Origin of the sequence: Photorhabdus viridis, from assembly GCF_040256935.1 — a bacterium.
GTDB lineage: Bacteria > Pseudomonadota > Gammaproteobacteria > Enterobacterales > Enterobacteriaceae > Photorhabdus > Photorhabdus viridis.
Map to the genome: position 1 here is coordinate 1 of NZ_JBEJZY010000025.1, position 57,671 is coordinate 57,671.

Annotated in this window: 44 protein-coding genes, 1 tRNA gene and 4 pseudogenes (1 of these 49 running past the window's edge); 23 read left to right on the forward strand and 26 right to left on the reverse strand. The window is 42.2% G+C overall.

Annotation, left to right across the window (positions count from 1 at the left end):
* Positions 1 to 574 precede the first annotated feature (574 nt).
* The 3 genes from ABR397_RS12200 to uxuA all read left to right on the forward strand — a co-directional run bounded on the left by ABR397_RS12200 (position 575) and on the right by uxuA (position 3,709).
* Entirely contained in the window at positions 575 to 1,555 is a 981-nt protein-coding gene (locus tag ABR397_RS12200) for a TRAP transporter substrate-binding protein (RefSeq protein WP_350305976.1), read from the forward strand.
* 119 nt (positions 1,556 to 1,674) lie between these two features.
* Entirely contained in the window at positions 1,675 to 2,433 is a 759-nt protein-coding gene (locus ABR397_RS12205; RefSeq protein ID WP_350305977.1) for an FCD domain-containing protein, read from the forward strand.
* Between the two features lie 88 nt (positions 2,434 to 2,521).
* Positions 2,522 to 3,709, forward strand: coding sequence for a mannonate dehydratase (uxuA, locus tag ABR397_RS12210; RefSeq protein ID WP_350305978.1), 1,188 nt, complete (start codon positions 2,522 to 2,524; stop codon positions 3,707 to 3,709).
* 186 nt (positions 3,710 to 3,895) lie between these two features.
* Here the strand turns inward: uxuA and ABR397_RS12215 are convergent, their stop codons facing one another.
* The 11 genes from ABR397_RS12215 to ABR397_RS12265 form a co-directional block, all read right to left on the reverse strand.
* Positions 3,896 to 4,075, reverse strand: coding sequence for a hypothetical protein (locus ABR397_RS12215; RefSeq protein ID WP_350305979.1), 180 nt, complete (start codon positions 4,073 to 4,075; stop codon positions 3,896 to 3,898).
* A complete protein-coding gene (locus ABR397_RS12220; protein ID WP_350305980.1) occupies positions 4,072 to 5,571 on the reverse strand; it encodes an anti-phage dCTP deaminase in 1,500 nt (499 codons plus the stop codon). The genes ABR397_RS12215 and ABR397_RS12220 overlap by 4 nt, the downstream gene beginning before the upstream one ends.
* A gap of 634 nt (positions 5,572 to 6,205) precedes the next feature.
* The gene (locus ABR397_RS12225; RefSeq protein WP_350306029.1) at positions 6,206 to 7,801 is read right to left on the reverse strand and encodes a serine hydrolase domain-containing protein; all 1,596 of its coding nucleotides are present in this window, start codon (positions 7,799 to 7,801) and stop codon (positions 6,206 to 6,208) included.
* Positions 7,802 to 7,926: 125 nt separating this feature from the next.
* Positions 7,927 to 9,519, reverse strand: a complete 1,593-nt coding sequence (locus ABR397_RS12230) for a serine hydrolase domain-containing protein (protein WP_350305981.1) — start codon at positions 9,517 to 9,519, stop codon at positions 7,927 to 7,929.
* 128 nt (positions 9,520 to 9,647) lie between these two features.
* Positions 9,648 to 11,243: a serine hydrolase gene (locus ABR397_RS12235; RefSeq protein WP_350305982.1), complete on the reverse strand. Its 1,596-nt coding sequence runs from the start codon at positions 11,241 to 11,243 to the stop codon at positions 9,648 to 9,650.
* Between the two features lie 257 nt (positions 11,244 to 11,500).
* The gene (locus ABR397_RS12240) at positions 11,501 to 12,382 is read right to left on the reverse strand and encodes a DMT family transporter (RefSeq protein ID WP_350305983.1); all 882 of its coding nucleotides are present in this window, start codon (positions 12,380 to 12,382) and stop codon (positions 11,501 to 11,503) included.
* A 332-nt stretch (positions 12,383 to 12,714) separates the two neighbouring features.
* A complete protein-coding gene (locus ABR397_RS12245) occupies positions 12,715 to 13,581 on the reverse strand; it encodes a 2OG-Fe(II)-dependent halogenase WelO5 family protein (protein WP_350305984.1) in 867 nt (288 codons plus the stop codon).
* A gap of 62 nt (positions 13,582 to 13,643) precedes the next feature.
* Entirely contained in the window at positions 13,644 to 14,600 is a 957-nt protein-coding gene (locus tag ABR397_RS12250; RefSeq protein ID WP_350305985.1) for a fatty acid desaturase family protein, read from the reverse strand.
* 10 nt (positions 14,601 to 14,610) lie between these two features.
* The gene (locus ABR397_RS12255; protein WP_350305986.1) at positions 14,611 to 15,711 is read right to left on the reverse strand and encodes an amidinotransferase; all 1,101 of its coding nucleotides are present in this window, start codon (positions 15,709 to 15,711) and stop codon (positions 14,611 to 14,613) included.
* Positions 15,712 to 16,420: 709 nt separating this feature from the next.
* A complete protein-coding gene (locus ABR397_RS12260; protein WP_350305987.1) occupies positions 16,421 to 16,723 on the reverse strand; it encodes a Cro/Cl family transcriptional regulator in 303 nt (100 codons plus the stop codon).
* A gap of 839 nt (positions 16,724 to 17,562) precedes the next feature.
* The gene (locus ABR397_RS12265) at positions 17,563 to 18,495 is read right to left on the reverse strand and encodes an alpha/beta hydrolase family protein (protein ID WP_350305988.1); all 933 of its coding nucleotides are present in this window, start codon (positions 18,493 to 18,495) and stop codon (positions 17,563 to 17,565) included.
* 72 nt (positions 18,496 to 18,567) lie between these two features.
* Between ABR397_RS12265 and ABR397_RS12270 the strand changes: the two genes are divergently transcribed.
* The 6 genes and pseudogenes from ABR397_RS12270 to ABR397_RS12295 all read left to right on the forward strand — a co-directional run.
* A complete protein-coding gene (locus ABR397_RS12270) occupies positions 18,568 to 18,756 on the forward strand; it encodes a hypothetical protein (protein WP_350305989.1) in 189 nt (62 codons plus the stop codon).
* Positions 18,757 to 19,172: 416 nt separating this feature from the next.
* Positions 19,173 to 21,587 (forward strand): annotated as a pseudogene (locus ABR397_RS12275) (type I restriction-modification system subunit M).
* The gene (locus ABR397_RS12280; protein ID WP_350305990.1) at positions 21,584 to 22,882 is read left to right on the forward strand and encodes a restriction endonuclease subunit S; all 1,299 of its coding nucleotides are present in this window, start codon (positions 21,584 to 21,586) and stop codon (positions 22,880 to 22,882) included. The pseudogene ABR397_RS12275 and the gene ABR397_RS12280 overlap by 4 nt, the downstream one beginning before the upstream one ends.
* A gap of 177 nt (positions 22,883 to 23,059) precedes the next feature.
* Entirely contained in the window at positions 23,060 to 26,155 is a 3,096-nt protein-coding gene (locus tag ABR397_RS12285) for a type I restriction endonuclease subunit R (protein WP_350305991.1), read from the forward strand.
* Positions 26,155 to 26,871 (forward strand): M48 family metallopeptidase, encoded by a 717-nt coding sequence (locus ABR397_RS12290; protein WP_350305992.1) that lies wholly within the window; start codon positions 26,155 to 26,157, stop codon positions 26,869 to 26,871. The genes ABR397_RS12285 and ABR397_RS12290 overlap by 1 nt, the downstream gene beginning before the upstream one ends.
* Positions 26,870 to 27,353 (forward strand): annotated as a pseudogene (locus ABR397_RS12295) (transposase); the annotation flags it as partial. The gene ABR397_RS12290 and the pseudogene ABR397_RS12295, both read left to right, overlap by 2 nt.
* 74 nt (positions 27,354 to 27,427) lie before the next feature.
* Here ABR397_RS12295 and ABR397_RS12300 read toward each other — a convergent pair.
* Together ABR397_RS12300 and ABR397_RS12305 are read right to left on the reverse strand one after the other, a co-directional pair.
* Positions 27,428 to 28,570 (reverse strand): Fic family protein, encoded by a 1,143-nt coding sequence (locus ABR397_RS12300; protein WP_350305993.1) that lies wholly within the window; start codon positions 28,568 to 28,570, stop codon positions 27,428 to 27,430.
* Between the two features lie 316 nt (positions 28,571 to 28,886).
* Complete coding sequence (locus tag ABR397_RS12305; protein ID WP_350305994.1) at positions 28,887 to 29,318, reverse strand: hypothetical protein; 432 nt, start codon at positions 29,316 to 29,318, stop codon at positions 28,887 to 28,889.
* Between the two features lie 456 nt (positions 29,319 to 29,774).
* Between ABR397_RS12305 and ABR397_RS12310 the strand changes: the two genes are divergently transcribed.
* The 7 genes from ABR397_RS12310 to ABR397_RS12340 all read left to right on the forward strand — a co-directional run bounded on the left by ABR397_RS12310 (position 29,775) and on the right by ABR397_RS12340 (position 35,226).
* Positions 29,775 to 30,872 carry an ISAs1-like element ISPlu18 family transposase gene (locus ABR397_RS12310; protein WP_350305995.1) on the forward strand — a complete coding sequence of 366 codons (1,098 nt, stop codon included), beginning with the start codon at positions 29,775 to 29,777 and terminating at the stop codon, positions 30,870 to 30,872.
* A gap of 35 nt (positions 30,873 to 30,907) precedes the next feature.
* The gene (locus tag ABR397_RS12315; RefSeq protein WP_350305996.1) at positions 30,908 to 31,672 is read left to right on the forward strand and encodes a YagK/YfjJ domain-containing protein; all 765 of its coding nucleotides are present in this window, start codon (positions 30,908 to 30,910) and stop codon (positions 31,670 to 31,672) included.
* A gap of 111 nt (positions 31,673 to 31,783) precedes the next feature.
* A complete protein-coding gene (locus ABR397_RS12320; RefSeq protein ID WP_350305997.1) occupies positions 31,784 to 32,176 on the forward strand; it encodes a putative zinc ribbon protein in 393 nt (130 codons plus the stop codon).
* Positions 32,177 to 32,492: 316 nt separating this feature from the next.
* Positions 32,493 to 32,819, forward strand: coding sequence for a hypothetical protein (locus ABR397_RS12325; protein ID WP_350305998.1), 327 nt, complete (start codon positions 32,493 to 32,495; stop codon positions 32,817 to 32,819).
* 108 nt (positions 32,820 to 32,927) lie between these two features.
* Positions 32,928 to 33,065, forward strand: coding sequence for a hypothetical protein (locus ABR397_RS12330; RefSeq protein ID WP_350305999.1), 138 nt, complete (start codon positions 32,928 to 32,930; stop codon positions 33,063 to 33,065).
* A 150-nt stretch (positions 33,066 to 33,215) separates the two neighbouring features.
* Positions 33,216 to 34,060 (forward strand): IS5 family transposase gene (locus ABR397_RS12335; protein WP_350306000.1). Its coding sequence is split into 2 segments (ribosomal slippage): positions 33,216 to 33,561 and positions 33,561 to 34,060, totalling 846 coding nucleotides; the frame shifts between segments, so codons are not numbered across the junction.
* Between the two features lie 272 nt (positions 34,061 to 34,332).
* The gene (locus ABR397_RS12340; RefSeq protein WP_350306001.1) at positions 34,333 to 35,226 is read left to right on the forward strand and encodes a restriction endonuclease; all 894 of its coding nucleotides are present in this window, start codon (positions 34,333 to 34,335) and stop codon (positions 35,224 to 35,226) included.
* Positions 35,227 to 35,488: 262 nt separating this feature from the next.
* Here ABR397_RS12340 and ABR397_RS12345 read toward each other — a convergent pair whose 3' ends face one another.
* Genes ABR397_RS12345 through ABR397_RS12355 form a run of 3 tightly spaced genes read right to left on the reverse strand, consistent with a single transcriptional unit; the run spans position 35,489 to position 38,782 of the window.
* A complete protein-coding gene (locus ABR397_RS12345; protein ID WP_350306002.1) occupies positions 35,489 to 36,220 on the reverse strand; it encodes a retron system putative HNH endonuclease in 732 nt (243 codons plus the stop codon).
* Positions 36,220 to 37,845, reverse strand: coding sequence for an AAA family ATPase (locus ABR397_RS12350; RefSeq protein ID WP_350306003.1), 1,626 nt, complete (start codon positions 37,843 to 37,845; stop codon positions 36,220 to 36,222). Before ABR397_RS12350 ends, ABR397_RS12345 begins: the two co-directional genes overlap by 1 nt.
* Before the next feature lie 4 nt (positions 37,846 to 37,849).
* Positions 37,850 to 38,782, reverse strand: a complete 933-nt coding sequence (locus tag ABR397_RS12355) for a retron St85 family RNA-directed DNA polymerase (protein WP_350306004.1) — start codon at positions 38,780 to 38,782, stop codon at positions 37,850 to 37,852.
* 739 nt (positions 38,783 to 39,521) lie between these two features.
* Here ABR397_RS12355 and ABR397_RS12360 point away from each other — a divergent pair.
* The gene (locus tag ABR397_RS12360; protein ID WP_074439267.1) at positions 39,522 to 39,956 is read left to right on the forward strand and encodes a hypothetical protein; all 435 of its coding nucleotides are present in this window, start codon (positions 39,522 to 39,524) and stop codon (positions 39,954 to 39,956) included.
* 31 nt (positions 39,957 to 39,987) lie between these two features.
* Here ABR397_RS12360 and ABR397_RS12365 read toward each other — a convergent pair.
* A pseudogene (locus tag ABR397_RS12365) lies at positions 39,988 to 40,122 on the reverse strand (arsenic metallochaperone ArsD family protein); the annotation flags it as partial.
* Positions 40,123 to 40,168: 46 nt separating this feature from the next.
* Positions 40,169 to 40,520: pseudogene (gene arsR, locus ABR397_RS12370) on the reverse strand (As(III)-sensing metalloregulatory transcriptional repressor ArsR).
* 299 nt (positions 40,521 to 40,819) lie between these two features.
* Here arsR and ABR397_RS12375 point away from each other — a divergent pair.
* Genes ABR397_RS12375 through ABR397_RS12385 form a run of 3 tightly spaced genes read left to right on the forward strand, consistent with a single transcriptional unit; the run spans position 40,820 to position 44,201 of the window.
* Positions 40,820 to 41,806: an AAA family ATPase gene (locus ABR397_RS12375; protein ID WP_032294507.1), complete on the forward strand. Its 987-nt coding sequence runs from the start codon at positions 40,820 to 40,822 to the stop codon at positions 41,804 to 41,806.
* Between the two features lie 3 nt (positions 41,807 to 41,809).
* Positions 41,810 to 42,055 (forward strand): hypothetical protein, encoded by a 246-nt coding sequence (locus ABR397_RS12380; RefSeq protein WP_350306005.1) that lies wholly within the window; start codon positions 41,810 to 41,812, stop codon positions 42,053 to 42,055.
* Positions 42,039 to 44,201, forward strand: a complete 2,163-nt coding sequence (locus tag ABR397_RS12385; RefSeq protein ID WP_350306006.1) for a S8 family peptidase — start codon at positions 42,039 to 42,041, stop codon at positions 44,199 to 44,201. The genes ABR397_RS12380 and ABR397_RS12385 overlap by 17 nt, the downstream gene beginning before the upstream one ends.
* A gap of 101 nt (positions 44,202 to 44,302) precedes the next feature.
* On the opposite strand, the gene ABR397_RS12390 is transcribed toward ABR397_RS12385, so the two are convergent.
* Together ABR397_RS12390 and ABR397_RS12395 are read right to left on the reverse strand one after the other, a co-directional pair.
* The gene (locus tag ABR397_RS12390; RefSeq protein ID WP_350306007.1) at positions 44,303 to 45,487 is read right to left on the reverse strand and encodes a tyrosine-type recombinase/integrase; all 1,185 of its coding nucleotides are present in this window, start codon (positions 45,485 to 45,487) and stop codon (positions 44,303 to 44,305) included.
* A gap of 162 nt (positions 45,488 to 45,649) precedes the next feature.
* Positions 45,650 to 45,744 (reverse strand) — tRNA-Sec (locus ABR397_RS12395).
* 232 nt (positions 45,745 to 45,976) lie between these two features.
* Here ABR397_RS12395 and prlC point away from each other — a divergent pair.
* Both prlC and rsmJ read left to right on the forward strand, forming a co-directional pair.
* Complete coding sequence (gene prlC, locus ABR397_RS12400; protein ID WP_350306008.1) at positions 45,977 to 48,019, forward strand: oligopeptidase A; 2,043 nt, start codon at positions 45,977 to 45,979, stop codon at positions 48,017 to 48,019.
* 5 nt (positions 48,020 to 48,024) lie between these two features.
* Positions 48,025 to 48,768, forward strand: a complete 744-nt coding sequence (gene rsmJ / locus ABR397_RS12405; RefSeq protein WP_350306009.1) for a 16S rRNA (guanine(1516)-N(2))-methyltransferase RsmJ — start codon at positions 48,025 to 48,027, stop codon at positions 48,766 to 48,768.
* Positions 48,769 to 48,803: 35 nt separating this feature from the next.
* Here the strand turns inward: rsmJ and gdhA are convergent, their stop codons facing one another.
* The 5 genes from gdhA to glnA form a co-directional block, all read right to left on the reverse strand.
* Positions 48,804 to 50,147: an NADP-specific glutamate dehydrogenase gene (gene gdhA / locus ABR397_RS12410; protein WP_350306010.1), complete on the reverse strand. Its 1,344-nt coding sequence runs from the start codon at positions 50,145 to 50,147 to the stop codon at positions 48,804 to 48,806.
* A gap of 259 nt (positions 50,148 to 50,406) precedes the next feature.
* A complete protein-coding gene (gene uspA, locus ABR397_RS12415; protein ID WP_350306011.1) occupies positions 50,407 to 50,838 on the reverse strand; it encodes a universal stress protein UspA in 432 nt (143 codons plus the stop codon).
* 181 nt (positions 50,839 to 51,019) lie between these two features.
* Complete coding sequence (gene glnG / locus ABR397_RS12420) at positions 51,020 to 52,444, reverse strand: nitrogen regulation protein NR(I) (RefSeq protein ID WP_350306012.1); 1,425 nt, start codon at positions 52,442 to 52,444, stop codon at positions 51,020 to 51,022.
* 9 nt (positions 52,445 to 52,453) lie between these two features.
* Positions 52,454 to 53,503: a nitrogen regulation protein NR(II) gene (glnL, locus tag ABR397_RS12425; protein WP_350306013.1), complete on the reverse strand. Its 1,050-nt coding sequence runs from the start codon at positions 53,501 to 53,503 to the stop codon at positions 52,454 to 52,456.
* A gap of 163 nt (positions 53,504 to 53,666) precedes the next feature.
* Positions 53,667 to 55,076 (reverse strand): glutamate--ammonia ligase, encoded by a 1,410-nt coding sequence (gene glnA / locus ABR397_RS12430; protein ID WP_350306014.1) that lies wholly within the window; start codon positions 55,074 to 55,076, stop codon positions 53,667 to 53,669.
* A gap of 426 nt (positions 55,077 to 55,502) precedes the next feature.
* Between glnA and typA the strand changes: the two genes are divergently transcribed.
* A complete protein-coding gene (gene typA, locus ABR397_RS12435) occupies positions 55,503 to 57,341 on the forward strand; it encodes a ribosome-dependent GTPase TypA (protein ID WP_350306015.1) in 1,839 nt (612 codons plus the stop codon).
* A gap of 84 nt (positions 57,342 to 57,425) precedes the next feature.
* Here typA and ABR397_RS12440 read toward each other — a convergent pair whose 3' ends face one another.
* Positions 57,426 to 57,671 carry the final stretch of a disulfide bond formation protein B gene (locus tag ABR397_RS12440; RefSeq protein ID WP_350306016.1) on the reverse strand. 324 nt of this gene lie beyond the right edge of the window, so only the last 246 of its 570 coding nucleotides appear in the window; the start codon falls outside the window, past its right edge — the gene reads right to left on this strand; it ends in the stop codon at positions 57,426 to 57,428.

Sequence of the window (57,671 nt, forward strand, 5' to 3'; positions counted from 1 at the left end):
TTTGAAGCTTAAATCAAGCCTATTGTGAACAAATTTGAAACGAGACCCCACAGGTTTTGCGAAGACTGATAATTGATGACATGAACGGCCTACCGGCCTGATGAGAAACCTGGCATAAAAATTGGCTCATTGAAGTCGACACACTTTTAAGGTTCATCAGGCGCGGAACTCATCGAGGCGCAGGTTCCTTGCCTATAGTGACGCCGGATAGATTTAAGCAAGCCCAAAATTCATCAAAATGAGTGTTGCAAAAACGAGGGCGACCATAGATTTTTCATGGGGCTTTATCCTTATTGGCCTTTACGGATGCCATGTTTGGTTGACCAGATAGGGGAAAACTGCCTGATCAAATAAGTAAGGGAACCTTACGTCACCCGGATTATAAGATCCAGGTCAAAAAAACATCCAGTGAGCGGGATCACAAACTGATTGGTTGACCAAAAAACCGGATTATTTTGGGATCTTGGTCAACCAAATGATTTTTACTTTTTGACGAAAGCCAAAGTGGTGCTTATGGTTTGACCGTCAGTTCAGTTGTGCCCGTAACCTATTTACAGTAATTGGAGAACGAACAATGAACCATTCTAAGCCTGTTTTATGTACTGTCATCGGCGCGATGTTCGCCTTGGGAGCGTCACAAGTCATGGCAGCGACAACATTAAAACTCAGTCATAACCATAACCGCGATCACGCAGTACACAAGGCAATGACGCAGTTTGCTGATGAAGTTCGCCAAAAAACGAATGGTGATGTTCGTATCCGGATTTATCCAGATGCACAATTGGGCAACCAGCGGGAATCGATGGAGCTGATGCAAAATGGCGCGCTGGATTTAGTCAAATCTAACGCTGCGGAACTGGAAGCATTTACGCCTGCCTATTCCGCTTTTAATTTACCTTATCTGTTCCGTGATAAAGCGCACTACGAAAAAATCAAAAACGGAGAGATAGGTAAAGAGATCCTCGCTTCCAGCAAAAACAGCGGGTTTGTCGGTGTAACCTATTATGAAGCCGGTGCACGCAGCTTTTACGCCAAAAAACCGATTCGCACTCCTGCGGATTTAAAAGGCATGAAAATCCGTGTACAACCTAGCCCGACCGCCATTTCAATGGTGAAAAACCTGGGAGGCAACCCAACCCCGCTGGCTTACGGCGAACTGTATACCGCCCTGCAACAGGGCGTCGTGGATGCCGCGGAGAACAATATTCCCTCTTTCAACCTGAGCCGTCACAGTGAAGTTGCAAGGTATTTTTCACTGGATAAGCACACTATGGTGCCGGATGTCTTGGTGATTTCGAATAAATCGCTAAATAAACTGTCATCAGCACAACAAAAAATCCTCATGGATGCGGCAGCTAACTCTTCCGAATATATGACGAAATTATGGGAAAAATCAGAAGAGAAGGAGCGCCAGAACGCAGAAAAAATTGGGGTCAAGTTTGTTGATGTTGATAAAAAATCGTTTGAAGAAGCGGTCAAACCTATGTACGACGATATCAAGAAAACTGATCCGATGCTTTACCGCATGGTAGAACGCATTCGCGCAGTAAAATAATCATCCTCAGTGAAGGTCAAATGGCCTTCACCCTTAAGCGGCGTTTTTGGTTGACCAATTCCTGTTTTTGACTATGATCTATGCAATACAATAATAATTATCGCAATGGTAGTGATGTAATGAAACATTTACTTGAGCCAAAACGCCCTTACCAAGAAGTCGGCGTTTCATTAAGGCAGATGATTGCCAACCAGCAATATCGTATCGGGGATCGTTTACCACCAGAACGAGAGCTTGCTGATTTATTAGGGGTTTCCAGAACCGTTGTACGTGAAGCCTTAATCATGCTCGAACTGGAAAACCTGATTGAAGTTCGCAAAGGTTCCGGGGTTTATATTATCAACCTCCCTCACTTGTCGTCGTCTTCATGCTCAGTCAACGCGGCAGGGCCTTTTGAACTGTTACAGGCTCGCCAATTGCTGGAAAGTAATATTGCTGAATTCGCCGCAATGCAAGTCACACCCAACGACATTGCGAATATGCGCCAGGCACTGAAAAGAGAGTCGGCAGATTTGGCTGCCGGTGAAGATGAATCCGGTGACAGAGAATTTCATCTGGCAATTGCGGAAGCGACACATAACAGCATGTTAGTTGAACTGCTTAAACAATCCTGGGCATGGCGGGAAAATAATCCCATGTGGCTGAAACTCCATAGCCGAATCACCGACAAAGATTACCGTAAAGAATGGCTGCATGATCATCAGATCATTTTTGCCGCGATGATCAAGAAAGATCCGGCGGCAGCCAAACAGGCAATGTGGCAACACCTGGAGAATGTGAAATTACGTTTGCTGGAATTGTCTGATATCGATGATCCCTATTTCGATGGTTATCTGTTTAATTCATATCCCTTTGAAATAGCAAAGAAGCGTAATTAATTCAGCAAGATAATTTACAAATAAGTTTTTATATCCAGTTATTCTGGTGGCTATTTTTCATTCTGAATTTGTGCAAAGGTAAATAATAATGGAACAAACCTGGCGTTGGTTCGGCCCAAATGATCCTGTTTCCTTAGATGATATTTGTCAGGCTGGTGCAACGGGTATCGTCACCGCATTACACCATATTCCTAACGGACAAGTTTGGCACAAAGATGAAATCTTGACCCATAAAGCCCTAATCGAAAATAAAGGGCTTATCTGGTCAGTTGTTGAAAGTGTGCCTGTTCATGAAGAAATTAAAACTCAGACAGGCCACTATCAGCAATGGATTGATAACTACAAAATTTCACTGAAAAATCTGGCTGAATGCGGCATAGACACCATCTGTTATAACTTTATGCCGGTGCTGGACTGGACACGTACTGATCTTGAGTATCTACTCCCTAATGGCTCTAAAGCCCTGCGTTTTGATCAAATTGCCTTTGCCGCATTTGAGATCCATATCCTCAAACGCCCTGGCGCAAAAGCCGATTACACTGTTGAAGAACAAGCGCAGGCAAAAATTTATTACGACAATATGTCTGGTGCTGATATTGATAAACTCACTGCTAATATCATTGCCGGCCTGCCAGGCGCCGAAGAGGGCTACACACTAGAAGAGTTTCAGGCGCAATTGGATCGCTACAAAGATATTAGCCGCGATAAACTGCGTGAGCATCTGGCGTATTTCCTGAACCAGATTGTGCCTGTGTGCGAAGAACAGGGTTTACGTCTGGCAATTCACCCGGATGACCCACCTCGCCCTATTTTGGGCTTACCACGTATCATTTCCACCATTGAAGATATTGAATGGCTGACAACCATCGAACCAAGCTCAGCTAATGGCATCACGATGTGCACCGGCTCCTACGGTGTTCGTGGTGATAATGATCTGGTTGAGATGATTCAGCGCTACGGCAATCGAATCTATTTTACTCACCTGCGTTCCACCCAACGGGAAGAAAACAGTAAAACCTTTCATGAAGCCGCTCATCTGGCAGGTGATGTAGATATGTATAGTGTGGTTATGGAAATCCTGCGTGAAGAATATCGCCGCAAAGCAGCCGGCGATAACCGTTCAATCCCAATGCGTCCTGATCACGGCCACCAAATGATTGATGACCTGAAAAAACAGACGAATCCCGGTTATTCCTGTATTGGCCGATTAAAAGGTCTGGCAGAATTTCGTGGGCTGGAATTAGGTTTAAAACGGGCGTTTTTTGAGGGAAAATAATAAGCTTGAGTAATTAACTATATTTATTAGTAACCCTAAAAAGGGTTACTTTTTATATTTATTGACATCGAAGTTATTATCAGGTTATTGGAATAAGACTTTACCTTATTGTTTTAATTAATTTACTAACGGCGGAAAATAAAAAACTCTCGGCAAATTCTCTGTTTTTCAATAAGTAAGGATAAGTTATCCCAATTTATTTTTAGCAAAAATCGCATAGCCTCTAGTTTTTGGAGTAATTTTATCTTTACGAGGTATATGAGGATTGCGGGGTGTTCTCAAGCCAACTTTTTTCCAATCTGGCCATTGTTCAACTGTTTTTCTCATTTCGGCTAAATAAGCTAGAAACTCTTCTCTCTCGGTCATTTTCCTAATTCCTCGATTAAGTTATCCACGTTAATTACTGATTGCGCCTCTCTTTCTATATAAGATAATGGTAACATCTGCATTCTGAGTTTTCCATCTCTTCTATGCCATTTAATAGTCTGACCTTCTTTATCTTTCCTCTTGATCTTATAGCCTATCCCTAGGTTTGTAGAGAATAAATTAAAGAAACAACGAGGCCCAACTCCTACGAATGGCTCAAAAATCACTTTATTATCAGAAACCTCTTCTTCAGAAGTCGCAATAGAATCAGGATGAAAATCAAAAGCTTTACTTTTAGGATAAGGCTCAATATATACAACACGTTTTATGCCACAGGCAACGATATGTTTTGCGCAGTTATGACAAGGAAATGTAGTACAATATAATATCCCATTATGAGTGTTAGTATTACTTCTTGCACATGTCAAAATTGCTTCCATTTCAGCATGTACAACCCTTCCATATTCGGTAATATCCTTTATCTTGCTTTTTAGAAGATGTTTTTTGAATTCCTCTTTTTGTTCATCTCCGACATCTTTAAGTATATCTTCAATAATTAATCTTTTCTCCTTAGCGTTTGAATCTTCACCTATTTTATAATCTCTACTATTTTCAGTGTCTTCAATTATATCTCCTATATAATCAGGCCAATATAATCCTCCGCCAAATTGTGGTACATCATTAGCCCCAGTTGATATGATATTTTTATCTTTTGTTAATACAGCACCAACCTGACGGGAAAGATCTCCTGATCGTAGCGAAGCAGAAAAAGCCATGAACATAGCGTATTCATCAAAAGTTGGTGTAACATATGGATTACCAAAAATAAGATCTAATATTCTCCATATATTATTATCAGTCTTATTTTTATTTCCATCATAACTTATGAAGAAGTCAGATAGCTCATAAGTATCTCTGGTCTTCTGCCCCCACTTATTCCCCTCATTAGAATCACGATTAATTAACTCTCTGGCTTTTACCTCATCAATATATTTGTCAACAGTAAGGTTTCTTAATCTTTGGGATTCACTCGTATATACACCTATCAAGAAAAATCCATTTGCATAAATATCCCTTAATGCATTTACTTCATCCGGGTGTTTGAGAGAATTTATAATATATGCTTTCCTATGAGACGGTATTGGTAAAGAATAAGTCTTTTCTCTTCTTTTATTTATTTCTGCCACCGCAGCTAATGCCAATATAGAGTTATCTTGACTAGCTTCTCTTAAATAATTTCCCTCTGACATCAAACAACTTATTTTTTCATAATTATCCATTGTTAATGGAATATCTCTTAATACTGAAATTATCTCAGAGGATATTCTTACTTCCTGTGTCTCATATCTGAACGCATTAAGCTTCTGTGTTATCGAATTTTTAATTATCTCTAAATCCGTACCTACAGCACCAACAAGCCCAATAACAACCTCAGAATCAAAGTCATAAGGCGATTCATTATTATCCGATGGATATATTTTATTTATATTAATCATGTAAAATATTTCTACCTATTATTTCTTTACTTTATTAATTAATAATAATGATTAATTACAAGTAACTATATCTATAAAAAATGGATGATTACATTAGAATAAATATAATTTCGTGACTGAATGAAAATCTATTCTCACTATATCTTATATATCCCAGATTAAGATATTTTTTCAATATCAGGTTGGATAAATAGGAATCAACATCACATAACTCATTTTCCATAATAAATTTACATTCATTTTATTGTGATCAAGATTAAACTCTGTTCCTCACTTGCTCATACATCACTCCTTCCGTGTTAATAAGTCGGTTTTCTGAGTACAATTCACAAAAGTGTGTTTTCAATCATTCAATTACAGCACCACATTACTAAATCTATTTCTAAATACATCTACCACCTCACTGACAGATATTCCCTGTACAACCGGAGGCTGCGAATTTTCATAAATTTCACGCCAGATAAATAACGTTAATTCAGCGACATCCGTTGCCGTTAATGGTGCTTCATACCCCAATTATTGTAATTATCGCTATCGTTCATCTGCCAAAAATATATCTTCTATCCAATCAAAAATATCGTAGCCATGTAAAAAAGGCAGAACATAAATATTATAGTTCTGCCAGAGAAACGCTTTACTTAACTCGGATAAATTCTATTTTCCAACAACGTGAATTATTGACATAAAGATGAGGTTCATCCGTATCAGAGTCCAATTCAAAATCAATAATCAGCTCTGTAGCCTGAGAAAAATAACTATTCCCATAAACCCATCGTAAGACTTCTTTTTTTCCCGGCAAAACAACCGCGTCAATATAGAGCTTATCACCAGAGGCTTCAATAGTGAGCATAGCTTCTGTTTCTTGACTATAATAGCGGCCTGACAATTGCTGAATATCAATATCACCTTTATCCATCATCTTTTTCAAATAAAAAATATTGCCATTTTCATCAATCTGTTCCAATGCGATAACATCATTATTTTCAATGATGGGTCTGAACCGAAATTCTCCCCTCTTCTCTTGGAATGTGCCATCAGAGTTGAAGATAATCGGATTACCCTTTTCGAATAAATTACCTAATAAATAGCAATCTTCCTTGGTAATAATATAGGGATAGGGATCTACCCCTTTAAACATACCCGTGATATCAATATCACCTGTATAACAAGGCTGTTTTTCTGGTTCCGTCATATTAGAGTTGAACAATACATCAAGACCCTGCTCAATCAATTGAGTAACATCAATATTTGTCGCAGCGGTAATGACGATACCTAATTTGATATCAGGAAAGATGCAAAGATAGGATTTAAAGCCACCATAAGAGCCGCCATGTCGTATTATCTTTTGCCCTTCACGTTGGCCGATAAAAAAACCGTAAGCATAATTATTACGATTACCATTGGTTAAATCTGGCGTGCGGGATAAATAAGGCAACAAATCCTGTACAATAGATGGCGAATAAAATGCTTTTATCCAACGACACAAATCATTTACCGTAGAACGCAGGCCAGCACTACCTACCGTTGAATCGTTATGGTCATCTCTTTTCCAGCAATTCGTACCCTCGTTATAAGAATAGCCTATTGCCCGGTCAGTGATAATCTCGGTAACATCATCATAGAAAGAAGTATTATTCATCTTTAATGGAATAAAAATATTATCTTTCGCATATTCCCTCAATGACTTACCTGAAACCACTTTAATTATCTCTGCCAGAAAATTATAGCCCGTGTTGCTATACAGATGGTATTCCCCCGGAGTAAAGTTAAGCACTCGTTGACGTCGAATCAATTTTCTCAATAAATCAAAACTGCGATGATCGAAGTCTGCGTTTTTACCTGCCAAGGCATAAGGGGCATATTTATCCCGTAATCCACTGGTATGATGAATAAGATGTGCAATAGTAATATCAGAGAAATCGGCGGGGAAATAATCCACATATTTCCCAACCTTATCATTGACAGAAAGCTTTCCTTCTTTCTCCAGCAAAGCAATACAAAAAGCGGTGAATTGTTTTGAAACACTAGCCAAATAGAATTTAGTTCTGGGATGTACCGCGACCGCGTGCTCAATACTGGCTTTCCCAATATAACGTTCATAAATGGTTTTATTACCGTGAGTGACAGCAACAGAGAGGGCACCACCATTCTTTTTATTTTCAATGTCAATTAAATTGTTTATTTTCCTGATAAGCAACTTAATATTACTTTCAGATATATCCAATTCCATTATTAATTCCCTTATTTCAGGTTGTACAAATAGGTACATACAGGCATTTTGGTAGACAATATCTTTATAATCACAATAGAATCCACACCATGCTGCCAGATAAACGCTATTTTCAGCCATATCAATTAAACTGCAACGAATTCTATCTTCCAGCAACGACTATCGTTGAAAAAAAGGCGAGGTTTATTCGTATCAGGATCCAATTCAAAATCAATAATAAGCCCGGTGCTAGGAGAAAAATAACTATTGCCGTAAACCCGACGTAAGACCTCTTTACTTTCAGGAGAAATGATCGCATCAATATAAAGTTCATTACCAGAAGCCATGACAGTAAGAATCGCTTCTGTTTCGTGGTTATAATAACGACCTAACAGTAGCTGAACATCGACACCACCATCATCAATCATCTTATCTAAATAAAAAACATTGCCATTTTCATGAATCTGTTCCAGCGCAGTAACTCTGTCATTTTCAATAATAGGCCTAAATCGGATTTTCCCGCCTTCCTTTTGGAATGTACCATCAGCGTTAAAGATAATCGGATTGCCTTTTTCAAATAAATTACCTAATAAATAGCAATCTTCTTTGGTAATAATATAAGGGTAAGGTTCTATTCCTCTGAATATACCAGTAATATCAATATTATTGATCTGGCAAGGCTGTTCTTCTGATTTAGTATCGTCAGAATTAAACAATATATCAATACACTGTTGCATAAATTGAAAGGTATTAGTATTCGTTGCAGAGGTCACAACAATGCCTAATTTAGCTTCAAGCAAAATACCAACTTCTGATTTGAAACCACTATAACTACCACCGTGTCGTATTATCTTTTGCCCTTCACGTTGATCAATAATAAAACCGTAAGCATAATTATTACCGTTACCATTGGTTAAATCTGGCATACGGGATAACCGAGGTAATAGATCTTGAACAATGGATGGAGAATAAAACGCTCTCATCCAATGACATAAATCATTCACCGTAGAATGAAGTCCTGAACCCCCTACCACTGCATCATTAAGATCATCTCTTTTCCACTGATTCAAATTCTCGTCATAAGTGTAGCCCATTGCCCGATCAACGATAATCCCGGTAATATCATCATAGAAAAAGGTATCTTTCATCTTTAATGGGATGAAAATATTTTCTTCGGCATATTCTCTCAGCGATTTACCTGAAACCACTCGGACTATTTCCGCCAGCAAATTATAGCCAGTGTTACTATACAGAAAATATTCCCCAGGAGTAAAATTAAGCGTTTGTTGCCGTTGAGCTAGTTTCCTCACTAACTCAATACAGCGGTGATCAAAATCTGTGTTTTTACCCGCCAAACTATAAAGCAAAAACTCATCCCGTAACCCGCTGGTATGATGAATAAGATGCGCGATGGTAATATCAGAGAAACCAGCAGGGAAATAATCTAAATATTGTCCTACTTTATCATTGACACAGAGCTTTCCTTCCTTTTCCAACAAGGCAATACAAAAAGCCGTGAATTGTTTTGAAGTACTTGCCAAATAGAATTTAGTTCTGGGATGTACAGCAACCGAATATTCAATGCTGGCTTTCCCAATATAGCGTTCATAAATGGTTTTATTTCCATGGGTAACAGCAACAGCAAGGGCCCCACCCTTTTTCTTATTTTCAATATCAACTAGTTCGTTTATTTTCTTGATAAGAAATTTAATATTATTTGTAGATATATTCGATTCCATTATTAATTTCCTTATTTTAAGGTTATACAAATCAAGGTATATAGATGCAGTTTGGTAGATAATATATCGACACTATCCTGCCATAAAAATACTATTCTCATTTCCTACTTCATTTGTCACAATACTAATTAAACCGGGACAAACTCTATCTTCCAGCAACGTGAATTACTGATAAAAAGGTGAGGTTTATTTGTATTAGAGTTTAATTCAAAATCAATAATGAATTCAGTGCGGGGAGAAAAATAACTGTTCCCGTAAACCCGCCTTAAGATTTCTTTTTCCCCAGGATGGATAATTCCATCAATATAAATTTCATCGCCAGAAGCTATGATAGTAAGAGTCGCCTCTGTTTCGTGGCTATAATAGCTCCCTAGTAACCGATGAATATCGATACCACCTTCATCAATCTTCTTATCTAAATAAAAAGTATTTCTATCTTCATCAGTCTGTTCCAGTGCTATCACACGATCATTTTTAATGATAGGTCGGAATCGGTCTTTTCCATCCTCCTCTTGGAATGTACCATCATGGTTAAAGGTAATCGGGTTACTTTTTTTCAATAAATCATCCAATAAATATGAATCTTCTTTGGTAATAATATAAGGATAGGGTTTCACCCCTCTAAAAATACCGGTAATATCGACATTACTGGTCTGGCTAGGCTGTTTTTCTGGTTTAGTACCGCCAGGATTAAACAATACATCAAGACATTGATCAACCAGTTTAACAACATCAATACTCATTGCAGTAGTAATAGCAACACCAAATTTAACATCAGGCAACATGTAAATATTAATTCTGAAACCAACGTAGTTACCACTATGTTGTATTATCTTTTGTCCTTCACGTTGGTCCATAACAAGACCGTAAGCATAATTGCTAATATTGCCATTGGCTAAATGTGGCGTACGGGATAATTGAGGCAGTAGATCCTGAACAATAGATGGCGAATAAAATGCTCTAATCCAGCGACATAAATCATTCACTGTAGAATAAACTGCTCCTGCACCGGCCACCGAGTCGTTGAGGTCATCTCTTATCCACTGGTTCAACTCCTCTTTATAGGCATAACCCATCGCCCGATCAACGATAATCTCGGAGGCATCATCACAAATACGGGTATCTTTCATCTTTAATGGGGCAAAAACATTTTCCTCAGCATATTCTCTCAGTGATTTACCTGAAACCACTTTGATTATTTCCCCCAGCAGATTATAGCCAGTGTTGCAATATAGATGGTATTCCCCTGGAGTAAAGTTAAGCACTTGTTGCCGTTGAATTAGCTTTCTCGCTAAATCAATATTCCGGTGGTCAAAGTTTGTATTTTTACCCGCCAGATTATAAAGCAAAAGCTCATCCCGTAATCCACTGATATGGTGGATAAGATGTGCAATGGTAATGTCAGAGAAATCTGTGGGTAAATAATCCAAATATTGTCTAACCTTATCATTGACGCAGAGCTTTCCCTCTTTTTCCAACAAAACAATGCAAAAAGCCGTAAATTGTTTTGAAGCACTTGCCAAATAGAACTTAGTGCTGGAATGAGCAGCGACTGCATGTTCAAGGCTAGCTTGCCCAATATAGCGCTGATAAATTGTTTCATTTTCGTGGGTGACAGCAACCGCGAGGGCTCCACCATTTTTCTTATTTTCAATATCAACTAATTTATTTATTTCATTGATAAACAATTTAATATTATATGTAGATATATCCGGTTTCATCATTAATTCCCTTGTCTTAAATTTATAAAAACAGAGCATATATATGCAGTCTGTTAGATTACGGATGCGGTCAGTACTGTAAGACGGAAATAGGCAATATCCAAGCGACAATGATCATCATTTAATATATAAGGAGCAATATAAAGTGACTGAGGACGCTCATCCAGATCAATGAATTCATGGCGGGGATTATTTTAGAATTGATAATGAAATAAATAATATGGCTGTTGCCGGGCTAATTACCACCCGGCAACACAGATTTATTCAGTGGAAAGCGGTATTTTCTTTGTACGAAAGACCAATATAAGTCCTGATAAGATAGCGACCATACCCAATAAACTTAACGCTGGTAATGAATTTCCTAAAAATAAATAATCCATTACGGCGGTAACACCAGGAACGAGATAAAACAGACTGGTTACATTCACCAAATTACCTCTCTGAATAAGCCGGTAAAGTAATAGTTGAGCGACAACTGAAATAACTAACCCAAGCCATAATAATGAAATAATAAAACCAGGTACCAATTGAAATTCAAAAGGCTGGAAAGGAACAAACAGCAAGCAAAGCAGTAAGCTAACACTATATTGCAGAGGTAAAACCACAGAAGGAGCTTGATGAATTCGTTTCTGTAAAATCGCGCCAGAACTCATACAGACCAATGCAGCTAAAGCAAAAGTAATACCCGCAAAGGAAAACTGGGACAACACCAGGCTTTGATACACCACCAATATCAAGCCCAATAACGCTAATAATAAACCCGCTAAACGCACAACCGAAAAACGGCGTTCGATCACCAGCAGTGTGATAATCGGTTGAATTCCCATCACTGTCGCCAAAACCCCAGGCGTGATCCCGTTATCCAAAGCAAAAAAATAACAAATAGAATAGCCGCCAATTAATAAAACACCGGTACTGGCTATCTGTTTGCGTGTGCCGTGTACAGGCAGATAATGGCTATTACGCCTGAATAATAATCCCAAAAATATCAAAAAAATAAGCGCAATAGCGAAACGCATCGTGAGAATGGCGAATGCGGTACTGTGATCAAGTCCCCATCGAGAAAAAATCGCACCACTACTCCACAATAAGACAAAAAGCAAAGTCGAGCTATAAGAGATCCATTGAGCTTTAGAAATCATAGGAATTTACACCTATTTTACATTTAACGTACTCAAAACAACGCTGCCAGCCAAATCTGGCAACACTTGAATGTAAACCCTCTCTCAAAGACGGGCATATTACACAGTTATGGATAATAACGGAGGCGGTGGAGAAGCAGGAGGAGAAATGAAAGCAAAACGCATGCACACATATGCTTCGGCTAATATTAACCTGGCAGGTAAAATCAATGTGCATGCGGGTAATAGCATAGTTTTCATCTTCTAACACTTACATTAGTCGTTTCTAAATGTAGACGAATATTCCACTATGGTCAAATATCTGTAAAAAATTTTTAACGTCATGAACACACCTATGTCCACCAAATAAGATCACCATTTTGCTGTAACCCCATAAAACAGGTCGCGAGTAAACGCCGTTCCGGTGAAAAGATAGCATTACCATTCAGTACCGCATGGATTAAATTCCCATTCAGCAATACCAAATCCCCTGCATCAATATTAATCACCATACTTGCATGATCTTCCAATAATTCAGATGGATATGGATAACCGCTGTGAGTTAAACCAAGGGCGCTACGTGATTGATCATCAGGCTGAATATTCCATACTTTTAATTGTCCCCCATTTTGGGGAATGTCAGCGTAAAAATTTACCGCCATGACACAATTAATTTGTGTGATCTCAAAATCACTCTGGCGTGGATCACTCAACGGTGCAAGATCATCATGAGGTAATAAAAGGAATTCACCAAAGTTATTCCAGTACACCAGTTTTACATTTCCCGCAGCAACACCATGATACATAGCCGGACGAATTACCTGTGAGTTATTACCACTAAAATGAGTTATTTGCTTAATGAAATGATCCATTGGATTGATTGTAGCCTTAAACATCTCATTAATTGCCGGACGAAAATTTTCTGCTTCTTCTATATATTGACGGGTATCTTTTTCAATATGAGATGCCCCAATAAAATACCCTTCAACACCATCAATACCCTCGCCGTAACGGGGAATGCGATCTGGAGAACGCCAAAAATTCTCAACTATTTTCTTTCTCTGTTCTGATGGAAGAAAATGACGAATTCGACAAGCCGCAAGGTGGCCATCCAAAAGGTTAGAAACTGCATCCATTGATATATCGTTCGACGTCTCGTATACAATAAATTCTGATTCTGTCAGCTTTGTTCCTCTAATACCGGATCTTTCTTGCATCATAACAGACCCCCCAATAGTAAATTCGTCGTGCTATCTATCAAACCTGTCGTGATTAACTGGGATTATTTTTGCTTTATAGATCTGTGCAGCAGAGATCTACGCCTATGTAAAAAACCTACTATCGCAGGTACCGGACTAATAATCCTCTTCTGCGCAGCAAGCTGGGTTGAATATTTCCTGCGTAAATTAGGTAACAGCTTCCAGTGGGTGCCGCCTGAGATATGATGCTCTTGATGATAGCCATCATTAAACATGAATAAATTATAGATACGCCCATAATAGCTCACTGAGTTTGCAAATCTGTTCTCCGGCTGAGCACCATAATGTTCGTAGTAGTTTTGAATATTAACCAAAACAAAGGCAAAATAGAGAGAAGGTAAATAACAAAATAAAGCCCATTTCCAAGACAGAGTGAATAAGATAATAATCCACGCCGCCTGGAACAATCTATCTAACCTCAATTGCCATAACTCTTTAACTCTATTGGTTCTGGCGTTAGAAAGAAGTTTTTCATACCCATTATCAGCTTTACTAAGTGGTTTGTGCCAGATAAATAGAGACCAGCACATACGAACAAAACTATTATAAAAGGTAGATACTGCGCCAAGGATAGAATAGTTCCAAAGAGTAGTATGCTCCCCAATTTCTTTTCCATTTATAAAGGTAGAAGAGGTATCCAGAGGCCCGCTTTCACTTACTCCCCGATCGTTATTATATTTGTGGTGATTACGAACATGGGACAGGTGATAAGACTGTACAGACTGCCCTATATTCATTGAATTCAGTATCGACACAAACATATTCATTACACGAGAAACGAACCAGGGAGTATGGGTGAAAAAATGTGATATCACTATTATGTTGTAAGTTGTCATCAATGTAAGAAGCACAATGTTGACCAACCATCCCATAATAGTGAAATGATCCCAATACATGACCAGTGTAACCGTGGCTACCGTATGCAAAATGCTTAATATAAACATGACTGCATCCCAAGCGGAATATTTCCAGATAGCCATAATTACTCTCCTAGTCAAGATAAGACTGTAAACTTCCGCGCCGCCTTACATCCACTGTTGCACAATGGAAGGAACCGCCGAAGGAGTTAAAATTTCTGAAATTACATGGAATTGGAGTAAAGCCCCAACGTTTCATCGCCGCGATCATCGGTTCATCCTGCTTTTCAACAATCACTCGCTTCTCATCCAACATCAGAATATTCATATTGATCCATTTACTGGTCATATACAGAGGATGGTTGTCAGGAATAATCGGTTCAGGCGCATGCAGCACATCCCAGCCTTTAAACAGCTCAGGGACTTTTAACACCTTTTTCGGGTTAATTAATAGTTTCCCTGGCGCCATAGGAACAAATGTGGCATCAATGTGCATAGGGCTATCATCATTAAATTCAAAAACATGAATACGATAATCATCACCTAAATGACGACGAAGCCACTCAATACCAAATTCATTCGTGACATGGCTTTTTTGCGCAATGATATCGCGCCCACACCGGATAAAATCCGCAGCATCAAATGTAGGTTCAAACTCAGTCACCGCAAGAGGAACACGATCCTTGCCATTAGGTTGATCCCATTCGAAATTATATTGTTCATCGATCAACTGTGGCTTTGGCCCGGAGCTCCATTTCGCGCCCTGTTTAAAATATTCTTTAAGTAGAGTCTTATATGCTGCCGTTTCAAAATAGCGGGAGCGCCACGCCAGCGGGCATTCAATAATATCATCACCAATCACTAACAACACATCACGGGGCATTGCACAATATAGCCCTGTGCTGCTCCAGCCAGGCGCACCAAATACCAGAGATTGATCCTGAGGTTCTGGCCGACGTACTGTTACCCCTTCGCTTTCAAGAATATGAACAAACTCTTCTAATTCCCTGGAAGCCGCTTCAATTTGCTCTTGTGGAAATGAACGGCCAGCATGCCGTTGAAAAGTAGCAACTTGATTTTCTGGTAATACAGACTCCAGAGACATATGCCAGGAAGGGAATCTGGCGCCATCAACAACACCGACGATCACCTCTTCAAGAGGATCCCATTCGTTAAAAGAATTAACTGGGGAAGAAATTTCACTATCACTATCTATTAAATTTGAATCAAGCATATCGTCTCCTGATATTTTAATACTATGTCGCCTTAAAACTGTAACAACTGTATTAATTACGACCCTATCGCCATCAACATAGATTTCTCAGAAAGAATTCAGTTTAAATATGAAGTAATGACTAATATGACGGCTCTACGCATCCCTACAGTCTGAAAAATTAAATGACTATGATTTTTTCAGGCTTAATAAACCCAAAAATAAATTATAATGTTTTTATTAAAAACGGCAATATACAATTAAGAATTTTATTTTTTCATCATGAAATATTAAATCACTGTAATTATTTATGATGAAAACATTATAATTCTATCGTGCTTTGCAAAACCGAAAATGATGCTATAAATTTACCTGTCAATAATAATATATAGACATTTAAATTTGTAAAGGTATTAGATTTAAGCTCTGTGAAATAGAGCACATGTTATTGCTTGCCCCATTATTATTTACTTATAAAATATTACCATGGGTAAATAAAATAGGGTTTATTTATGAGATATTGTTGTTTTATTCCCTAATGATAAACTCCAATAGAAAAAGGCAGAACAATAATATTACCATTCTGCCTTTGACTAAGTGCATTTAGTAGAAAACATATTTATGATTTGAATAAAGCCAGCTCTATCTGATTATATCTTTCAAACCAAATTAAATTATTCTACAGAATCTGTGATTCCACGCACTCATTCAGAGATTTAATAAATACTTATTAAATCTCTACACCGACTATATATTTCAGCTTCATCAGCTTACTTTTTGCGATTTTTACTTTTACATCTAATTTTTCATGAAGAATACGTAAAAGAGACAGATAGAGCAACACAACCTTCTCTTTATCTTTTTCACCATCCACCAGTAATAGATGGAAATCTTCAACCACACCTAAAATATTCAGACTAACGATAACTGAACTGGGTGACAGAATATCAATCCAGACTTTCTCTACTTTACCCACTTTCAGTTCATCATCTACAAGCAGCTCTTCATGTAACAGAATATCTTTCTTAATCATGATATAAACTCCGAAATTTAATGTAACTAATTGATAAATAACTTATATCACTCCAAAATACAGATAATAAGCTATTCATTTTTGCAACATAAGATTGTGACCATTTTCACTAGAAAATAAGTGCCCATCAGGAATTTATCCAGCATTTAGATAATATAAACAGCATTTTTGATGCCATATTAACGCTTTATCTAATACATATAACTATAGATGCCATTAATGTATTGTCAATAAAATAAAAAAATAAATTTAATTATTTAAAATCAATATTTTATTACCAGGAAAAAATAAAAAAGATATTTCACCATGAAATGAATTTAATATTTAAGTAATTTTTCTACTGAACATAATGAAATATATCAATAATAATGAGAAATAAAACGGCTATTTACCTCTAATATATAAAAGGTAAAATCCAGGAATTCATATAAAAAACAACAGATAGCTCATAACATTCAGTATTATATTTTATAGAAATTACAAGCGACCAATTAATCATACGATGTTTTATTGGCAATATTATATATCACATCTCATTCTGTGATTATAACAAGAAGATAAAATACAGATCATGCAATTGTTATATTATTAAATTGATTGCAGCCTATTAATTATTATTTTGTTATTTATATCTATTTTAACTTTCTCATTAAATACAATTATCTGTCGTAAGGTAATTTTTTTGACTCAAAATAAATATGGCATTAACAACAAATACAATCCCAAGATAATACTATTAAAACGTGGTATCAATATTAATTATACCACGCTTCATTACTGAACTCAGTTTGGCTTCCCTAACATGGAGACCTGACTAACACCCTTTAAATCACAAACGCTTATCCAGAAGCCCTGGATAACCAATCTCTGATGTCTTCAACAATAGGAGTAACTTGCAAAACATCCTCTCTATCTTTAAATCTATGGCTTAGTCCCGGGTATTGATAGAAGGTAATATTATCTTTCTTTAATTGTTCCTCCATTTCCATAGCTGCACTCACATTGACGGAATTATCATTCAATGTTTGAATAATCAAAATAGGTCTTTTCGTCTGACTTAACACTTCATATTGATTAATACCAAGCGAGACTTTCCACCAATTAACGCCATGATTACTCATTTCCAGCTCACCAGTATGATTACCGGCACGTATTTCTTTCTGGAACTCTCTGAATCCCTTAATAGCCTCATCGATATGCTCCGGTGGAACCTCACTCTTCATGCTATGAATAACATCATCAGCGAAATACTGACCACCACCATTCAGCGCAATTGTTCTATCAATATAATTAACTTGTGATGTAATTAAATTGGCGACTACAGCCCCTTCACTTCCACCTAATATAATGATTTTATTATACTTACCTTGATTCTTCAGATAACCAATAATCTGAATATAATCCTTAACCCGCTGTTCTGGCGTATCTGATCTTATATAAGCCTTAGGACAATCCGAACGTTCCTCCGCATCAGACCAGGGGAGAGAGGCATTAATGCCATATTTCTCTACAGTCAAAACATCAGTATCCGGATAAATATCATTGAATGTCTCATTCACAAATTTATTATTAGCGACACTATTACAATCAGAACCTTGTATCAGCACTAATAAGTTTTTTCCACCTTTTTGCTTGAGATAGTAAGTTATTTCGCTACCATCATGGCGGAAAAACTGTTTATGCGTATCTGAGTAAACAGAACTGATACAACATAAAAAAACCAGCACAGACGCCAGAACTCTCTGTCGTAAATTAAAACCATATGCTTTCATTAATACCTCCTTTAGCTGACATATTAAAGACCACAAACTGGCAATATTGTTCCTGTCAGAAAAATTTTTAAAATGAGTGAACAGAATATTCAACAATTAACACACAATTTGCTGGCGATAAAAGGTATTGATATGTGGACCATTAATTATGCCCTATTGCGAGGATTTAATTACCTGAACGGTTCATTACATGGTGATGTCGCAGTAAGACGTAATATCCAGAGGCTAATCAAGCGAAATGAGAAGGTTTCCGCGGAATAAGCAGAAAAATGGCTGGCAAATTTCGCTCTGCTGCTCAATATATTGCTTAACAACTTCAAGAGGAGCACCGTCCACACAGCCTGCAAAGTATGATGGCGACAGGAGGATGTCAATCCTGTGTTATCAGGTGCAAGACGAGCGAACAAGGAATCTATAACGGCATCAAAACTCCCCCTTGCAGAATCTCCTCGCAATCAACACACCGTAGAAATACACTTACAAATGCTAATACACCAATGAGCTTAAGCATGTTACTACCAAAGCTTTTGCAAAGGAGTAGACCTTTGCAAAAGCTTTGGTAAATAATTCAGTAAGATATGAAATTTAACCTTGTGTTTAAAAACTATATTCCTCAAAACTGAGTTACTGTAAGCATACAAACTAGCTGCAACGAAAAGAATTTAACGGACACAACAATGGCAATCAAAAAGTCTGAACTCTATTCCTCCCTTTGGGCCTCCTGCGACGAGCTGCGTGGTGGTATGGACGCCAGCCAGTACAAAGACTATGTGCTCACCCTTTTGTTCATGAAATATGTCTCAGACAAATACAAAGGCAATCCCTATGGCATGATCGTGGTGCCTAAGGGAGCCTCCTTTGACGATATGGCGGCACTGAAGGGCGACAAAGAGATCGGAGAAAAAATTAATAAAATTATCAATGCACTCGCCGAAGAAAATGCTCTGAAAGGTGTTATTGATGTTGCGGACTTCAATGATGAAGACCGGCTTGGCAAAGATAAGGAAATAATCGATCGCCTGTCTAAGCTGATCGGGATTTTTGAAGGTCTCGACCTTTCAGCCAATCGCGCAGATGGCGACGATCTGCTGGGCGATGCCTATGAATATCTGATGCGCCACTTCGCGACAGAATCAGGGAAAAGCAAAGGACAATTTTACACTCCGGCGGAAGTCTCACGTATTCTGGCCAAAGTTCTTGGCATCAATGCCAACACACCCCAAGATGCAACGGTCTACGATCCCACCTGTGGTTCCGGTTCTCTATTGTTAAAAGCCAGCGATGAAGCCCCCCGCGGATTGTCGATCTTCGGTCAGGAGATGGATAATGCGACCAGTGCTTTGGCGCGCATGAACATGATTCTACATGACAATGCCACCGCAAAAATCTGGAAGGGCAACACCATCAGTGATCCACAATGGAAAGACGCCAACGGTAAACTCAAGACCTTTGACTTTGCGGTAGCTAATCCACCTTTCTCCAACAAAAATTGGACCAGTGGGATTAACCCAAAGGAAGATGAATTTGACCGTTTTACCTGGGGAATTCCACCGGAGAAGAACGGCGACTACACCTTTTTACTGCATATCATTAAAAGTCTGAAAAGCACTGGTAAGGGCGCGGTTATTCTGCCTCATGGCGTGCTGTTCCGTGGTAATGCAGAAGCCCGTATCCGTGAAAACCTGCTTAAACAGGGCTATATCAAAGGCATTATTGGCCTGCCTGCCAATCTGTTCTACGGTACCGGCATCCCAGCTTGTATCATCGTGATTGATAAAGAGCATGCACACAGTCGCAAAAGCATTTTTATGATTGATGCCAGCAAAGGCTTTATGAAGGATGGCAACAAAAACCGTCTGCGTAGTCAGGACATTCACAAAATTGTGGATGTCTTCAATCACCAGCGAGAACTGCCACGTTTTAGCCGCATGGTGTCGTTGAGCGAGATCGCTGATAACGATTATAACCTGAATATTCCACGCTATATCGACTCCAGCGAACCAGAAGATTTGCACGATCTCAGTGCCCATCTGCAAGGTGGAATACCAAACCGTGATATTGATGCGCTACAGCGCTACTGGCAGGTATTCCCAAGCATCCGCGCTACTTTGTTTAGTGATGCCCGCGAAGGCTATAGTCAGGCGCTGATCGCGGCCAATAAGATCAAATCGACCATTCTGGAACATCAAGAGTTTAAAGATTTCGCTGCCCGCAGCCTGCTGCCTTTCAAATCCTGGATCGCTCAAGTTGCATTGTAGGAGATCCGCAAGGGCGATAATCCCAAGCAGTTGATTGATGAAACCTCTGAAGTGCTGCTGGAAAAGTACGCCAATACTGATCTGCTGGACAAATACAATGTCTATCAGATTCTGATGGACTACTGGGCAGATACCATGCAAGACGATATCTATGTGCTGATACAAGATGACTGGTGTGCAGGTAAAGTGCTGCGTGAACTGATAACGAAGAAAGGTGAAAAGCTGAAGGAAACCCCAGATTTGGTTATCAATAAAATTAAATATAAAGCAGAGCTTATCCCACCAGAGTTGATCGTCATGCATTATTTCCAGCAACAGCAGGACCACATCAACCAACTTCAAGCGGATATGGATACCGCTGCACAAGAACTAGAAAGCTTTATCGAAGAGCACTCCGGTGATGACGGCTTACTGAATGATGCTCTGAACGAGAAAGATAAAGTGACAAAAGCCAGCGTTGCCGCTCGCTTGAAAGTGACCGACGATCAAGAAGAAAAAGCGGTGCTTAAACAGGCTAAATCTCTGTTTGAGCAGGAAGCCGATGCCAAAAAAGCGCTCAAAGAAGCACAAGACAAGCTGGATATTGCTGTGGTTAAGCGTTACCCCACTCTGACAGACGACGAAATCAAGATGTTAGTCGTACAAGATAAATGGCTGTCAACTCTGCAAGCTAATATCAAAGCCGAAATTGAGCATATTATCCAACAGTTGGCTAACCGGGTTAAAGAGTTGGAAGAGCGCTATGTCGAGCCACTGCCAGAGTTAACACAATCTGTTGAGACGCTAAGTAGCAAAGTCGCCGAGCATCTCAAAACAATGGGGCTGACGTGGTGATAGCGGTAGATAAAGATCAGGTTGTGGAAATGAATGAGCAAAACGTACCGAAGCAGGGTGTTCCTGTTGGTTATAAACAAACAGAAGTAGGGATGATTCCTGAAGGTTGGGAAGTTAGAGGTATCGAACAGTTTACTGATTGTACTGCTGGTGGCACTCCTAGTACAAAAATCTCATCTTACTGGGGAGGCCCGCATCCATGGATGAGTTCAGGTGAGTTACACTTTAGACAAGTTTTTGACGTTGCAGAACGAATAACTGATGAAGGCCTTTCAAATTCAAGTACAAAGTATGTACCTAAAGATTCTGTTTTAATAGGGCTAGCTGGGCAAGGGAAAACACGAGGAACTGTTGCAATTAACAGAATATCATTGTGTACAAACCAATCGATAGCCGCAATTTTCCCTAGTAGCAAGTATTGCACTGAATACTTGTTCTACAACTTAGATAATAGATATGAAGAACTAAGAGGCCTTTCAACAGGTGATGGCGGACGTGGTGGCTTAAATCTAACGATAATTAGAAAATTAATTGTACCCTTTCCTCCATTAGAAGAACAAACCGCTATCGCCAACGCGCTATCCGATGTCGATACCTTACTCAACGAACTGGAAAAACTGATCGCCAAAAAACAAGCCATCAAAACCGCCACTATGCAACAACTGTTGACCGGGAAGACCCGTTTACCGCAGTTTGCCTTACGTGAGGATGGTACGGCTAAGGGTTATAAAACCAGCGAATTAGGGGAGATTCCTGAGGATTGGACGGTAGTTCCTTTCAATAATTTTTTAAAAATAAAGCATGGAAGAAACCAGAAATTAGTTGAATCTCTTGATGGTCAGTATCCGATATTTGCATCGGGAGGGCAGATTGGTCGAGCAAACTCATTTTTATATGATAAACCCTCAGTATTAATAGGACGTAAAGGAACTATTGATAAACCTAGATATTTAAATGAGCCATTTTGGACAGTTGATACACTTTTTTATTCAGAAATATCCGAATCAGCAAATGCGAAGTTTATTTTTTATAAATTCTGTATGGTTGACTGGATGAAATACAACGAAGCATCTGGTGTACCCAGCCTCAACACAAGTTCAATCGAAAATGTGTTAGCTACATTTCCTGGGAGAAAAGAACAAACCGCCATCGCCACCACCCTTTCCGATATGGACGAGGAAATTCAATCCTTGCGGCAACGTCTGGACAAAACCCGTCAGATTAAACAGGGGATGATGCAGGAACTGCTGACGGGTAAAACACGTCTGGTTAAGCCAACGCAACAAAGGAATTAGGCTACGTCAAAAAGAACTGGCAGAGGCCGATCAGAAGTAAAAGGCGTGATCATTGCATTGGAGGATGATATACGCCTATGCCGTGCATTAAACGTGGCGAATAACATTGATTTTTATCGTTACTAGGTTAGTTTCAAGTTAATGAAGGATTAAGCACACAACGTAAAGGAGAGCGGTATGTCAGTGGTAGGCCAGCGTGAAAAGGCAACACAGGATCGGCTTATAGGTTTTTTCCAGCGCGATCTTGGTTACCGCTATTTGGGGAATTGGCAGGACAGAGATGACAATAAAAATATCGATATTGACCTGCTGACCAAATGGCTAAAAAAACGTGGTGTCAGTCATGCTTTAATCACCAAAACCATCCGTCAGTTGGATATCGCTGCTGCCCTGGGCGAAGGTAAGAAGCTTTATTACGCTAATAAGGATGTCTATCGCTTACTGCGTTACGGTGTAAAAGATAAAGAAGGCGCCGGAGAGCAAAATCAAACTGTCTGGCTTATTGACTGGCAAAATCCGCAAACCAATGATTTTTCCATTGCAGAAGAAGTTTCCGTCAAAGGTGAGAATAAAAAACGTCCGGATATCGTGATTTACGTCAACGGTATCGCGTTGGGAGTGCTGGAGCTAAAGCGTTCCTCGGTAAATCTGAGTGAGGGCATTCGCCAAAACCTGGATAATCAGAAAAAAGATTTTATCCGCAATTTCTTTACCACTATGCAGTTCGTTATGGCGGGTAATGACACTCAGGGATTACGTTACGGCACCATTGAAACACCGGAGAAATACTATCTTGAATGGAAAGAGGATATAGAAAATCCCTATCCATCCAAGCTGGATTTTCATTTAAGTCGTATCTGCAATAAATCACGTTTCCTGCAAATTATTCATGACTTTATTGTGTTTGATGCCGGGGTGAAGAAAACCTGCCGGCACAATCAATATTTTGGTATTCAGTCAGCAAAACAGCACATTGCCCGGCGCGAAGGAGGTATTATCTGGCATACCCAGGGGTCAGGCAAAAGCCTGACGATGGTCTGGCTGGCTAAATGGATCCGGGAAAACGTGCAAGACTCCAGAGTACTGATCGTCACCGATCGTACTGAGCTGGATGAACAAATCGAAAAAGTATTTACCGGTGTTGAAGAAGAGATCTATCGCACCAAAAGTGGCGCTGACTTGATTGCTACACTGAATCATCCTAATCCCTGGCTGGTTTGCTCACTGGTGCATAAATTTGGCCGCCGCAGTGAGTCTGAAGATAATGCAGCAACAGAAGCATTTATTGCCGAGTTAAAACAATCTCTCACTAAAGAATTTCGCCCGAAAGGTGATCTATTTGTTTTTGTAGATGAATGTCATCGTACCCAATCGGGCAAATTACACGAGGCGATGAAATCTATTCTTCCGGATTCCATGTTTATCGGTTTTACCGGTACGCCACTAATGAAAAAAGATAAGAAAAAGTCAGTGGAAGTATTTGGCCCTTATATTCATACCTATAAGTTCGATGAGGCAGTTGCCGACGGAGTAGTTTTAGATCTGCGCTATGAAGCGCGGGATATTGACCAGCACATCACCTCACAGAAAAAAGTCGATGACTGGTTCGAAGCCAAAACCAGTGGTTTGTCGAATCTGGCTAAAACCCAACTGAAGCAAAAATGGGGTTCAATGCAGAAACTCCTGTCCAGCAAATCACGCTTAGAGCAAATTATTAACGATATTTTGTTGGACATGGATACTCGTCCCAGACTGATGGATGGCCGGGGTAATGCCCTGTTGGTATGTTCCAGTGTTTATCAAGCTTGCAAAGCTTATGAGATGTTGAGCAGAAGCGATCTGTCTGGAAAGGTAGCCATTGTCACCAGTTTTCAGCCAACACCATCCAGCATCAAAGGTGAAGAAACTGGCGCAGGCCTGACGGAAAAACTCTTTAAATACGATATCTATCGCAAAATGTTGGCTAACTATTTCGAACAAAGTGAGAACGAAGCTGCCAGCCGGGTTGAAGAGTTTGAAAAAGAAGTTAAAAAACGTTTTATTGATGAACCCGGCCAAATGCGTTTGCTGATCGTGGTGGATAAACTGCTCACCGGTTTTGATGCACCCCCAGCCACTTATTTGTATATCGACAAAAAAATGACCGATCACAACCTGTTCCAGGCGATATGTCGCGTTAACCGTCTGGATGGTGATGATAAAGAATACGGCTATATCATCGACTACAAAGACCTGTTCCGTTCACTGGATAAAGCTATCACCGATTATACCGCCGGGGCTTTTGACGGCTATGACAAAGAGGATGTGGCCGGATTGCTCAAGGACCGACTGGAGCAAGCAAGGTTTGATCTGGAAAATGCCCTGGAAATGGTCCGAAGCCTGTGCGAACCGGTGAAAGAGCCACGCCATACGCAAGACTATACCCATTATTTCTGCGGTGAATCGGCCCTTAATCAGGACGAATTAACCGAGAAGGAAACATTACGACTAACACTGTACCAAAATGTCGCCAGATTGCTTCGGGCCTTTGCCAATATTGCCAATGAAATGCCCGATGCCGGCTACTCTGCCGCAGATATTGAGAAAATACGGGCAGAGGTGGCACATTACGAAAAAGTGCGTGGTGAGGTGAAACTGGCCAGTGGTGATCTGCTAGATATGAAGCGCTTTGAGCCTGCTATGCGCCATCTGCTTGATATGTATATTCGCGCAGATGACAGTAAGGTGCTGATGGACTTTGAAGAATTGAGTCTGATTGAGCTTATTGTTGAGAAAGGCGCTGATGCGTTAGATGAGCTGCCTGAGGATATTCGTAACAATCAAGAATCGATGGCTGAAACCATCGAAAACAACGTGCGCAGAACCATCGTTGATGAAAACGCGGTTAACCCCAAATACTACGACAGAATGTCGGTCTTGCTGAATGAGCTGATCACGCTACGTCGGCAACAGGCCATTGATTACAAAGTGTACCTCCAATACATCATAGAGCTGGCGCAACAGGTGGTTCGCCCGGGGCAGAGCAACAGGGCTTCTTATCCTCCCTCAATGGATACACAAGCAAAGCGAGCCTTTTACGATAACTTTGGTCAGGATGAAGTTCTGGCAACCAAAATCGACAGCACAATTCGTTACACCAAAAAAGCAGATTGGGTAGGGGATCGTTTTAAAGAGCGCGAAATAGCTAATGCCGTTCGCGAAGAAACAGCCAGCTATAATATTGATATACCTAGCATCATGGAGCTGGCTAAAGCACAAAAGGATTACCATTAATGCCAACCATGCAGATTGGACCGTTCAATTTACAGTTAAATCGCAAAGCGATTAAAAATCTGCATATCAGTGTATTACCTCCTGATGGACGGGTACGCGTATCTGCGCCTGAACATATGACAGAAACCGCCATACGTATGGCGGTGATTTCACGTATCCCCTGGATTAAAAAGCAACAACGTCATTTTCTTAACCAACCCCGACAATCCGAGCGGGAAATGGTTAGCGGTGAATCTCACTATCTCTGGGGACGTCGATACAGGTTGAGTGTACAGGAACGTATTGGTCGCCATGAAATTAACATGGCTGGAAATAACAAAATGTTAATGTACGTGAATCCAGGAACCACTTTAGAAAAAAAGACGTTAGTGTTGTCTGAATTCTACCGTCGAGAAATCAAAATTCGGATAGAAAAGCTGTTAATACAATGGGTGCCACGAGTAGGGGTTCCACTTCCCAATTGGGGAGTGAAAAAAATGAAAACAAAATGGGGAACCTGTAACACAGAAACCAAGCGTATTTGGCTTAACCTTGAGTTGGCCAAGAAACCGCCTGAGTGTCTTGAATACATCTTGGTGCATGAGCTAGTACACCTTCTGGAGCGACATCATAACGATCATTTCCGTGCTCATATGAATCGGTTAATACCTAATTGGCGTGAACATCGGGATTTGCTCAATAATATGCCACTGGCTTTTGATAGTTGGGAATGTTAAGACAATTTACATTCCCCTCTGTGCTTTTCTTTCGTCACGCAAGGCAGAAACCCAGGGGATCGCTTTTATTGATTCAACCAAAATTGCCGTTTGTCACAACCTCCGTATTCCCCGTCATCCCGTCAAAGCGCGGGTACAAGGGTTAACAGGGTGTTTGTATGGCGATAAAGGGTATTTGTCACAGGCCTTGTGCGATGAACTGGAAGCAGAAGGAATAACGTTAATCACTCATGTCCGTAGTAACATGAAGGCAAAAGCGTTATCTCTCTGGGATAAGCTAATGTTAAGAAGATGATTTTTGATAAAAACGGTCGTAGATCAGCTCAAAAATATTTCTCAGATAGCGCATTCAAGACACCGCAGTCAGCTCGGTTTTTTATTGGAAATCGTCGCTGGCTTAATTGCTTATACATTCCAACCTAAATAAAAAACCGAGCTTGAATTTACGGGATTGTGATATCGCTATTTTTAAACGAAGCTGAGGTTAAATAGAAAACCGGGCCCATTTAAATCACACCTTTTTACAACTTCACTGATATACGATAATTTTTCAGTATCACAAATCAGGAATAAACCCTTCCTCACGCAGAACCTTAATCACCCCACGTATCAGATACGAGTTTGAAAACTTAGCCGTATAGGTACGAGCCCCCTCTTCTACTGGCTGAAGCAGTCCCCGGTCGATTAACTTACCAAGCTGATAAGTCACCTGTGTCGGTTTCAGGTCAGGTAAAGCTGTACGTAGATCACCTGCTTTTATCGTCCCCAACTCAACAGCACGTTTCAGAACCTTCGATTCCAGCGGGTTTATTAACCCCCTCTCTAACGAAAATTCGATTGCCGGAGACAGGATCTTTTCACTCAAGAAAGCGTGGTTTGTCAGTTGGTCTACTTTCTTCAGCTCAGATGAGATCCCCGAAAGGACATATAAGCACCATTCTTCTAAGCCTTGCTCAGTTCCTTTATCGGCTAACGAAAGCATGGCGTAATAGCGTTCGCGATCGTTGCAGAATACCGCTGTTGGATTGAGAACCCGACCACCCGCCTGAACGTTAAAACCATACTTGATCAATAACGCATAAGTCAGCAATCTGACCGTTCTGCCATTACCGTTGCCAAATGGGTGTATCCAGCCAAAGCGGTGATGCACCAGCGCAATCTTCATCAAATCATATTTTGGCTTATCGGCCCGGTTAATAAATGCGGTCAGTTCCGCCATATAATCAGGAACACGGATGTGATCCGGCGGCAAATGGTCAGACTGAGCAATGCTGACGTTATGTTGCCGATATGCACCAGGAGTTTTATCGCCCTCCTGTTGCAGTCCGGCAACCGCCAGACTATGCAGTTCACGGATAAAATATTCCGTTATGTTATCGCCATTGTTCAGGTATTCGTCGATGTACTCCATCGCAGCTTCAATGTTGTTAATTTCTTTGAGTTGGTCCGTCGAACTTTGCGTTCCTTCAACCTTACTTTCAACATAGTCAGCCAGAGTGGTGTGGTTTCCCTCGATCCTTGCAGAGCCCAGACTCTCCAGCATGTGGAAAACAGCCTTCAACTGCGCGAACAGGATAGGATGAACATCGGTTTCCAGCTGCAAATGCCGGAGTAACTCCAGTTCCGTCAGCGCGTCGACCAAAGGGGAATCAAAGCCTGGATTCAGAAGCGAGAGTTCAAAGTGATTAAATTGAGCCATGATGTTTAATTATCTCAACCGGTGCATAACGATATCTCAAAAGTGTAGCAAAAATACCAATATAATCTATAGATTAGAAATAACGCCGCTTCTAATTATCTCAAAAATTATTGTTCCAACATATCAAATTTAAGTTTAAAAGATGTTCAATGCGGAGAGGAGCGGGGCTTTGCCTGCATAATGCAGTATGGGTGTTTTATCGCCAATTTGAAGCCGAGCTTTTAGTACCGTTATGTGTGGACCCGGCACCATACATAACGAAGGCAAGTGTCCTTGACAGCCTATTTTTTATTATAATCATCGCAAAAATAAAGCATTATTTCCTCACCTTCCCATTATCATCAAACAAGGCATCCCACTGTTGAATATCGCCATCCTCTAATATCAGGCAGTCTCTGGTCATTTTTTTCAATTCAGCGATTTTCTTACTATCAGCAAATGGAACAAATGACACGTAATCTCTCTCATATGTTTCATCCCTGATTTTCACCACCATTATTGGGCAAATTAAATTTTTATTTTCCACAGAACATACATTTACACCTTTAATATAAAAGCGCTCGCCCATACACGGTAGCACCTGAGTATCCCACAACGTTTTATGAAACATGGCGGGTTTATATTTCTCTCCGTTAACGAGATAAAAATGCGGCGTTTTGCTAACAATACCAATCGCATTGAGTGATGAATATATAAATATTGTCGATATGTTCGGGAAGAATAAAAATGTTACCAAAACTATACCCACAATTGCCAGTGAGATTTTATGAACGATATCGAGATAGAAATTGACAATGTTGCAGCAAAAGTTGTAAATATATTTACGACTGTATGCCCGATAAAAACACCAGCAGTATTTATTACACCATCATCTTTATTCCACTTGAAATTTCTTAGTCAGGAATAATATACTAGCGAATCAACATATAGAGCGTTTTTAAAGAAAAGGCATTCCTGAAAGCAAGGCGCACAAAGTCAGAAGAACTCCCGGCATCACCACACAACGTCGTAATAAAAAGCATGGCAAACTGTGTTGCCTTTTCTTTTTCGTCGATCTTTTTAAGGTGTGTTGTTAGCAGGGTGAGATCTCACATTTTTAATAAGGTTATTTTGGTTAAATAAAAATCAGAATATGACTTTTTATAGGCATTTCTCTCATTAAAACGTTAAGATCTCTCCCTTCCATAAAAAAGCGATCTTAATAATGAGTATTTTTAATTTTATCAGCAAGATAGAAGACCCCCGTTCTGACATCAATAAAAAACATGAATTAATGGATGTGATTTTTTTAGCCTTCTCCGCTGTATTATGCGGCGCTTCTGGCTGGAAATCGATTCAGGAATTTGGTGAGTTACAGAGCGAGTGGCTTAAACAATACACACATTTTACTCACGGTATTCCTCGTCGTCACTGTATTGCTAATATTATCAAAATGATAGAGCAAGATGCACTGGTTGAAGCCTTTTATGCCTGGATCAACCCGCGTCGGGTCAGGGCAGGAAAAAGTCTTATCGCTATTGATGGAAAAACCCTGAGAGGAACCTGTAAGGGGACATTATTTGAAGCCCTGCATGTGGTCAGTGCTTATGATGTTGAATCCGGTGTAGCCCTATACCATCAGGCAGCCGAAAGCAAAGGTCAGGAAGGTCCGGTTGCCAGACAATTGATTGAATTACTGGCGCTTGATGGCGCGATTGTCACTATGGATGCCCTGCATTGCCAGAAAGAAACCCTTGCGTTAATTACTCAGCGCGGCGGTGATTTTATTGTGGGTCTCAAAGGCAATCAAAAGACCCTCTATGAATGGGTCAAATCGTATTTTGCTTCGCACTATGAGAGTGATGAGCTTGTTGAATTTACGCAGAAAAATAGCGGTCATGGACGGACAGAATTTCGGCATGTCATGCAAATTCGTGCCGTATTGCCGGAGGTCCTTCGGCGGCAATGGCCTTCAATACAAAGTATTATTGAAGTAGTCAGTGAACGAAGCGTAAAAGGCCAGCCTCCTCATCGTAATTCACGCTGGTATGTCAGCTCGCTACCGTTGGAGGCGGAAATTGTGGCTAAGGCAATAAGAAGGCACTGGTCGGTGGAAAACGAGCTGCATTGGGTATTAGATGTCACTTTTCGAGAAGATGCTATCTCACTTAAAGATCCTGATGGGGCTGCACAAATGGCGCTTTTTAACCGAATTGCATTAAATGTGATTAAACAGAATACCAGTATAAAAGACAGTCAGGCGGCTAAACGTCGAAGAGCCATTTGGTCAGGGGAATTCCGTAGTCAACTTATCTTTGATTAAATTAAATACAAAGTGGAATCCCGCCCTGAGATGCGATGAAAGTACGAATAGCTAATCCACGTATAGCTACATTCCAGCGTTTATTTACTAGCGCCGATTTATATTCGCGTGTCCATAACGGGAAAATAGTGGGAGCAGATACCGTAACTACTGCAGAGATGCTGAATAAGCTGATACAGGATTACCGATTTACTGTGAGCCAGGCAGGATTTAAACAAGCATGCAGAAAGTACCAGAGGACTTCGGTTAAAAACCTGAAGGGAGTAACGAATTACATCAGACATCTGCAGGAGCGTCATTCCCGACTGCTGGTCTTGCGGGTTGATTTATCATGGGTGAATGAGCATAAAGCGGACATCACTGCTGATGATGCCCGTAAGCATCGCCAGCAGCTATTTCGTAATATGCAAAAGAATCCAATGTTTCGCCATGTCCTCGGGACGGTATGGAAACTGGAATATGGCCCACAACGTAAATTTCATTACCACATGCTGTTTATCTTAAATGGAAATAAGGCACAACAGGATGGCGTGATTGCTCATGCTTTCGGGAGATACTGGAATGAAACCATTACTAAAGGTAAAGGCATGTTCTACAACTGCAACGCTTACAAAGAGCGTTATGAGGACTGCTGCCTCGGCAAACTGAAACGCGGTGACAGTAGTAAGGACAAGGGGTTACTTAAGGCGCTAAGTTACATCACCAAAATCGATGCCTGCGCACGTCTGGTTCTTCCAGGTAATGCCAGAACCTTTGGTCGCGGAGAAGTACGTTCATTGAAAAAAAGAAAGAGAACATAAATAGGCCGGTAAACCTAACCCGTAGTAACAGTCGCTAATGCTTCCATCTCCCCTTCTATCCATAAAGCCAGCTAACCATGCTGGCTTTTTTCATTTGTTACGGAGTTCATGATGAATTACTTCGTCTTTGCCACTCACGCCGTCACCGTAGATGGTGAATGGGTTACACCAGAATCTGTTCAACAGGTTGATTTTGATTCATTGCTTTGTATTTACTGCAAACTGCAGATCGGTGTTCAGTTTGATCCTCTGACATCTACAAGAACGTTTGTGCACATACCGAGGTACATCAACAATGTTGCTCGGCTTAAAACATGTCGATTTAACAAGCTCCAAACAGTACCAGAACAAACCTCGCCAAAAACTACCCCACATCCAGAAAAGCGCCTTCGACCTACTAAAACGACGATACGGCAATGGCAATGCTGCTGGTGCCACGTTTGTTGGCATGGAGAGAAGATATGTCCTCAATGTGCTGACTGGATTTATACAACTGATGCGTAAGAGGCTGTATCGACTGCTATGTGCCAAAAACGGACGTTCAGCTGTTCACTTTTTAGCCTTAAACTGCGTGCTCTTAACGTCTCATGAATTCTTTTCTGGCACAATCCGACATTGATGCACAGCTGCGTTCGCAGTTCTGCTGGCAGCCATTTAATGTGATGGTGGCATATTGTGCAATCTGATAATATTTAATTCTCCCGGCGCGCGCCTCCATAATGAGGATTACTGTACCATACGTTTTTATTACGCCTTTATTGTCGAAAAAGGAATTATTCTGCCGCGCCCTGCTGCCACTAAACAAAGTACGGAGAGTGATATGAATCAGGATGTACTTGATGCGTTGCATGCCAGTAAAACTACACGTCAGCATATAAATGCAATGGAAAAACTACACAAAAACTGCGCCGCCGATCCCGATTTACAGAAGCTGATTTATGCTTTTGGTTCGCAGCTTCAGGAGTGGTTAAGCAGTGTAAACAAACTCGCAAAGCAAAAGAATCCCAACGGGACGATAAATCAATTAAGTGCAGCCAAAGCAAAAGCGGCCAAGGCGCAGGCATACATCCCTTCCGCACCTCCAACGGGAACGCTGGTGCATCCCACCGTCGCAGCGCTGCTCGCTTACTGCAAGAGCAAAATTTAGTTATGCCGTTCTGGGCAGGACAAGTAGCCCGGTTCCGGCGTTTCGTAAAAGTTGTTTAAAAGTAGCCCTCTGGACTGAGGGCTTTGAAGCCCAATGATGGTGGTAAATTTGCACGACTTATTCAGTCACCGTAATCGCCCAGCCAACTTGGTGTTGGGCCGTCTGGAAATAGCCACTCGTAGCCCGTCTGCTCCTTCAAACGGGAAAGTATTCTATAAAGCAGTTCTTGCATTGAAGCGTCGATGAATTTGATTAGGTCTTCCCACTCGTTTCTTCCACCTATATGAAGCCCTAAACTCATTTTCGCCTGTATATGAAATTACGCAAACCCTACTAGGCTGTGTCCCTTAATTGTCTGAGCTATAGTAACTGACTGTTTCCACAACATATTGAACTATGGCTCGCTACGACCTACCCGAGGAAGCATGGACTCTCATCCAGCCCTTATTACCTGCTGAACCAGCAACACCACGGGCCGGACGCCCCTGGGCAGAACATCGTATGATCATCAACGGTATGTTCTGGGTGCTGTGTTCAGGCGCACCATGGCGCGATTTGCCTGAGCGATATGGTCCATGGAAGACCGTTTACAACCGTTTTAACCGGTGGTCAAAGTCAGGAGTGATTAACATTATTTTCAATAAGTTACTTTCATCTCTTGATGCTCATGACCTTGTTGACTGGTCAGCGACAGCGCTGGATGGCAGTAATATCCGGGCACTCAGATGTGCCGCCGGAGCGCAAAAAAACATCCCGATATCACCGGAGATAACAGCCTGGGTCGCTCTCGCGGTGGTTTTGGCACCAAAATCCATCTGGCAACAGACGGAAGTGGCCTCCCGTTAAATATCGTGCTGAGTCCCGGGCAGGCCCACAAAAGTCAGTCCGCACAACGTCTTCTGGACGGCATAGGTGTCCAGCGCGAGAACGGCAGCATGAAACGTCGTGGTCATGCGGTACTGGCCGATAAAGCCTACTCAGGGCATGCTTTACGTAACGAACTGAAAAGCAAAGGTATAAAAATAGTTATTCCCCGAAAATCCAATGAGAAACTGGCATCGGACGGTCGTTCAGTACTTGATCGTGATGCCTACCGAAATCGCAACGTTGTTGAACGGTGCTTTGGCCGCCTGAAAGAATACCATCGCATCGCTACCCGTTACGACAAAACGGCGAGAAACTATCTGGCAATGGTTACACTGGGCTGCATCCGGCTTTTTTACCAACGGTTATGCAATTAAGGGACACAGCCTAGCCCACTTCGTGCTAGAAGCGGACGTTGTTAACGAAAAGAGCTTGAGGAAGCCGAAGTCAGTATAGGTGCAACCAATGTGGAAATGAGGGTTGAAACTATGAGAAGTAAAAACTATTTCCGACTGTGTAAGATATATCTCCGAAGGAGCTTAAAATTCTTCGATGGAAGCATGATAGTATGGTTTTTATAATTAGAAGAGCATATGCCAATGGTACAATAGGCACTCTATTCGAATTATTTTATTAGGGAGGAATGACAATGCTTAAAACTTGGAATGATTTAGAAAGTTATACCCAATATGTCTACTCTACCTTGCTTAACCCACGAGATAATGGAGTGGAAGTTAGACGTAATGTTGTCCTTAAGGGATTAAAAGGTGAATATCAAATTGATGTATTTTACCAATTTGAAAAAGCAGGCTTTATACATCGTGTAGCGATAGAGTGTAAATATCACAATCGCCCGCTTGATCGCGATACTATTATGCCATTTTGCAACAAAATCACAGATATTGGGAATATTATCGGGGTTATAGTCAGTAAGTCTGGTTACCAAAGTGGCGCAAAAGAATACGCAGAAAAACATGGCATTACTTTGCTGACAACTGAAGATTTACCAAATTTTAATATATTGGTTGCCGATTACTTGATAAATTCAATTTTACCTACAAAAGACTGGATTGGTGAGCCTTTTTGGATTTTGATGGAAAGAGAGGAAGATAATGTTTCAGGTTCATATTACAAGTTTGCACAAAAACATAACGGAAGAGATGTAATACCCTTATTCTTTTCAAAGCGTGAAGCAATTGAATTTCTAAATAAATCTAAGCAGACACCGCATTTTGCAATAAGAGGTGTCCCGCAACATTATTTGAAACGCTTGATCGCAATAACAGAGCGGTTACACCCTTTATTCTTCTTAATGCTTCCTGCTTTGAATGAAGAACAAACCAAAGGTTTATTAATTGAACCAACTGAATTAATGAAAAGATATCTACTATCAGAAATATCACCTGAGGAATATCAAGAGTTTTACGTTAAAAGGACGTCGCGTTACAAGAATGAGCTTACTCTTTTAAAAATATTAAAAGCAATGAAAGGTAAAATTGGTGCAGAATTAGCAGACAAAATTTTAAAAAAGAAAAAAACGTAATTGCGGAGTCATGAACACGGTAACCGTAACCGTTCAACCTGATGTGCTGGTTTGAAAGGTGAAGTGGAGGGCCATTTGCTGAAAAAAAGATTAAGAATTCGATGCAAAGCAAACGGTCCGCTGTGTGCCAATAGCGGACATTGCTGTCATCATGATGAATTAATCAAACGGGAGGAGGTCAAATCGGTTATTGATCGTCAGCAAGGGCATAAATGCAGCAGAGTGGGACAGACGGTGCTGCCCTCTAAGAGAGCGCAATAACTTAAGCCAGATACCATTTTCTCAGCGAGATAAACTCACCGTAGATACCTGCAGCATCCTTGCTGAGTAATGCGGCAATATCCGCCTCATCACTAATAGTACTTAGTGACTCCAGTGCTGCCAGCCGTAGACGGGTTAATCTGACACAGTTTAAATTCAACATTTCAATTGATTGCCGGGCTTTATCCACATACTGAGTCGGGCAATCTGCGGAGACATCCATCAATCCTTCTTCATCGAATTCAAACCATGTTCCATCGTCAGGAGGCTCTTGCGAAGGATCGAGGATCAATTCCGACCAGTTATGATTGGATTTGGGTACATCACAGCTCAGATTAGCTTGATCTGTCAGGGACCCAATATAGCTTGCTGAGCGCGAGTGTTCCCCGCCAAAGCAACACCCCAACAGATTGGTCCACAACAGCGAGTAGTTAGTGGTGGGGGCGGGCTGCCCGGCCGCAATCATTTTTTTAATAGTTTTGCTGTTTTCAGGAATAAAGTGTTCAACTTTAAATCCTAGTGGTTTGTTGTCACCTTCATCTCTGAGTGCTTTTTCACAATAGGCACAGAGACCAGCCTGATCGGTAATTATCTCATTTTTCAGACTGTTCCTGTCGGGAGAAGCCAGGGTGGTATAGAATTCATCCTTCCAGCCATTATTCTCATTTCCTGGCACTGCAATATAATCGTCCAGAATGTCATTGCTCAGCCGCGCTTTCCTAAAGCCTCTCATTATTGCTCCTTGCTAACCTTTTTGGCATTACGCTTTATTCTGAGTTCCAGATCAATTTTCAGTTTGGTGACATCCGGGTCATGATCATCGCCCCATTGCAGAATTTTCTCTAGAAGCGCCTGTGCTTCTGGCGTGTCGTACTGATTTTTTTTCATCATCTCACGGAACCGTGCAAGATTTTGTACTGGCTCGACATCGGGCCGTGCTGCAACATCTTGGATATCATTCTGCACCTGAGAAGACTTTGCACCATATGAAAAGGTCGGGATCTCAATATAAAATCGATTATCTTTGACTTTAATTTTCCTGATCGCCTGCTCTTCAACGGTATTCAGGATATTAGGGCTATGGGTGGTGGCAATAATTTTGACATTCGGGAAGGTTTTTTTCAGTTTACTGAGCAGGGACTGCTGCCATGAGGGATGCAGGTGTAATTCAACCTCATCTATAAAAACGATTCCGTGACCGTTGAATGGGTCTTCGGTGCCACAGGTATAGATCAGTTTCAGAGCGATATCGAATAGCAATGAAAGCGTGCTCTTCTCACCATGAGAAAGATAGGAAGCACTGATTTCACAATCTCGCTTTACACATACAAGATCTAATGCATCCAGCTTTTCATCGTATTTTAACTGGATAGATGAAATATCATCAATGAAATCGCACCCCAGTGCTAAAATCATATCCACAATCTTTTCCATCCGGTCAAGATTGGTCGATTTATCCCCCGACTGGCTGCTAAATATAATTTCGACTTCCTTCTCTTTCTGGCTAATTAGTGTGTTTTTTATTTCATCGGAAAGATCAGAATGACTGATGTGATAGATGAATTCTTTGAGACTTTTAATTTTTTCGCTTTGTTCATCTTCGCTAGAAACACTTTTTTTAATCTTTATTTCGGCAGCCCATTTGATAAAGTTGGCGAAGATATTAGAAGAAAGCGTCAGTGAAGAGTCCGGATAAAGTTTATCCAACAGCTTGCTGGAACCGCTTTCAATCATAGACGTGAATCCACCGTCTGGGTAATTCTTACCTCGCTCTACTGAGTAGTAAGCAAACATCGGTGCCACAATGCCACTGTTCTGAAATTTCATATACATTTCAGCCAGCTCTTTAAAATCAGCGTAGTCACTTTTAACCGAAGAAGCACCAAGGGAGCGGGCAATGTCGATCTGATAGTCAGAGGACTTTTTGTCATTCCCAACCGAAACTTCCAGATTAACTAGCATCCCGGCATTACTGACTAGGCGGTTGATGTATTTATCACCGAACTTCCATCCCTGGTTAGAACCATAAACCAGCCGATAAAACCATGAAAGAGAAAGATAAATAGCTTCCAGAATCCCCGTCTTGCCATAGCCATTATTTGCGGCGATCAGGATAACATCGTTATCTAGATTAATCGATAGTTCGTTAAAGCCTTTATAGTTTACCAGCCTTACTCTTTTTAAACGAAACTGTGATTCTTTCAGGTTATTAAGACACATCTGACGATAACGTGAAGATTTAGCAGAGTCGACTTCAACAAACATGCCCTCTTTATAATACTTAAACATTTTATACTGGTCTTTGATAGAATTATCATGATCAGCACCCATTTTTATTTTTTTAACCGTCCGATTCATTTATTCATTCCTGATAATTTACGATGTAGCTAATAATTTCTACACCGTATTTTTTTTGCATTGAAAGCTTAAACCCCGGCTCAATATGGAAATAATGTGCAAGTAAGCCTTTTAACGTTAGAGTTTCATCAGTACTGAGTTCCCCCAGTTTAAATCTGAAGATCAATGATGAGGCATAACGTTTATTTTTCCGGCCAACCGACAGTTGGTTGTCATTCGTCAGGGTCACGCCAGTAACATGACGATTATGCGCTTTCGATGAAAATACAGTTTTGCTTTCATTGATGGTGATATTTTCATAACCGGACTGCACAATCAGCGTGGCAATTTGCTCTTTGAGCATAAACAGCACGTTCTCACGCTGAGTTGAAAAGGTCATGTCATCCGCATAACGGGTGTAGGTTATACCTGACTGATCGCATATTTCCGACAACAATTGGTCAAATTTTTTCATCACATAGTTAGAAATAAACGGTGATGATGGGGCGCCGACACTTAATACCAGTTTACCCGATAGTTTCTTACCCGGACACCAAAAAAAGATGTTGATCAACAGCATTAAGGTATTGTCATCAATTTCCACTGAATCATGCAACAGCGCATTTTTAAATATCTCAGGCGTGATGCTGTTAAAGAAATTGGAAAAATCCATCTTCAACAGATAACGATTGTTTACATGCTGTTTTGCGTTTTCCCTGATGCCTTTCCCCGGTTCATAAGCGGTGGCGCAGGGATGGACCGTGAGTTGAGTGCGAAGAAAATCAACGAGTTTGCGTTGCAGATCTTTCACTTCTGGGGTTGGCTGAGCAATTACTCTGACTCCAGAGCGACGCTTGGGTATTTTATAGACTTTATACTTTAGCGGACTTCGCCGTGCAGTAGATGCAAGCTTACTTCTGCTAATGCCGATGTCTTGATATGGGAGCTCTATCTTCATCTATCGTTTATAATTCAGGGTGGCAGAACGCAATTATGCCCCGTCACCCTGAAAGCCCTTTACTAGAAGCCGCGATAAACACTTCATCGCATCATAACACTTTATGATGCGATGAAGTGTTTATCGCAATCATAAAAGTGCTCAATAAGTTAGAGTCTGGCTAACCGCCCGACTAGACGCAAAAACCGTCCATACGCTAAAGAGCTAGCAGTGATGATAGCTAACAAACAGCACTGACAGCAAGCTTATTGCTGCTCGTGTGTTTTGGTGCAAACTTTACAGCTTGATGATACAGAGGCACTCATTACATCTCTTGCTGACTGAGACCAGTTTTGCCGACAACCCGCTTAAATTGCAGGACACAGGGTCTGAGGGCCTACGGTAATCCACTCACAATGTACAGTAAGAATGAGATTTGCGTCTGAAAAACTGATTGGCATTCAATACCGTACGTTTAATACCACTTCTGATGTATTTGCGGGCTGATCCTCAGCAGTTGTTACGGTGGTGAGAGCGTTGATGAATGTATGCTTAATTCAATGTTTTTACTGAGTCGTCAGAAGTGAAATGTCCACTTCTCGCTCAAAGCAGATGTCATGTCCCTCAAGCATGGCATCCTTCGTGTCAGAAACAACCTTCAGAACCTTATTCCATTTGTTGCGATAATAAACGCCTTGTGCAATATTGAACAAAATGACTCATATATGACAATTGGTTCAATGGGGAGCGTACGGCTATTATGAATAAATTGTACGAACTAAAACATTTCGTGAAAGGCGATAGGATTCATGTTCAGGCTCAACAAATCTGGCTAATTCTCGTCAGCCATATTGAAAGTTCCAAACTCAGTAACCCTCGCCCACGATGGGTGCAACCTATCACATACAGTGAAGTCGCTTCCCGCATGAAACGTGAGGAGCCGAATGCTGGTTTTTTTCTTTCGAGACAATTGGGCATCTTAGGTAATTTGTGTCTTGAAAATGGCTTACCGCCCATCAACTGCATTGTTGTCAATAAAAGTACTCGTGTACCGGGAAGTGAAGTCGTGTTGACAGGTGATAATTCGCTTGATGACGATCAGAAGGCAGTGTTCAGTTATGACTGGTTTAGTGTAAGAGTTCCTACAACAGGAATGCTGCGTAGCGTCTGGGAAGACAGGGCTAACTGGAAATAATATTCGCCATACCGAAGCACTTTGGTGTGCTTCGGATAACCTGTACACCACGTCCTTTCAGCCACTGCACATCAGCAGAGAAATCAACCAGAATCTGATTGACATCTGAACCGCATACGCCGGTACTGCAGCACATTGCCGGGTCAAACACCGTTAACGTTTTCATTCTGAATACTTCATATTCGAAAAATCATTTATGTTCAGGCAAATTTTCAAATACAAACAGCCTCACCGCTACCAGAGCAGTTTATCGATGCCAGCTTATGAGCGATGGCCTGTATGTTGTCCTGTTGGCTTAACCAAGCTTGCTCAATCACCTGAGCGACCCAGGAAGGAATATGCGGGGATAAGCGGTAGTGAACCCACTTGCCCTGTTTGCGATCCAGCAAAAGTCCACTTTCCCGGAGCATTGCAAGATGGCGGGAGATCTTGGGCTGTGACTGATCCAACGCCGTGCAAAGATCGCACACGCATAGCTCTCCCATCTCCCTGAGCAGCAACACGATGCCTAGACGGGTTTCATCGGAGATGATTTTTAAAGAGTTGTAAGGAAGTTAGTAGCATCTGTCCTCCGGTTGGTTTAATAACAGGATGCTCTGTAGGTCTAAAATCGCAACAATACATTCGAAAAATCATATATAACTGTTGTTGTGGAATTTTTTTATCCTGATATCAGTAACTTGCTTAACTTATTGATATTCATATTTTTATACAATTCCCTAAAGGATGTAACCCCATTCTGATATGCAAATAAAATCTTCAGGGATTCAAGAAATGTTGATAGAACGAACTTCTTATGGCGTCACGCCGATGCTAAACTGAACTAAATGTTTTATTTGTATGGGTATGTTCAGGGGAAAAAGATGGCTAACGGTAAGGTTCTCAGACAGCTTATAAAAGCTGGAGCGACAGGTGATGTCGCGGCCTTCCGTCGTGTTTCGGAAGTGATCATTGAAGAAGAACGACAAAAACAACATCATCTTCTTGCCAATGACCTTGAACATATTCTTTATGGTGATCACGCGATACAAACCTCTCGAGTGCCCGCTGCACCTCCAGTGCCAGTGGACAAAGAGCGAGGCTTGCCTTTGCTAGATATTAGACAGCCAAGTCGTTCTTTAGATGAAATCGTACTACCTGAATCAAGTTCAGATGCTGTCGAAGAGATACTTGAAGAAAATCGTAGAGCTGATGTGTTACGCACTTACGGAATGAAAGCTATCAGCAAAGTTATTTTTTTTGGTCCTCCTGGGTGCGGTAAAACTCTTGCTGCAGAAGTAGTGGCTTGTGAATTGGATATGCCGTTGGCCATCGTCAGGCTTGATACTCTGGTTTCTTCATATCTTGGTGAAACTGCTGCTAACTTACGCCAAATATTTGATTTTATCTCTCAATACCCAATGGTTGTACTCTTCGATGAGTTTGATGCTATAGGTAAAGAACGTGGGGATAGTGGGGATCATGGTGAGTTAAGACGAGTTGTGAATGCTGTTTTACAAATGATGGATGCATACCAAGGAAAAAGCTTAATTCTTGCAGCAACAAACCATGAACATATCCTGGATAGTGCTATTTGGAGGCGTTTTGACGATGCTATCGAGTTTCCACTACCCGATAAACATCAGTTGTCAGAATTGATGAAACTCAAACTTCGTGGTATTCGCCGCCAGTTTGAGCTTGAAGACGATGAGGTTCTCTCACTATTCATTGGAAAAAGTGGTGCTGATTTAGAACGGATTGTAAGACGTGCAATCAAGAGAATGATTTTACGTAGCCAAGAGTTTTTGACTCTCAAAGATCTTAAGAATGCACTTTTACGGGAAAATATAAACAAAACTCGTCAGGGATAATAAATGACGGAACAATATCAACATCTTAGTATTGCTAAAGAATCTCTTCAGAACCCTAGACGCACACGCCAGTTCAAAATTCCGAGAACACAGCGTGCTGACTTGCGCTTACATGGACGCATTTTGTCTGAGCAATTACGAAGTATTACACAATTAGCTAATCCACAAATTCCAGGAAAGGATAATGATGGTTGGTATATGCTGAAGTTACAGTATACCGGGATGTTAGATATTGCTCATATGGTATAGGCATGGAATAGAGTTCGTCAGTCAAGAAGATAAAACAATATGTATTGCCTTTGCTGATGAACGAGGAATCGCTCTTTTTGAGGAACACCTTTCACAGCTTGGTCACGCTCATATAACCTACCAGCAAATTTTAACCGCATTGGATAGCGTTGATGTTTGGACTAATGAGGATCGCAAAAGCTGGTCAGTGAAACAGTATGGGTTTCCTGATTCAGATTCCTTCGGTCTAGATGTTGAGCTATGGCCGGTAGAAACGACACACCATCCTTCTCGAGATCGGATCTGCGGAGAATTTGAAAACTGGCTCCGTGAAAATATGATTCATCGCTTGGATAGAATTAATCTTGATAGTTTGCTGATGTACCGGGTAAGAGTAAATTTAGAGCAAGCTGAAAAACTGCTTGAGCACCGTGATGTTCGAATGGTGGACCGTCTTCCTGTCAGTGGAATCTCGTATGAGAAACTGAACAAAGATATCAATTTTATCCCCGAATATATCCCATCTCCATTACCTAATGCCGTAAAAGTTTGCATCCTTGATAGTGGAATTAATACCGCACATTCATTATTGCGTAGTGCAATAGCTGAGAGTGCCTGCTTCGTGGAAAATGAAGATGAATCTGACCATTTTGGACATGGTACTGCTGTTGCAGGTATTGCCCTATATGGTGATGTTGAGGCTTGCGATGCTAGTAATTTCTGGCAACCGTCAATGTGGTTATATAATGGCAAAATTCTTAATGCCCAAGGGGAATTTGATACTGCTACGATTGAAACAACTTTGACCGAAGCAGTAGAATATTTCGTTGGTCTAGGATGTCGTATTTTTAACTTATCACTTGGCAATGCAAATGCGCCTTACGATGGAAAGCACATCCGAGGTATTGCTTATGTGCTTGATGTGCTGGCGAGGCGTCACAATATTCTTTTCGTAGTTTCCGCAGGTAATTTTAATGGTAGCAGCGACCCTGATGTTCCAGCAGAAAGTTGGCGGGCAGAGTATCCCAGCTATTTAATCCACGATAGCTCAGTTATTATTGATCCAGCGCCCGCACTCAATGTTCTAACGGCAGGAAGTTATGCAAGGCATAATGCAACACTTGACGCTCAACGTCGTGCTGATGAAATTAGCCATTTAAGCCCTGCTGGTGAATATCAACCTTCGCCATTCACGCGGCATGGACCTTCTGTGAAAGGTGCATTTAAACCAGAAATAGTTGCGCACGGTGGAAACTTTGCGGCACCTATGCGTAATGCTGGAGGTCAATGGCGACAACATGCCAGAGGACTTGGTGTGCTAAGCTGCCACCATCAATTCCAAGGAAGTACACTTTTCTCTGAACAAAGTGGAACTAGTTTTTCTGCACCTTATATCACGCACCTCGCTGCACGTTTACTCAATGAATATCCAGATATGTCTGCTAATATGTTGCGAGCTATGCTTGTCAATCACGCTGCGCTGACACCTCAGATGGAGAATACATTCTCAGAAGAGGTTACAGAAAATTATAAATCTGAACCTTCAACCCGAAATCGTAGTGTTATTCGAGATGTCGTTGGATATGGAGTTGTTGAGGAAGATGGTTTATATCGCTCGTCCGAGGAAGTAGTTGTTATGATGTGTGAAGAGCAAATCTCTGATGACACTCATCAATTCTTTGAGCTTCCATTACCTACATCTTTTTTAAGAACTCAGCGAGCAGTAAGAGAACTGCACATTACTTTAGCGTATTCACCAGTAGTCAGGACAACGCGATTAGATTATACAGCAACACAAATATCTTACAGGCTTGTTAAAGGTTCTTCGTTGCAAGATGTTCAGCAATACTTTAATCATGATATACAAGATGGTACTGATTCTAGGAATGACGATGCGGTAAACAATCGTTCTATTACTGCACAACAACGTGATCATGGTACAGTACAATCCTCTAGTTGGACTTTTAAGCAAAGGTCTCCAGATGAAAAGTGGTTTGTGGTTGTAACTAGAAATGATCGTGAGTGGGGCACCCCACTTAATAGCCAACATGAACCTTATGCATTAGTTGTTACTGCAACGGACAGAGAAAACGCTGAAGCTAATCTTTATGCCGAAATTGAGGCACGAATTCGTGAGCAGGAGCGTTCCAGGGTTCGGGTAAGTTAAATATAAAGTATTTAGCTTTTAAGCTAGGTGGAAAAAAAAGATTCTCAATCTCTATTATAAGAATGCTAATAGGGGTTGAGAATCTTTATACTGCTGAATTTTCACACACCTCGAGAGACTAAACTTTCTACATAATCTGCATACTTCTGCATCATTTCTCTCCGCCCCTCCAAATACTGAGCATGGTTGTAAGTCCCACGTATCGCATTCTTATCCACATGCGCAAGCTGCGTTTCTATCCATGCTGAGTTAAAGCCTTTTTCATGAAGGATAGTACTCATCGTGTGGCGGAAACCATGCCCCGTCAGCCTTCCTTTATATCCCAATAGCTCTATCACCTGATTAACACTTTCCTTTGAGATCGGCTTCGTACGATCATTGCGCCCGACGAATACCAGGGGGTATAGCCCCGTAATAGGCTTTAGTGTCTCAAAAAGTGCGACAACCTGTTCCGACATCGGAACGATGTGTGGTCGTTTCATCTTCATCACTTCAGCAGGGATCTCCCAAAGCCGCTTTTCAAAATTGATATCCGCCCAGCGGGCAAAACGTAATTCCTGAGTTCGTACCCCTGTAAGCATGATGATTTGAGTCGCAGTCTTGGTAATAACGCTATCGGTGTAACTGGCAAGATCCCTAAGAAAGTGAGGGAGTTCTTCGGCAGTCAGGAATGGAAAATGTGTTTTCTTTGGTGTTGCGAGGGCTGTGGCGAGATCGGGTGCTGGATTGTATTCAGCGCGTCCGGTCACAATCGCATGACGGAATACTTCACCGCAGCGCTGTCTGACTTTGCGCATTTTTTCTAATGCACCACGCTTTTCCATACGACGAAGGGTTTCCAGCAATTCCATGGGCTTAATTTCAGCTATAGGGCGCTTACCGATGTAGGGGAAAATATCCTTTTCAAAGGTATCAATAATTTCATCGCGATAGCGTAATGACCAACGATCCGCTCTCAACTGATGCCATTCACGGGCAATAGCTTCGAAGGTATTTTCATAGTTAAGCTTTTGGGCAATTTTCTCTGCTTTCTTTACTTCACCGGGATCGCTTCCAGCAGACAGCAGCTTTTTCGCAGCATCACGCTTTTCGCGTGCTTGAGCGAGAGAAACCTCGGGATAAACGCCGAAAGCAAGACGCTTTTCTTTACCTGCGTAGCGATACTTTAAACGCCAGTAACGTGAGCCGTTGGTAGTTACTTCAAGGTAGAGGCCTCCACCATCAGATAGCTTATACGGCTTCTCTTTGGGTTTGGCTGTATCAATTTGTCTGACTGTTAGCTTCATTGGGGGCATCTCAAAATGGGGCTATAAATCATGCCCCCCATTATGCCCCCAGAATGCACTTGATTCTGGTAGAGACAGTAGACCTCGGGAGAACATAATCAGCTTTAATTGCGGGTATTATAGGGGATTTACTTGAGACAGTGGAGTTCAGAAGAGGCTAATTGGCGGAAGATCACAGGAGTCGAACCTGCCAGAGACCGCTGGCGGCCTCATCTGGATTTGAAGTCCAGCCGCCCCACCGGGGACGATGATCTTCCATATCAATACGAAAGAATTATGAAAACATGCCGATTATAGCGCGTGCTGTAAGGCTTCTGAATCGATCCGTGGAAACAATTCATCAATTTCCTAAAAAGTATTAAATTTTGTTGTTAAAAAACTCGATATTCGCGTTGAGTTTGCCGAATTTTACCTACATCTTATTAGCCGATATCCATTACGATACACGGCTCGTTCAACCATGTATCCCAAACACAAACAGGACCCTATATGACTAATCCGTTACTTGTTCCATCAGGTTTACCAAAATTTTCTTCTATTAAACCAGAACATGTTGTTCCTGCTGTAAAAGAAGTCATTGCAAATTACCGCCAAATTGTCGAAAAAATCCTAGCCGAGCATACCGTTTTTACCTGGGATAATCTGTGTCAGCCACTGGCTGAGGCAAATGATAAACAGTCACGTGCATGGTCGCCAGTCAATCATCTGAATTCGGTTAAAAACAGTCCGGAGCTGCGTGCAGTCTACGAAGAGAGTTTGCCATTACTGTCTGAATTCAGTACCTGGTTAGGTCAACATAAGGGCCTGTATCAAGCGTATAAGTCATTACATGAGAGTGCTGAGTTTGAGAAACTCTCTCAACCTCAACGCAAAGCTGTCGAAAATTCACTGCGCGATTTTAAACTGTCAGGTATCGGTCTGCCTGAGGCGAAACAGAAACGTTATGGCGAGATCAGTGCGCGTTTGTCAGATTTAAGTTCTCAATTCAGCAATAATGTGCTTGATGCCACTATGGGCTGGACCAAGTTAATTACTGATGTGGAAGATCTGTCTGGTCTGCCTGAAAGTGCGATTGCCGCAGCTAAAGCTCAGGCAGAAGCGAGAGGAAAAAAAGGCTGGCTGCTGACGTTGGAAGCGCCAAGTTATCAGCCGGTTATTACCTATGCAGAAGACCGTGAATTGCGTCGGGAAATTTATCACGCTTATCAAACTCGTGCTTCTGATCAAGGCCCAAATGCCGGTAAATGGGATAACAGCGAAGTGATGGCTGAACTCCTTGCATTACGTCATGAGCAGGCCCAATTGCTTGGCTTCAAAAATTATGCTGAACAATCTCTTGCAACCAAAATGGCAAAAACGCCTAAGGAAGTTTTGGATTTTCTGAATGATTTGACAAAACGCGCTCATCCACAAGGTGAAGAAGAAGTAGATGAGTTAAAATGTTTTGCGAAACGGCATCATTGCGCCTACGAGCTGGAAGCTTGGGATATGTCTTATTATGCTGAAAAACAAAAACAGCATAAGTTTTCTATTAATGACGAGCAGTTACGTCCTTATTTCCCTGAACAACGGGCTGTTGAAGGGTTATTTGAAGTTGTTCGCCGTATCTATGGCATTACAGCCAAAGAACGCCATGATGTAGAAACCTGGCACCCAGATGTTCGTTTCTTCGATCTATATGATGACAAAAATGAGCTGCACGGCAGTTTCTATATGGATCTCTATGCGCGCGAACATAAACGCGGCGGCGCCTGGATGGATGAATGTATCAGCAAGATGCGCCATTCCAATGGCGAACTGCAAAAGCCAGTCGCTTATCTGAACTGCAACTTCAACAAACCTGTTGGTGGTAAACCAGCCTTGTTCACCCACAGTGAAGTAAACACGCTGTTCCACGAGTTTGGTCACTGTCTGCACTTGATGCTGACCCAAATTGAAACTGCTGCTGTTTCCGGTACTAATGGCGTGCCATGGGATGCGGTTGAGATGCCAAGCCAGTTCATGGAAAATTGGTGCTGGAAACCAGAAGCACTGGCATTTATTTCTGGTCACTATGAAACTAAAGAGCCTCTGCCGCAATCTCTGCTGGATAATCTTTTAGCAGCGAAAAACTATCAAGCTGCAATGGCTATGCTGCGTCAGCTTGAGTTTGGTCAGTTCGATTTCCGCCTGCATGTTGAGTATGATCCAGCGAAAGGCGCTCAAATCATGCAAACCCTGAAGAAAGTGAAAAAATTGGTTTCCGTAGTACCTTCACCTAAATGGGCCCGTTTCCCTCACTCATTCAGTCATATCTTCTCCGGTGGTTATGCCGCAGGTTATTACAGCTATCTGTGGGCTGAAGTGCTGGCAGCTGATGCCTTCTCACGCTTTGAAGAAGAAGGGATTTTCAACCGCGAAACCGGGCAATCTTTCCTTGATAATCTTCTGTCCCGTGGTGGTTCAGAAGATCCAATGGAACTGTTCAAACGTTTCCGTGGCCGTGAACCTAAACTGGATGCAATGCTGCGTAGTTCTGGTATCAAGGGATAATCAAGGTGGGTATCTGTTTAATCTGTGAACAAGGCGCTGATAGCAGCGCCTTATCTCAACTGGCGGAACGTTGGCAACTGGCACATGACGAAAGCGCTGTCATGGCATTGGTTCTTACACCTCAACACCTCGAACTCCGCAAAAGGGATGAGCCCAAACTGGGCGGCATCTATGTGGATTTTGTATCAGGCACAATGGCACATCGCCGCCGCTTTGGCGGCGGACGAGGTGAAGCAGTTGCTAAAGCCGTAGGAATCAAAAAAGATTATCTGCCAACCATCGTGGATGCGACTGCTGGTCTGGGACGTGATGCCTTTGTACTAGCATCACTGGGTTGTCATGTAAGAATGCTGGAACGCCATCCTGTGGTCGCGGCATTGCTGGATGATGGGCTTCAACGTGGTTATCAGAATGAAGAAATCGGCAGCTGGTTGAGAGAACGCATGACATTGCTCCATGCCTCCAGCATTACAGCGCTGACCGATATTACACCGCAGCCTGATGTCGTTTATCTTGATCCTATGTATCCACATAAGCAGAAAAGCGCACTGGTGAAGAAAGAGATGCGGGTGTTTCAATCTTTGGTTGGTGCCGATGAAGATGCTGATAATTTGCTATCCCCTGCACGAGCTCTGGCAAAACGCCGTGTCGTGGTAAAGCGACCTGATTATGCAGAACCCTTAGCTGGAATAGCAGCATCAGCAGCTATCACCACAAAAAACCACCGTTTTGATATCTATCCTTGTTAAAACATCAGCCGCATATTGCGGCTGATCACGTTAATTTACAGGATCCCCTGAGAGAGCATAGCGTCAGCAACTTTTACAAATCCGGCAATATTCGCACCCTGAACATAATTGGTCTGTTTGCTCTCACCACCATACTCAACACAGGCGTGATGAATATCCAGCATGATGTGATGCAAACGTGCATCCACTTTCTCAGCCTTCCAGCCTAAACGTGCTGCGTTTTGCGCCATTTCCAAACCAGATGTTGCCACGCCGCCCGCGTTGGCTGCTTTACCTGGGGCGAATAGCACGCCTGCTTCAATAAAGGCTTCAGTCGCTGAAATGGTTGCTGGCATATTCGCGCCTTCAGCTACGGCTTTAACGCCATTCTTGATAAGGACCTTAGCCGCATCCAAATCCAACTCGTTCTGAGTAGCGCATGGTAAAGCGATATCAACTGGCACAGACCAAGGTTGTAACCCTTTCAGGAAAGTCAGCCCCCGCTTTTTGGCATATTCTTCCACTCGACCATAGTGCTGGTTTTTAATCTCTTCAAGATGAGCCAGTTTCTCCAGCGTGAAACCTTCTTCATCAACCACGGTGCCGCCGGAATCAGAAGCGGTAACTACTTTCGCCCCCAGCGCCATGCATTTCTCAATAGTATATTGTGCAACGTTACCGGCACCAGAAACCGATACCCGCATACCATCAAAGCTCATATCATGGCGTTTCAGCATGGCATTGGTGAAATAAACCAGACCATAACCGGTTGCTTCCGGGCGAATCAAACTGCCGCCGAAAGAGAGACCTTTGCCAGTAAATACACAAGCAGTGTTATTAGAGAGCTTTTTCATCATCCCTGACATAAAAGCCACTTCACGGCCACCCACACCAATATCCCCCGCAGGAACGTCGGTATCGGGCCCCAGATGGCGGTACAATTCTGTCATTAACGCCTGACAGAAACGCATCACTTCACCCTGACTTTTTCCTTTGGGATCAAAATCTGAGCCCCCTTTACCTCCACCCATCGGTAAAGTTGTCAGCGCATTTTTCAAAGTTTGTTCAAAGCCAAGGAATTTCAGAATAGAGAGATTCACCGATGGATGAAAACGCATACCACCTTTATACGGACCAATAGCTGAGTTGAACTGCACCCGCCATGCACGGTTTACCTGAACTTTACCTTGATCATCTACCCAGCAAACTCGAAACTGGATAACCCTTTCCGGCTCTACCATACGCTCCAGCAAGCTTTGTTCACGGTATTTCGGGTTTTGTTCAAGGAACGGCCAAAGAGAGGTGAATACTTCCCGAACAGCCTGAAGATATTCTGGTTGATATTCATCCCTGAGTTGAATCGATCCAAGAAATGAAGACAAAGATAGTAAACAGCTCATAGTTATTCCTTATTTCTACTTTGGTTGTAATGTCTCCTCAGCAATTTCCTAATTATTATTTTTGTCGAAAATGTGAGGTAAGTTGTGTTTGCCCTTTGAATATATCACTGTTCTATATTCATCTTTCAAGAAGTTTTTTTGCAGAAAGGTAAAAAAAATTTCTTGATTGCATCGGGCATAAACCAAATAACACCTCATTTCATCAAAAAAAACACCTGCATAAGCAGGCGTTTTTATCGAATAAGTTTTCAGTTCATGGCTATTCATCGTCACGCAGAGGAACAATCAGCATATCAACATGAATAGTGTTAATTAGCTGACGTGCGGAGGACATCAGTTTGCTCCAAAAATCCTGATGATGACCACAAACAACCAGATCTATGTCATATTTCTTAATCGCATCAACCAATACCTGAGCCAGATCACCGCTACCGCTCAGGGTTTCCTGAATGTCATAATCCGTACCTGCGGAGAGATCTTTCAACGCATTGCGCGTCTCGTCAGTAATGCGTTGCTGCATATCACCGAGATTAACATCAATCAAACCGGTATAGAGATCGGAATAGTTAACATCAACATGGATCAGGGAAACTTTGGCACTGTACGGCTTTGCCGTGGAAATGGCTTTTTGTACCAATACCTGACTTTCCGGAGATAAATCAACAGCAACAAGAATATGTTTATAAGCCATAAGCGAACTCCTTCCATAATGCCGATTAATGAGTTGGCAGGGCAAATTGCCACTATCCTGTGTTTATTACTAGAACATTCACCAAACAACATATACTACAATCGCTATTCCTTCCACTTAATGGACAACGAAACTCGCTGGACATTTAAAATCCGGATGTCCATCAAAAGCTACTCTCTCCTTACTCCAACCCCAATTCTTTTAGTTTCCGTGTAATGGTATTTCGTCCCCAACCCAACAGCCGTGCAGCATTCTGCTTATGTCCTTGGGTATGTTTAAGCGCACAGTTAAGTAAAGTACGTTCCAGCAATGGTAAGGCTTCAGATAGCAGATCCTGTTGACCTTTCTCCAACGCATTTGTTGCCCAGTGAGCGAGTAGCTGCGGCCAGTTTTCCGGTATTGTTGTTGCCAATGTTGTTATGCTGGTTTCAGGGGGATGAGTTTCAAATAATTCAGATGGCAAATCTTGGACCAATACTTCCTGACTTGCCGCCATTACAGTCAGCCAGCGGCAGATGTTTTCCAACTGGCGAACATTGCCCGGCCAGGATAAGCGCATTAAAGCAATTTCTGCGTCAGGGTGGAGAATTTTTGCTTCTACGCCCAGCTCTTTGGCAGTTTGTTGCAGGAAATGGCGAGTTAGACGAGGGATATCTTCCACTCTGTCACGCAAGGGAGGTAACTGCATACGAATAACATTCAGGCGATGATACAGATCTTCACGGAATTGGCTTTTTTCTACCAGGCGTTCAAGATCCTGGTGGGTTGCAGCAATAATCCTCACATCCACTTTCACGGGGGCATAGCCGCCAACCCGGTAAAACTGGCCTTCAGCCAATACCCGTAACAGGCGGGTCTGAATATCTAATGGCATGTCGCCAATTTCATCAAGAAATAGTGAACCGCGATTGGCCTGTTCAAATCGTCCATGACGTATTTGATTGGCGCCAGTAAAAGCCCCTTTCTCATGACCAAACAGCTCTGATTCAATGAGATCTTTGGGAATCGCTGCCATATTAAGTGCAATAAATGGCTCATTGGCTCTTGGACTGTGGCGGTGCAGAGCATGGGCCACCAGCTCTTTCCCTGTACCGGATTCGCCATTAATCAACACACTGATCGAAGAGCGGGAAAGGCGGCCGATAATGCGGTAAACATCTTGCATAGCAGGCGCTTCACCTATCATGTCAGAAACTGGTGTCATGACCTGCGGATTTCTCGCGGGTTGATTCTGTTCGCGGGAGTGGCTAAGTGCGCGTTCCAGCAGTGCGACGGCTTCATCAATATCAAAGGGTTTTGGTAAGTAATCAAAAGCGCCTTGTTGATAGGCACTGACTGCGGCATCCAGATCAGAGTGGGCTGTCATAATAATGACCGGCAGCAACGGGTGACTCTGCTTAATATTATTCAGCAGGTGTAAGCCGTTCATTCCCGGCATACGGATATCAGAAATCAGGACATCAGGTGTGTTTTGGGTCAGTGCAGTCAGTACACTGTCAGCCTCTGCGAAACTGATGCATTCCATCCCCGCGCTATTTAGTGCTCGTTCAAGTACCCAGCGGATGGAGTCGTCATCATCAACGATCCAGATTTTTCCTCGTTCCATAGCTACCCTCTATTTTTTGATCGGTAAGTAGATAGAAAATTCTGTGTGCCCAGGCCAACTGGTAAATTCTATTTTACCTGAGTGCTGATCTATCAAGTTGCGGGCAATGGATAGGCCAAGACCGGTTCCGCCTTCATGAGCGCTGACCATCGGGTAAAACAGTGTGTCCTGAATCTGTGGCGGGATCCCTGGTCCGTTGTCTTCCACATCTATTCTGGCAGCCAGGCGATAGCGCTTACCGTGCAGGGTGATTTGGAAAGCGGTTCGGGTGCGCAGGGTAATGGCACCACCCTGTGCGCCCAGAGCTTGCAAGGCGTTACGGGTGATGTTCAGCAGCACTTGCTCAATCTGATCCGGGTAGTGAGCCAGTTCCGGCAGACTCGGATCGTAATCTTTTATCAGTGTGACGTTATCCGGCATTTCCAGCGAGACTAATTGATAAACCCGTTCAGCAACGTAGTGAATGCTTTGTTTAATTTGTTCGCCTGGGTGTTGTGGGCCAAGTAGCCTGTCTACCAGATGACGTAACCGGTCTGCCTGTTCAATAATCACTTGGGTGTATTCCTGCAAAGCAGGATCAGGCAGCGCTCTCGAAAGTAATTGCGCGGCTCCCCTCAGTCCGCCGAGGGGATTTTTGATTTCATGCGCCAGCCCCCGAACCAATTCCCGTGCCGCTATCTGCTGGGCTTGTTGTACCTGCTCTTGGCTTAACCGGCGTTGACTATCCATAGGCGCCAGTTCCAGCAAAATGAACTGCCCGGAAATGGGTTGGGCGCTGAGCGACATAATATGAGAGCGGTTATTAACCACTAACGTCACTTCGTTGTCAGTAAAACTCTGACCGCTGACTAAACTGGCGTGCATCAGCTTTGTATCCAGTGAAAAGTAACTGAACAGTACCGGAAGAGGTGTACCTAATAGTTTACGGGCACTCTGAGCTAATAATTGCAGCGCTGCATGGTTGGCATAGCGGATCACAAGATCGGTATCCAGCACCAGTACGCTGTTAATTAGTGAGTTTAATATTTGCCCGGTATCGGGTAGATTTTCCATTTTCATTCACTCTCCCGCCATACTCCCGCACCTTTTTGGTGCACTGTATCATATTCGAGCGTAAAACCCAGCCAAAGCCTGAGTTCAGGGAATAGGAAAAAGGCCCATCCGAAGATGGGCTAAAGGTTTCACGGCAACAAAAAATGATCAGCGGGAACGGCGCTGGTAATTACACACTGTAATACAGTTCAAATTCCAGTGGATGTGGTGTCAGGCGGACACGTTCCATTTCACTGTTTTTCAATTCAATATAAGCATCAAGGGCGTCATCGGTGAAGACACCACCACGGGTCAGGAACTCGCGGTCAGTATCCAATGCTGCCAGTGCTTCATCCAGAGAAGAAGCGACAGTTGGGATCTCTTTGGCTTCTTCCGGTGGCAGGTCATACAGGTTTTTATCCATCGCATCGCCCGGATGGATTTTATTGATGATACCGTCAAGGCCAGCCATCAACTGAGCGGCAAATGCTAAATAAGGGTTAGCTGCCGGGTCAGGGAAACGGACTTCAATACGGCGGGCTTTGGTGCTGGCGACAACCGGAATGCGGATGGATGCAGAACGGTTACGGGCAGAGTAGGCCAGCATTACCGGCGCTTCATAGCCCGGAACTAGACGTTTATAGGAGTTGGTTGTCGGGTTGGTAAATGCGTTCAGTGCACGGGCATGTTTGATAATACCGCCAATGTAGAACAGCGCCAGTTCGGACAAACCACCGTATTTGTCACCGGCAAACAGGTTGGCGCCGTTTTTAGACAGGGACATATGGCAGTGCATGCCGGAGCCATTATCACCAACCAGTGGTTTTGGCATGAAGGTGGCGGTTTTGCCGAAATTGTGCGCCACATTATGTACGACATATTTGTAAATCTGGGTTTCGTCAGCCTTTTTGGTCATGGTGTTGAAACGAGTCGCGATTTCATTTTGACCGGCCGTGCCAACTTCATGATGGTGAGCTTCCACAACCAATCCCATTGCTTCCATTGTCAGGCACATGGCTGAACGTAAATCCTGAGAAGAATCAACCGGAGGCAGCGGGGCGTAACCGCCTTTTACCGCAGGTCGGTGGCCTTTATTGCCGCCTTCGTATCGAGTTCCAGAGTTCCATGCTGCTTCAATATCATCAATATGGTAGTAGGAACCGGACATAGAACTGCCGAAGCGTATGTCGTCAAACAGGAAAAACTCAGGCTCAGGCCCACACAGGACGGTATCTGCAATGCCGCTTGAGCGCAAAAAGTCTTCAGCGCGTTTGCAGATGGAACGTGGATCACGTTCATAGCCTTGCATCGTGCCGGGTTCCAGAATGTCACAACGGAGGATCAGAGTGGCATCATCAAAGAATGGATCAAGCATGGCTGTACTTGAGTCTGGCATCAGCACCATGTCGGATTCGTTAATACCTTTCCAACCGTGAATTGAAGATCCGTCGAACATTTTGCCATCTTCAAAGAAGTCCGCATTAACCTGATGAGCAGGAATGGTCATATGTTGTTCTTTGCCTTTGGTATCAGTGAAACGCAAATCAATAAACTTCACCTGATGCTCTTCAATCATGGTTAAAACATGTTCAGCGGACATACTCGGTTTCTCCTGGTTTGTGCCGGTCTTGATAAAATGGTTTTAGATTAAGATGTAAAGAAAATACAGTTACATTGTTTTACCTTAACAAGGCTATTTACGCGTTTGCAAACTTGTCGTTGTAAAAAACAATCTTATTAGATGAGAAAAACAATTGCGAAAAGCGTGCCAACTTTCTGACACCTTGCAATATACTGTGTTATGGGTATCCCCATGGGGAGATACTTTAATATTTAGTAAAATTGCACTGTATTAGTGCGATTATGTTACTATCCTGCACCCCGTCGGTGCATTTTTATCAATAGTGCATCTTTTATAGGCGTGAAAGGGATCACAATTCCATTGGTATCAAGTTGTTAAGAACAGATTCTTGTGATCCTGTTTAGTCCCTCGACCAATGTGTGTACAATAGCGCGCTATTTCTAAATGCCTGAGGCAAAGTTTGTGATCGAAAAATTGCGTAATATCGCCATTATCGCGCATGTTGACCATGGTAAAACTACCCTGGTTGACAAGCTGCTGCAACAATCCGGTACTTTCGGTGACCGTGCGACAGCGACAGAACGTGTGATGGACTCCAATGACTTGGAGAAAGAGCGTGGAATTACTATCCTCGCAAAAAATACCGCCATTAAATGGAATGACTACCGTATTAATATCGTAGACACTCCGGGACATGCCGATTTCGGCGGTGAAGTAGAACGTGTTATGTCTATGGTTGACAGTGTACTGTTGCTGGTTGATGCCATGGATGGGCCTATGCCTCAGACCCGTTTTGTAACGCAGAAAGCGTTCGCTCATGGTTTAAAACCTATTGTTGTTATCAACAAAGTTGACCGTCCTGGCGCACGTCCTGATTGGGTTGTCGATCAGGTGTTTGACCTGTTTGTGAACTTGGGCGCGACTGACGAACAACTGGATTTCCCAATTATCTATGCATCTGCATTGATGGGAATTGCTGGTATTGATCATGCTGATATGGCCGAAGATATGACGCCGTTGTATCAAGCAATTGTCGATCATGTAGAACCACCAAAAGTTGACCTTAATGGTTCATTCCAGATGCAGATTTCTCAGCTGGACTACAACAACTATGTTGGTGTTATCGGTATTGGTCGTATTAAGCGCGGTACGGTTAAACCAAACCAGAACGTGACGATTGTTGATAGCGAAGGTAAAACCCGGAACGGCAAAATTGGTAAAGTTCTGGGCCATTTGGGTCTGGAGCGTATTGAGAGTGAGCAAGCGGAAGCGGGTGACATCGTTGCGATTACCGGTTTGGGCGAGCTGAATATCTCCGATACCCTGTGTGACGTCAGTGTTGTTGAAGCCCTGCCGCCACTGGCTGTTGATGAGCCGACGGTAAGCATGTTCTTCTGTGTTAACACCTCTCCTTTCTGTGGTCGTGAAGGTAAATATGTCACTTCACGTCAGATCCTTGAGCGCCTGAAGAAAGAGCTGGTTCACAATGTCGCACTGCGTGTCGAAGAAACCGAAGATCCAGATGCGTTCCGTGTTTCTGGCCGTGGTGAATTGCACTTATCTGTTCTGATTGAGAACATGCGCCGTGAAGGTTTTGAACTGGCGGTATCCCGTCCGAAAGTTATCTTCCGTGAGATCGATGGCCGCAAACAAGAGCCATTCGAGCAGGTGACTCTGGATATTGAAGAGCAGCATCAGGGTAATGTGATGCAGGCGCTGGGTGAGCGTAAAGCTGATCTGCGCGATATGTTGCCAGACGGTAAAGGCCGTGTGCGCCTTGATTACATTATTCCAAGCCGTGGTTTGATTGGCTTCCGGACTGAGTTCCTGACCATGACTTCGGGTACTGGCCTGTTGTATGCAACATTCAGTCACTATGATGATATTCGTGCGGGTGAAATCGGTCGCCGTCAGAACGGTGTGATGATTTCCAATGGTCAGGGTAAAGCGGTTGCTTATGCGCTTTACAGCTTGCAGGATCGTGGTAAGTTGTTCCTCGGTCATGGTGCGGAAGTGTATGAAGGCCAGGTGATCGGTATTCACTCCCGTTCCAATGACCTGACAGTTAACTGCCTGACAGGTAAGAAACTGACAAACGTCCGTGCGTCTGGTACTGACGAAGCGACAACCTTGTCTCCACATATTAAGAAAACCCTGGAACAGGCTCTGGAGTTTATTGATGATGACGAGCTGGTAGAAGTGACTCCTGTGTCGATTCGCCTGCGTAAACGCCATCTGACAGAAAACGACCGTCGTCGTGCGCATCGCAGCAAAGAAGCATAATCTTTTCTGCTATACAAATGCTTAGGGCGCCAATGGCGCCCTGAGTTTTTTGGGATCTATTTATTCAGTTAAATAGATCTGAGATTATTTACCCAGCAATTGATAATACGTTGGGTTGTCATCACATTGCCCGCCGCCACACTCCAAAATGGTAGAGATCAAATTTGCTGTAATCAATACGACAAATATCCCAATAATAATCTGACCGAAAACAGACTTACTTTCTTTTTCTTCGGTCGTTTTTTCCAGACTTTTCAATATCAGCATGACTGATATGGCGATAATAGCGATAACTGAGGAGATGAGAGCCCAAGTATAAAAATGTATACC

Bases quoted from the DNA above. Each gene is read 5' to 3' on its own strand.
- ABR397_RS12200 (WP_350305976.1), top strand. From the start codon at position 575: ATGAACCATTCTAAGCCTGTTTTATGTACTGTCATCGGCGCGATGTTC.
- ABR397_RS12205 (WP_350305977.1), top strand. From the start codon at position 1,675: ATGAAACATTTACTTGAGCCAAAACGCCCTTACCAAGAAGTCGGCGTT.
- uxuA (WP_350305978.1), top strand. From the start codon at position 2,522: ATGGAACAAACCTGGCGTTGGTTCGGCCCAAATGATCCTGTTTCCTTA.
- ABR397_RS12215 (WP_350305979.1), bottom strand. From the start codon at position 4,075: ATGACCGAGAGAGAAGAGTTTCTAGCTTATTTAGCCGAAATGAGAAAA.
- ABR397_RS12220 (WP_350305980.1), bottom strand. From the start codon at position 5,571: ATGATTAATATAAATAAAATATATCCATCGGATAATAATGAATCGCCT.
- ABR397_RS12225 (WP_350306029.1), bottom strand. From the start codon at position 7,801: ATGGAATTGGATATATCTGAAAGTAATATTAAGTTGCTTATCAGGAAA.
- ABR397_RS12230 (WP_350305981.1), bottom strand. From the start codon at position 9,519: ATGGAATCGAATATATCTACAAATAATATTAAATTTCTTATCAAGAAA.
- ABR397_RS12235 (WP_350305982.1), bottom strand. From the start codon at position 11,243: ATGATGAAACCGGATATATCTACATATAATATTAAATTGTTTATCAAT.
- ABR397_RS12240 (WP_350305983.1), bottom strand. From the start codon at position 12,382: ATGATTTCTAAAGCTCAATGGATCTCTTATAGCTCGACTTTGCTTTTT.
- ABR397_RS12245 (WP_350305984.1), bottom strand. From the start codon at position 13,581: ATGATGCAAGAAAGATCCGGTATTAGAGGAACAAAGCTGACAGAATCA.
- ABR397_RS12250 (WP_350305985.1), bottom strand. From the start codon at position 14,600: ATGGCTATCTGGAAATATTCCGCTTGGGATGCAGTCATGTTTATATTA.
- ABR397_RS12255 (WP_350305986.1), bottom strand. From the start codon at position 15,711: ATGCTTGATTCAAATTTAATAGATAGTGATAGTGAAATTTCTTCCCCA.
- ABR397_RS12260 (WP_350305987.1), bottom strand. From the start codon at position 16,723: ATGATTAAGAAAGATATTCTGTTACATGAAGAGCTGCTTGTAGATGAT.
- ABR397_RS12265 (WP_350305988.1), bottom strand. From the start codon at position 18,495: ATGAAAGCATATGGTTTTAATTTACGACAGAGAGTTCTGGCGTCTGTG.
- ABR397_RS12270 (WP_350305989.1), top strand. From the start codon at position 18,568: ATGAGTGAACAGAATATTCAACAATTAACACACAATTTGCTGGCGATA.
- ABR397_RS12285 (WP_350305991.1), top strand. From the start codon at position 23,060: ATGTCAGTGGTAGGCCAGCGTGAAAAGGCAACACAGGATCGGCTTATA.
- ABR397_RS12290 (WP_350305992.1), top strand. From the start codon at position 26,155: ATGCCAACCATGCAGATTGGACCGTTCAATTTACAGTTAAATCGCAAA.
- ABR397_RS12300 (WP_350305993.1), bottom strand. From the start codon at position 28,570: ATGGCTCAATTTAATCACTTTGAACTCTCGCTTCTGAATCCAGGCTTT.
- ABR397_RS12310 (WP_350305995.1), top strand. From the start codon at position 29,775: ATGAGTATTTTTAATTTTATCAGCAAGATAGAAGACCCCCGTTCTGAC.
- ABR397_RS12315 (WP_350305996.1), top strand. From the start codon at position 30,908: ATGAAAGTACGAATAGCTAATCCACGTATAGCTACATTCCAGCGTTTA.
- ABR397_RS12320 (WP_350305997.1), top strand. From the start codon at position 31,784: ATGAATTACTTCGTCTTTGCCACTCACGCCGTCACCGTAGATGGTGAA.
- ABR397_RS12325 (WP_350305998.1), top strand. From the start codon at position 32,493: ATGAATCAGGATGTACTTGATGCGTTGCATGCCAGTAAAACTACACGT.
- ABR397_RS12340 (WP_350306001.1), top strand. From the start codon at position 34,333: ATGCTTAAAACTTGGAATGATTTAGAAAGTTATACCCAATATGTCTAC.
- ABR397_RS12345 (WP_350306002.1), bottom strand. From the start codon at position 36,220: ATGAGAGGCTTTAGGAAAGCGCGGCTGAGCAATGACATTCTGGACGAT.
- ABR397_RS12350 (WP_350306003.1), bottom strand. From the start codon at position 37,845: ATGAATCGGACGGTTAAAAAAATAAAAATGGGTGCTGATCATGATAAT.
- ABR397_RS12355 (WP_350306004.1), bottom strand. From the start codon at position 38,782: ATGAAGATAGAGCTCCCATATCAAGACATCGGCATTAGCAGAAGTAAG.
- ABR397_RS12360 (WP_074439267.1), top strand. From the start codon at position 39,522: ATGAATAAATTGTACGAACTAAAACATTTCGTGAAAGGCGATAGGATT.
- ABR397_RS12375 (WP_032294507.1), top strand. From the start codon at position 40,820: ATGGCTAACGGTAAGGTTCTCAGACAGCTTATAAAAGCTGGAGCGACA.
- ABR397_RS12380 (WP_350306005.1), top strand. From the start codon at position 41,810: ATGACGGAACAATATCAACATCTTAGTATTGCTAAAGAATCTCTTCAG.
- ABR397_RS12390 (WP_350306007.1), bottom strand. From the start codon at position 45,487: ATGAAGCTAACAGTCAGACAAATTGATACAGCCAAACCCAAAGAGAAG.
- prlC (WP_350306008.1), top strand. From the start codon at position 45,977: ATGACTAATCCGTTACTTGTTCCATCAGGTTTACCAAAATTTTCTTCT.
- gdhA (WP_350306010.1), bottom strand. From the start codon at position 50,147: ATGAGCTGTTTACTATCTTTGTCTTCATTTCTTGGATCGATTCAACTC.
- uspA (WP_350306011.1), bottom strand. From the start codon at position 50,838: ATGGCTTATAAACATATTCTTGTTGCTGTTGATTTATCTCCGGAAAGT.
- glnG (WP_350306012.1), bottom strand. From the start codon at position 52,444: ATGGAACGAGGAAAAATCTGGATCGTTGATGATGACGACTCCATCCGC.
- glnL (WP_350306013.1), bottom strand. From the start codon at position 53,503: ATGAAAATGGAAAATCTACCCGATACCGGGCAAATATTAAACTCACTA.
- glnA (WP_350306014.1), bottom strand. From the start codon at position 55,076: ATGTCCGCTGAACATGTTTTAACCATGATTGAAGAGCATCAGGTGAAG.
- typA (WP_350306015.1), top strand. From the start codon at position 55,503: ATGCCTGAGGCAAAGTTTGTGATCGAAAAATTGCGTAATATCGCCATT.